Below are 56,225 nucleotides of genomic sequence, written 5' to 3'. Positions count from 1 at the left end.
CCTTCAGCTCGACAACCATGTCAGTCTGGAGGTAAAGGAGATGCTCAAGCTCCTTCAACAGCTGGGCATAGAAGCCGTTGTTACTGATCCAAGGCAACTTTCTTACCAAGATGGGAAACTGTATGCAGGAAACCAGCGAATAGAGCTGATCTGGAATAAAATAAACTCTGCGGATTTCATACCTCTTCTCAATGATTCCGATGCATTGTCTGACTTCATTTGTGCTTGCGAAAATCTGTCCGTCTGTCATGTCAATTCTTTTCAGGCACGTTTCATTACAGAGAGCAAGCTTTGCATGGCTTATCTCTCGGATCCGTCCTTCCGCAAGCATTTCACCGAAGAAGAGTGCAAACTACTTGACAAGCATATCCCTTGGGCACGCAAGCTTTCAGATGTACCCAGTGAAAATAACGATGATCAAGCACTGCGTAAGTTATTCAAGCTGAACCGGAAAAATTTAGTGTTGAAAACTGCTTACGATATCAGAGGGGAAGGGGTTGTCATTGGCCTGTCCACCTCTCAGGAGAAATGGGAAGAGTTGGTTGACCAGTGCTGGGACAAGCCATATATCATGCAGGAACTCATTGCTGCACCTGAAATTCCGGTTCCAGCAGGACAGGGGAGTTCACTGACACATAAGAAATTCAGTGCGGACCTGTTCATGTTTGGTGGAAAATTTCAGGGCTTCGGCTCGAAGCTAAGCGATGAACTAAAGGTTAACGTGTTTCAAGGCGGTAGCAAGCAGGCAATCTTTTCTATTGATGATGGTGCTGTTAAAACGTCAGACACCAAGCGTACGGATTGCAAATACTGCGGCAACTGCACAAATGACAGCGAGCGCTGCTCTTAACTGTTATAGAAATTTTCGTTTAAATATCAATAAAATCTTAGGAGGAATTGTTCATGGATATTTTTCAATATACGGACTCTGATGCTTTTAAAGGAATATCTACTGCATGTATTTCCGATGCTTTAGATACCTTCGGTATCAATGGGGGGCTCGAGGGGCTGAAACCCTTAAGTTCTGGCATGGCGCTTGCGGGTCCGGCTTATACGCTACAGTATGAGCCGATTGCCGAAGGAGAGGTGGCTCAAGCAGGCGAATTTATTGATGAGGTACCGGAGGGGTGTGTCGTCGTCATTGCGAACGGCGGCAGGCAGTACTGTACTGTGTGGGGAGATTTGCTCACGCATTTTGCGAAAATCAAAGGGTTAAGAGGAACCGTGATCGATGGCTGCTGCCGAGACGTGACATCGATCCTGCAGACGGGTTATCCGTTGTTTTCACTCAGTAGCTACATGAAATCGGGAAAAAACCGGGTTAAGCTTGTGGCTAAACAAGAGCCGGTGACGATTAATAATATCGTCGTTTGCCCTGGAGATATTGTAGTAGCAGATGACTCAGGCGTTATCGTCATTCCTAAAGATATGGTAGAGCAGGTTTTTCAGAGAGTCAAAGAGATCGAAGCGATGGAGGAGCAGATTCTGCTAGATCTGCAGAACGGCATGTCAATGAAAGAGGCAAGAACCAAACATCGCTATAATCGGTATGCACTGCGTGTAAACGTATAATTTGAGTCGGGGGTGGGGATGCCGCATGGGGCAAATCATTTTTCTAAACCGGAGCAAAGCATTTCCTTACAAAAGCTGGATTCCTGAAATCACCGAAAAACTGACGTTATTTACGCAGCTTGATATTTTAGAAGAAGATGGCTATGATTTTGTTTTCAAAAAAAAAGCTTTGGATGATGATGCACTTACGGAATGGGAACTAATCGAGCTAAGTGAACGGCATTCCGTTAAAGCGATCGTATGCCATTCGGAGTATGACCTCCTCCGTGCTGCAAAATTGCGCGAGTATTTCTGCTTGTCTGGACAGAATGTGGAAAGTGCACTCGCTTACCGTAACAAAGTCATCATGAAAGATTGGGCTAAGAAGGCTGGCATTAAAGTCGCTCACTATCGAGAGATCGTGACTCCTGTTGACATGTTCGCATTTATTCGTGAATATGGCTACCCAGTGGTTATCAAGCCGATCGACGGGGGTGGCTCACGCAATACTACTGTGTTACAGGATAGCAGTGAACTTAGGTTGTTTTTGGAAGAAGGCGTGCCTCAAGGCATGATGATTGAATCGTTCGTTGAAGGAGATATGTACCATGTCGATGGATTAATGTACCAGGGAGAAATGCTGTTTTCCAGTGTTTCTCGGTATGTTAACGGATGTCTTTCCTTTCATTCGGGTATGAGCCTTGGCAGTGTCATATTAAACTCGGATTCCAATCTCGTTCAACGGCTTCAAAGCGAAACGGAGCGTACGCTTCATGCGTTGCCTACTGCTCCGGTGATCGCTTTTCATGCGGAGTTTTTTCTTACGAAAGATCATCATATCCTGTTGTGCGAGATAGCCAGTCGTACAGGCGGTGCTCGTGTGGTTGATGCTATCCAAGCGGCTTTTGGGATCAACTTAAACCGGGAATGGATTCGACTGCAATGCGGGTTGGAACCTGAATTAGTAAATATAGGAAATAATATGAGGCGCACCACAGGCTGGCTTTTCATTCCTCCAGAACAAGGGACTCTTCGCTCAATTCCGACAAGTACGCCTTTTGAATGGGTGATTAGCTATTTACCAGCTTTGCGAGAGGGGGATCGAATGACCGGAGCTGTTTCAAGCGTGGATCACATAGCAAGCTTTGTCCTTGAAGGAACTGATGATCGGGAAGTTGAAGCACGTATAAGGGAATTGGATCAATGGTTCAGGGATCAAATTCGAATTGAAACATAAGGGGGGCGTGTATGAATCAGAATAATACATTGTTCTCCTCGTCATTTGTTATTTATTTGGTGGTTAATACGATGTTTTTCATGGGAATAGGAATTCAGGGGATTGCTATTCCCTGGCTCCTTCTTGAGAAGTCAGGAGGGGCCCTTTCGGTAGGAATTATGCTCTTTATCCGAGCGTTACCCGGCATTTTCCTTGTGGGGATGGCCGGTGACTGGGCGGACCGTTATGACAAGCGGAAGATTTGTTTCTATATGAATTTGCTACAGGCAGTGCCTATGGTGATAATCTCCTTTTTAATCGAACAAAATGTTGCGGGATATGTTTTTGTTTATGCCGTTACATTGTTCTTATCGATCGGGAACACTTTTTTTGTCCCAGCCGCCCGGGCATATATGCAGGAACTGAAGAAATCGTCCAATTTGATGAAAGCAAATTCTCTTCATGAAACTACATCCCAGGTTGGAAATATCATCGGTACTGGACTTGGCGGTGTTCTGGTTGCTGTTGTGAACGCAACAAATACGTTGGCAATCGGAGCATGTGCTTTTTTGTTATCTGCCGTTTTGGTGCGCTACATGAAGCAGCTAACTAATCACAGGAATGCTTCACATGAGCGACTAAGCCGAAGGCATCTTTCGTTGACTGTAAGATATATCGGTGAGCGCAAGAGGCTGCTGACAGCTATTTTGTTTATTTTGATTCCTTCGCTTGTCGTGCAGGTTAATAACATTCTTGTTGGGGCATATGTAAAAGACGTTCTCCAGCTTGGCGCAGACAGTTTCAGTTTGGTCAGTATCATGTACTCAGCAGGAGCTTTGCTGTCAGGGGTGCTGCTGTTATCCGCAAAAAATCTTGGCACGGGACGCAAAACGATTTTTACCGCCTTGTTGTTGTTGTCCGTTGCCCAAGGGTGGTTCGGAAATACATATCATATTACGGCAGCAGCTTCGGCTATTTTTTTGGTGGGTTTCTTTGTGGTAATGTCGCGTAGTTGGATTAATACCAAGATAATGGAGGAAACGGAGGAGGCATTCGGAGGACGAATTCAAAGTGTAGTTAATATGATGAACTCCCTCATGATCTTATCTGTAGGCCTCGTCATCGGCATATCCGCCAGTGTAGTAAGCTACCCCATGATTTATTTTTCGGTTGCGGGGATTGGTGTGGCGGCCGCAGTGTTATCTTGGCATTATTTCAAGGACGTAAACGAAGCCAAGGTGCAAAGTAATGTAGCGAAGGAAGAGAAAAAAATGTAGTCTCTTATTGAAATAAGGCATAAGGGATGAATAAGGAAAAGTCAAAGCTGATCACCCCTTTGGGGAGATCAGCTTTGACTTTATGGGGATGTATCACCAACCGAGACAATATGATCTTGTTTTTATTCCAGGAGGTATAGGGACTAGAAAAATAAAAGAAGATATTGAATTTGTGGATTGGATTCGAACTGCCGAATCAGTAAGGATAGTAACAACCCATGCTAATGTGTATGATTCACTTGAGCCTTACTGCAAAGAAGTAATTAAAACGAGAACTGTTAAAGATGGAAACGTGATAACTGCCGGAGGAGTAGCGACATCGATTGATTTGGGACTATATTTAATTGAATTGTTTGCAGGCCAAGAAGAGGCCAATATAGTAAAGAAACAAATTGATTATCCCTACACTGCAGTAGGAATCATTGAGGCGTAAGTTCTTCGCAGTGAGGGTCGTAGATGCCTTAACGTTATAGTGGAATAGCCAGTAGAAAATGGCAGTAGAACATACAAAACTGTGCAAATCAAAGGATGAAGGATACAAAGAAATTGGTGACAAATTGGTTCCAGAACTTGAGAATGAGATTCATATGGATAAAATGAAAGAAAATGAGCAGCAAAATTGCAAAGCACTTAATTATCCTGAAAACATTGATTATTCTCATGATAAAATTAATAATGAATACATAGCTTATCAAGGAGGCGGTTCAAATGGTAATCATGAATATTCGGACAGAAATTAGAGGGATAGCGCCTACTCGTTCATAAACTGCGTGTTTCTTTCTTGATGAGGGCAACCAGTGCAAGAATATCAAATTATAAAAATGAATGATTTTTCAAATGATCAGATCAATCCAATCAGAATGCTAAAACAGTTGTGCAAGATACACGATAACTCAAGTTTGAGGGTGGGGATCGAGAGCCTTAAAGAGATAGATGGAGATCATGCTTTTCTTTGCCAACAGGAAGATCAGTTAGTCGGTTTTCTAAGTTGGTATTCTTCAGATGGGATCGAAGCCAATATTAATAGTATGGTTCATCCGCAATTTCGTCGTTCTGGTGTTTTTCGGGAATTACTTCAAAGGGCAACGTCGGAGATGCAAATGCAGGGCATCCGTACTTGCCGTTTCAGAATTCCATCAAACTCTGAGTCAGGCATTGAGTGTATAAGACATTTAGAGGCTAGCTTTAGTTCATCTGAATTCTCTATGACCTTCAAGGGCATAGAAGATACAAAATTATGTTTCGGAGACGTTAATCTGCGATTGGCTACTGAACAGGATTTAGAGTTTTTGATTAAGTGCTTATCTCAGGCTTTTGGAGATTCCGAGTCTTGGACTAGGGAGTATCTGAGCCATACTAAAGAATCTTCACGTATAACTTATATTGCCATGGACAGTCTGACACCAGTAGGGATGATTAGAGTTAATTGGCTTCATACGAACACTGCCATTATCCATGATTTTTGTGTGCTTCCTGCATTTCAGGGGAGAGGATATGGCCGTGAAATTCTGTCGAAGGTAGTTAAGTTCTTGCAAAGTCAAGAGTACTCTCCAATCCGCTTGAGTGTAGTTACTCAAAATAGACGTGCATTAAGTCTGTATCAGTCAATAGGATTTGATGTGTCTGCCGAATCTCTTTATTATGTGATCCCTATTGATAACATTTAGTTGATTAAGTTAAGGAAAAGAACGGGCTACAAATTTTAAAAAAATTTGGTATATCAAAGAAAACGCTGAAATCCTATAACATAGTATTCACGCTGCAGGGCTATCTCCCTTGGTTGTCAGATGCTAATCATAGTAGGAAGCTCAGACAACAAATGACCCAGCCTAAGATAAGAGCTATCTAAGGCTGGGTCATTTTATTAATACAGGAACGTTATCTGATATTTTTGCATGAGGTGAATGTATCAAATGATAAAATTGAATATAAAAGTAATGACCTTGATCTTATTTTTAATTTTGACTGCCTGTTCGGCCAGTAATGAAAAAGATCCTTCTAACTCCATCTTTCAGGTTGGGCTAGATGAAATTGAAAATGTTAGGGTCAACGAAACTTTTCAAATCGTTGGGTATTTGAAAAATTCATCAAAAAAGACAGTGGAGATATCTCATGGATCAGGCATGTTCAGTTATGAGATTTATAATGAAGATGGCGAGAGAATCCTTCCAAACGCAACCGTGCTATTAGAAAACGCTATTGGCTATCAGGTTGAGATTCGACCAGGTGAAGAATATAGAAACAATGGACAAGACCAACGAAGTAAGGAATATTATGAATTCGTTATCCCCCAGCCAGGCAATTACAAAGTTAAAACGAATGTCGAATTTATGATGGATAATGATGGCAAGCAAAAGAAAATAAGCTTATCGAGTGAATCCAAAGAATTTAAAGTGCAGGAATGATGCAACGCATAAAGAAACAATAGTAGAGGCATTTCGAGCAAGACAAATTCACCGGACACATAGCTGAAAGAAGTTCTTAGTTTAGGAGGAATTCATATGATATTAGAAAAAGTTATAAATCAAATTAACATACAGAGCGAATATAAGGATTTGGTTGATACGTATGTAGAGTATATCCTGAACGAATTCAAAGATAAAATTCATAGCATTTATATGTGTGGCTCGATTCCTAAAGGAACCGCTCAACCTTTTAAGTCAGATGCAGACTTTACGATTGTATGTGCAAATCCCAAAGATATTGATTACGAAAGATTGTCAATGATGAAAGATAGGCTTTTGGAAGAATATCCATTTGTCACGAAGATGGATACGATCATTTGCTCGATGGATGATGTATTAAGTAGACCGAATGAATGGGGTTTTTGGGTTAAGATCATTTGTGTTTGCATACATGGGGAGGACATTGGTGAAAAAGTACCCCCGATCATCATTTCTCCAGAATTCATTTTAGACTTAAATACAGATACCAAGGAGGAAGTGGAACGTGTACATCGTTCACTTTCTAATGTTAGTGATGACGCGATGAAAACTAGATATACTAAAGGTTACTCGAAGAGATTACTTCGTGCATTATACTCATTGATTATCGAAGATACAGGGGTATGGGAAGACGACATGACTAAGATGAAAAATGCTATATTCAACTATTGCGAGATTGACTCCGCTTTAGTTGAATATCTGTATGCTTGTTACTTGGATAGTCGTCATGTACCTGTTGAAGAGTTTCTGAGAAATGCAGAGGAAGTATATCGCTATTTCGAGAGTGCCTTAAATACAATGGCTGCCTCCAGAAATTCGTTTGGCTAGCACCACTCAAAATGTTAGCTGTATGGTTGAATTTAAGAAATGAATGTGAGGTGGGACAGATGAAGGAGGCTACTCCTAAATACGTTGATAAAGCATCCATGGAAAGTCTTATACAAAAGTTAAATCTGCCGCCACTCACTCCATTTTCACAGGACTGGGAATATACGTCGGCTGATGCATCGAGATTAGATGAGTTCATTACGTATTACGAGAATCATCAATTAAACGACAATGAGAAATTTACACTGATGATCATTATGATCTCTTCATTGGATGACTACCTTTCCGAAGGAAAAGGAACGGATGATAAGAAACTATGGAATAGAATAAAACAAAGTCTACGTAAAGACTATGAGTTACATATCCATACTATTAATTACTGGGCTCAAGATGAGAATGATCTGGAAGATTGTTTTGCAGTCACACCCTATGTCAGAGAGATGCGAACCTAAATCGAAGGTGAATACTACAATGATTGAAAAAGAAGAAATCATGGAGAGGTTATTAATAGCCGTGCCCTCCTATAAGGATAGATACGAACGGTACATCCAAGAGAACGATGAACTTGGAGAAGAGAGATTGATCTATGTAGATATAAGTGACTTCGTCAAACATGTTATTGAGTGTTATCAACGTAAAAAGACGGATGAATTCGATGCATTATTCGAAGTCATTGAAGAGCTTCATACGAATGGAGATTCATATGTTAAAGAATTTGCTACAGTCGGTATTCTTGAATCATTTCAGAACCAATTACCGGATGAGAATATTGAGTATAGTGAATTTGAAATAATATTAAAACCAGAATCAAAACGATGGTGGAATCATTTGATTGATACTTGGAATGGAAAGAATCCATACATTGGAGGACCGATTAAGGAACAATCATAATTTTCTGGATGCTATTCGAGGTTGAACACAATATGTTTTGGCATTCTGTATGGGGTAATCCCGATCCCTTGGGTAGTAGATGGAAAGCTAAGGTTAGAGATAACCAAGAGGTATTATTATAATTTCATGGACGGGTATGTAAAAGAAAATACAATGGATAATACATGGTTGAAATTAATACCTGATTTTATCAATCTTAGACAGTTTGGAGTAGTTTCAGCGATTTATAGAAGTTATGATTTTAATAATTATAACAACTGGAGTGATTGGGACAAGGAAGCATTGAAATTTTATTTGAACAATATCCAGAATGATATTCCTTATATTGAAATGGATTTCTGCAGGTAGTTCAATCGGCATCACATAACATTATATTTATGATGATCTTGGATTTTTGATTACGAAAGAAAAGAGATTGATAAGGTATTTAAGAATATTTCATAGAAATGAATCACTTAATCTTGGAGAGGAATGATTCTATGAAGATGGCTTTCATTTTATTTAATGGAGTAACATTTCTTGATTTTGTTGGTTTCTATGATGTTATTTATCGATTGAACTTATTCGACCAAACCAAAGGTACAACATGGGACATTTGTGGATTGACTGAGGAAGTGACAGATGAGCTTGGGATGAGAGTAAAGGTGAATGTAATAAAACCTGATTTATCTCAATATGATCTTGTTTTTATTCCAGGAGGTATAGGGACTAGAAAAATAAAAGAAGATATTGAATTTGTGGATTGGATTCGAACTGCCGAATCAGTAAGGATAGTAACAACCCATGCTAATGTGTATGATTCACTTGAGCCTTACTGCAAAGAAGTAATTAAAACGAGAACTGTTAAAGATGGAAACGTGATAACTGCCGGAGGAGTAGCGACATCGATTGATTTGGGACTATATTTAATTGAATTGTTTGCAGGCCAAGAAGAGGCCAATATAGTAAAGAAACAAATTGATTATCCCTACACTGCAGTAGGAATCATTGAGGCGTAAGTTCTTCAAGCATTGCTCTCTACGCTCCTTGGTACACGAGAGTCATTTCCAGTAAGAGATTTTAGTTGGACAAAATATATTAATGAGGTGAGAAATTTGAAGTATTTCTTCGGGGTGTTAACCATATTAGGAATAACATTGCCCTACATGACGTTCATCCCTTGGATTGGTGAAAACGGATTCAATTTAACAATGCTATTGAATGAAGCAAGACAGAATCGAATTAGTGAGTTTGCTTGGTTGGATGTATTAATTTCAGCAGTCGTTTTGATTGGATTTATCATATATGAAGGAAAGCGAATCGGTATAAAACATATGTGGGTACCGATCATTGGAACATTAACAGTTGGGGTTTCATTTGGACTGCCATTATTTTTATTATTGCGTGAAATTCATATGGATAAAATGAAGAATAGATAAACTGGGAAATTGGTTATAGGTAAGTGGCGGATTCATGCAGTTTAATTCGATTGATGATTTATTGAAATTATTAATAGAGATGAAGAGTGAATAGAAGAACGTTATATACATCTTTTTGGAATAGTCGTATATTTCATTTGTGGTAAGCAAACCATATGAGAAAACAAGATGAATCATGCCTAAATTTAGTCAGATTTTGCGGAGATATCCCTCATAAACAAGGAGAAGTGAAGATGAGAAAACTCGTTTTATTTCTGCACGCATCGCTTGACGGTTATGTAGAAGGACCCAATGGTGAAATGGACATTAGCTGGGTTTCTTACGATGCGGATTTGGAGAAACACGCGAAAGAAGTTCTGAGCACTGCTGACACGGTTATTTGGGGACGTGGGACGTATCAGATGATGCACGGTTACTGGCCATCTGTACGTTCAGACGCATCAGCCTCTCAGCATGAACGAGAGCATGCCGAGTGGATTGAGAAGACCACCAAAATCGTTTTCTCTACAACGCTGGACGATGTCGAGTGGAACAATTCCCGATTGGTAAAAGAAAATATCGAAGAAGAAATCAAAAATCTCAAACAACAACCAGGCCAGGATATGGTCATACTCGGTAGTCCGCGGTTTGCACATTACCTTATGCAGCTTGATTTAATAGATGAATATAAAATTACGGTATCTCCTGTATTAATCGGAAGTGGATTACCGTTATTCCAAGGTCTCAACCAAAAGATCAATCTTCAACTTATTGAAAATAAAACCTTTGATTCCGGGGCTTTAGGTCTCTTTTATCGAGCGATAAAATGAAGGGATTTTCTTGAAGTAAAATAAAGGGAGAGAATCCCATCACACACGACCCAGTCTAAGATAAAATGATCTAAGGCTGGGTCATTTCGTATAGGCTTAGATGATCAATATCAATTAATTGAACGCGAAATGGTTGATTAACATTAAAGTTAAACAATATAAACTGGAGGTATGGAAGATGAAGATTGAAGATATTTACAATGATTTACCTGTACTTGAGACTTCAAGAACGATACTTAGAAAAATTGAAAAGAATGATGTGCAGGATATCTATTCTTATTGTAGTGACCCGGAAGTGTCAAAATATACAACATGGCATCCGCATATGAAAATAGAGGATACAGAGAATTTTGTTGATTTCATCATAGATAAATATAACAAAAGCCAGATTAGCCCATGGGGGATACAAGATAAAATAACAGGGAAGATCATCGGAACTTGCGACTTTGTAGGTTGGGATATCAATCACCACAAAGCAGAGATTGGATACGCATTGTCAAGAGATTATTGGGGACAAGGTTATATGACGGAGTGTGTGAAAAAAATAATCGAATTTGGTTTTGAACATATGAACTTAGTTCGAATTGAAGCTAGATGTATATCAGCGAATACGGGTTCTTCAAGAGTCATGGAGAAATCAGGAATGGAATTTGAAGGGGTTTTTAGAAAACATGTATTCATTAAAGGGAAGTTCGAAGACCTCAAAATGTATTCCATTATAAATGAGAAGTCAGCGAAAAGAGTGGAAGATAACATTGCCGTTACATTATGAATGGCTTAGACAGAAAAAGAAGGATGGGTCTATCGAGAAGAGAGGCAGGTTATTGAAATCTTCCATGATGGAATAGTAAGAGTGATAAAAAAGAAAGAATGAGGGTAGTAAGAATGAGGATCATAAGAGATAAAGAAGAACTCGAAGGCACTTGTTATATTGAAGTTTTACCAGGAACGTATCTTGAAACGTGTTGGAATGAGTTTGTTTTTTCATGGAGTAATATAATTGAATTTTCAGGAGAATGGATCGAGAGATTAGAAAATCTCCAAAATCTAATGTTATCCCATGAATTAAAATTTCAATGTGATCTTGAAAAGTATAAAAGTATTGTTGAAGAAGTTAAAACGATGAGATGCTGAGTGAGTCTAGGGAATGAGAGAAGAGCAGCCAAAATGGGAATTAATCATGTTATTTTGGAATTTCATGGAAAGAACGAACTACAAGCAAAGTAATCCCTCCAACAGAAGAATTTGGGAGAATACAATATAAACACAAAAAAGAAAGTTATGATGGGAGAAAGAGTGAATTAAATGGATACACTTGAAGTCATTGAGCAAACGAGTGAATATGTCGATGTTAAGCATCCTGTAATTGTTATCAATGGCAATCCACTCGATATCTATCTCGATCAGTACTATCCTGATCACCATTTCCTAGGTTTAGTACCGACAGTGACTGAATGGTCTAGTTTTAAAGAAGAACTAGATTTATTACTGACTCGGTATTATTCTGAACAAGAGAATGCGATTTTGCCTATTTTGATGTGCCCAGATGATACTGATCTGATGTGCACTGTAATTGTGGCTGAAGTTACAAAGAATGATAAAGAAGTGATTTGGAGCAAAATCGGGATGGATATGAGCGAGCTAGGCATACCTTTTAATTATGAACTTATAGGCACCACTGTAAATTGGCTGGATCTCATACCTGAATTACGATTTGATAAATAGATTTATTTTGAAGCTCTCAAAGAAATTTATAAACCGAAGGATGAGCTTCGATAATTGGGGGAGAAGTACCAAAGTGAAATGAAATAAAGAGGAGTCATCCAGGATGATCATAGAAACTGAAATGACAATTGAAACATTAAAAGATCTCGTAGGCGCAGGAACAAAGCATTTTAAAAAAGTCGAAGTAACAGAATATGGAGGTATTCATTATTTTAATTTTGACGAAGTGATTTTTGAAGAATGTATACTGTCATTGGACTTTACTGGCTCATCTTTTAGACATGCAAAGTTTATTCATTCGAACATTAAAGCTTCAATGTTTGATGAAGCTAATTTATCTCATTCAGAGTTTATTGATAATAGTATTGATGCTTGTACGTTTAAGAATGCCCAAATTGATGGAATTGTTTTTCTTAAGAATACTCAATACTCAAGTGAAAATACAATTGAAGATTTAAAAGAAATGGTAGGCAAATAAGAAATTATGTGATAGTAAAACCCAAGTATCTGTCTACAAAGAAAGCTAACAAAGTTATCTGAAACAACGAACGACTTTTGGACGTCTATATAAGAACCAATAAATCGTAAATTATCACAGACAAGAGTATGCATAACGGGTCTGGGGAAGGAATGAATCAAATCATAGCCAACATCTTAACGAATATAGAGTTTTATCTAAGAGCATTATTCGGATACGATGATATTGTTAATTACCATTTTAGATTGTAACTACATTTCTGGGGATACTTATCTGGTTGTTCATAGGTTACCTGTTAGATGTAATGATGCGATCAAAACATAAATCGAAGTTGAATCAATCCAAAGGATGAGTACTAGACAAAGCGTACATAGCAGACTACATACAAAGGAGTTATACATAATGGTAAATCATATGACCACATTGGGATTTCGTGTGCATTCCCCAGAAGATTTTGAAAATATCGCCGAGTATGCAATTTCAACTGGAACCAGAGTCTGCTTGAAGACTGAAGAACTACTCACAAGGATTATCAACGAATGGGACCCGCTTGCACTTCTGGCTGGTGGGGCACCAAGTAATGAATATGATATTGAGGTAAAAGTGATAAGCAAACAAGTAAACCTAGCTACGAACGAAACTCAAATAGCTCAAATCATTTATACAACATTCAGAGACAAGACGGGGATAGAATTAAATCTATTGAGCTGCTTGAAGTGTGCGTTTCAAATGGTCGAGGAGATAAAGGGTTAATCAACAATGAAAATAGAATAAAAAAACTGAACCATGTATGTCGTTTTGTTAAATAGTCACTTCTAGGCTGACATCTCAGCCGTACAACTGTGATGTCAAACATGAGCCCCGCGATTCATTGTCGCGGGGCTTCTCCATAAGGTGCTGCATCCAGCTATAGCAGCACCCCACTCTTACGCGGCTTACCCGTCCACAGCCGCGCCATGCTTCACCTTTTACAAAAATATTGACGCAAGCGTAACTGGACTTTCTGAATTGACAAGATAGAGAAGAAATGTCATGTTTTTAATACGAACTATGATTAGATGCTGGCCCTGAATGATTGATACATATCGAATCTGAGGAGTGATGGTGGTTGGATATTAAAAATCAAAATGGTGATTTTCTTGGTAAAATTCAAATTGAATCGTTGGATAGCGAAGATGGTATGGACCAGATCATAGGCAATCTGAGACCTGGTGATGGGAAAGCTATATATATTGCCGATGCCACAGAGAATCAGTTTACGCAGCAGACGAATTATGCAGCTGTTGCGTGGGAGTATGGTTTGGAACGGTTAAAGCAAACGTTGACTCAATGGCAGCCTGGATTTCCGTCAGATGTTGAAGTACAGTCTATTCAGGTCTACTATGGATTCGATAATCTGACACCGGATGAGATTGAAGCGATGGCGGAAGAAAGCGAAATGACAGGAAAGAATGTGATCGTCCGCGATCTGAAACCGAACAATAAGCTTGTAGGGGTCAGTATCACCTATAAAGGAGAGAACTCGTTTACACTCCAGATTTTCGGAACTACCAAAAGTCGAATTGGGTTGTCTGAATCTGAGTTGGCTCAGGTGAGAACATTACATGTACGAGGTGTAGAGGCCTTTTATTTTACAAACCATGGTACAGACCGCTTGATTTGGATTGAAGAAGGAAGTAGTGGAAAGGCGCTACAATATGAACTATTTGGCAAACCAATGCCTGCCGATATCCTTATTAACATAGCAGAATCAATGACTACGTAGAACGGGAGAATCGAGAGTATGGATGATTTCACGAAAAGACGCATACAAAAAATAATGAACAGCTACACTGAAAATGCTATACCTAAGCAGTTCAAAAATCAGATCAAAATGGGCTACAAGATGCGAGGCAATAATGTGACGCTGTTCCAGGAAAGACAAGCCTTTCGGAGTGATGAATGGGTGAAGTTACCGTACGCACAGTTTAGATTAGTAGAAAACGTATGGAAGGTATACTGGCAAGATAGTAAGGGGAAATGGCATTTTGTGGATGACATTGAACCAAGTGAGGATTTTGAAGCGTTACTTGAGATCGTGGATCAGGGCCATGATGGAATGTTTGTGCGTTAATTTTGATAAGAACAACAAGGGGTGTTATACATGATTACATTCAAAGCAACCCAGCTTACCCTAAAAGATCTCCAAGTCAAACCGGAAACTGTCACAGAGAGTGACACCTTCTTTAGCTGGCACGTCAACTTGTTCACGTTGTATGGTAGAAAACACTATGTGTTTGTGAATGATTTATCTATTCTGAGCTTAACGGTAAGTGGAATCAGAACCAAACAGGCGAATAAGCTGTTAGCCATTTTTAAAAAGAATTTGGAAGCATATATGGCCTTTGAGGGCATTCCCCAGGAATGGGCACAGTATTATCTGGACCAATGTAACGAACGCTTGATTACCAAAACGGACAGTCGAAGTGTAATCGGGAGCATGAACGAAATCATATTTGTGATGAAGGCTCTTGAAGGAAATGACAATGATTTTAGAGATGAGAATGCACGACACAAATTTAACAATCGCGGCATTTACAAGCCAATTGATTATCATGAGCCGATCAAGGTGTTTGTTAAGGAGCTACAGATGAGGTTTGAGGCGAGGTGAAAGGATGGGTGTTGGTCAAAAATATAAACGCAAAATCATGCGATCTAATCGATTATTCTATTGGCATGTAAGCCGGATCTGGACGATGAAGGGATCATTAAGTTACATATCGTTTCTGAGGATAAAAAGCTTATCGTAACCTATGAGGTGGGACCATGCAGTAGAGGCCATAAGGAGTTTCCCATGTTAGTCATCATCGGTAAGGAATTCGAGGGCTGGACAGCAGAGTATGTTGGTCACAGAAGAGCACTAACACTAATATGGAACGATGAAATTGTCGCACCAAGGCTGATTGGACAGATCATCGACTGGTGTTTACTGAAAGATAAAGAGATCAGAGAGATGAAATGGAAAGGTGAAATTATTGCATATGGAAAAGAAACCATCGTTCAACAGGTGATGCCTGGGATGCCGTCTATATGTACACCTCTGGGAACCGTGGAATTCTCACTTTCGGTCTCAAACCAATCCTATCTTGCAACAGATTACGGCAGACTTCCAAGCGGTGGGTGGTTGTATAGGTATTACTACGACTCATGGGACTGTGAACTCGCGATTTGTAAAGTGGATGTAGAACTTGCTTGCGATCAGGCAGTAGAAGAATGCTGGGGAGCTGTATTCAGAATCAAACCGAAGAGTGGGCACCGGATTGATGAGTGCAACTTCACATCCTTGTGGAAAGAGGGATATAACTGGACAAGCTGTGGATCAGATACAGGAGAAGGACTCGAAGCGATTGAATATAAAAATCAAACCGATCAGTTACATATGGGTACACAAGACGGAACGCTGTTAATGATGAGGAGAAACCAAGGGGATCGGATTCCAAAATCCTTCGGTAAAGGTATGGATGTTGAAGCACAGGGGTACATCCTGAACTCAGGAAAAGGGATTAGTGTGCCCATGTCACAGATGGAATCAGATGAAATATGTGAAATTCATTTTGTAATTGCATGGAAGAGGTATGTAGAAGAAAATGTGTCTACCTGGCTCGCTGTGGATCAATTTTCAAAGGATATATTAAGAGGGGCAGGCCTCAGATAAGCAGAACTAATCTCATAGATGAGGGTGATACATATGGAAAGAGGACTCATTATCTTTTTAAATGGAACGTCAAGTTCAGGCAAGACAAGCATTGCGCTGGAAATGAAAAAGCAGGGAGAGATGCCGCTACATCATCTATCTGTAGATCAGTTTTTTCAAAATTATGATCAATTCATTGATACGACATATCCGGATATGAAGCCAACAAGAGAAATGGAACCGGGTGTGATGTCAGATATCCTTTTTGGCCCGATTGGCTCATTGTACTATGCAACCATTAAACTATTTTCGGAGCTGGGCCTCAATGTAATTGTGGATACGGTTATCAGTGATAACGAGTTTTTCAACAAATTTTATGATGTACTTGCAGACTACCCGATACTGTTTGTTGGTGTACACTGCTCCACAGAAGAACTCACCAGAAGAGAGCAGAGCAGGGGGGATCGTGAGATCGGACTTGCTCATTCTCAGTTCGACTACGTATACGCCTATGATGAGTATGATCTGGAAGTGAATACAGAAGAGCTCAGTTCAACGGAGTGTGCGGAAAAGATATTAAGTTATATGAATTCCGGGCAAGAGTACTCGGCATTTAAAAAGTTAAGTCGAAGCTAACTAGAAGATCAGTGAAATAGAAGGGACGACTAATTATAGTTTCATAAGGGTGTTGGACATGTTAAACCTAACGATTCTTCGTTAGGTTTTTTTCTTGTTTCTACAAGATCATCGTTAGATAACGATAATGATCAGGTTTAGTGTAGAAGTCGTCTATATTATCGCGAGTGGGCACTCTCGGTGCTGCTAAGGTGTGGTGTAATCGCACCCATCGAATATTTTATTTATATATAGAATTGTTCTATAAGTAAACCCGTTGACGATGTTCCTGTTGGAATGCTATTTTTAGATCAATTAATTCCTAGTTAACATGTAAGAATTAGTGGTTTAAAATAAAGGCGAACATAATGGGGGAGAAAAACATGAAAAAATGGTCTGTTCTAACACTTACAACTGCAATCGTATTGGCGCTGACAGGATGCAGCACCGGGGGAGACACGAAGACAGCATCGGGCGCTGATGGAGCGAAAGAACCAACCAAGATTATTGTGGGAACAGGCACACAATTTCCGAATGTCGCTTTTATTGACGAAAATAACAAACTGACGGGATATGATGTAGAACTCGTCAGAGAAATTGATAAACGGCTTGATGATTATGAGTTTGATCTGCAGACGATGGAGTTCACGAACTTGCTGCTCAGCCTCGAAACGAACAAAATTGACATGGTCGCACATCAAATGGAGAAAAACCCGGAGCGCGAAGAGAAATATCTATTCAATAAAGAAGCGTATTCCCACTGGAAGAACAAAATCGCGGTTCTCAAAGATGACAATACCATTCATTCCATTGATGATCTGAAAGGCAAAAAAGTGTTAACGACAGCAACCAGTGCCCAGGCCATCTTGCTGGAAAACTACAACAAGCAGAATAACAATGCACTTGATATTGTGTATTCCAGCGGTGTGGCGAACGATTCCATCGCACAGCTCAAGGCTGGACGGGTTGCAGCATTTGTAGCAGCGGACTTTACGCTTCCACTCATTGATCCGAGCGGCGATCTGAAACTGGTGGGTCCACCACTCAGTGAATCGGATACCCTGTTTATGTTCCGTAAGGATGATCCTGAAGAACAGAAACTTGCTGATCGCATCGATGAAGCACTCAAGGAAATCAAGGCAGACGGTACATTGAAAAAACTTAGTGAGCAGTGGCTTGGCTTTGACGCTACGCAATCGGAAACCAAATAACACGTAGAGGAAAGGCAGGTCGCAGCGATGGGTGCACCATTTGAATTCAGTTATGTCATGGACTACTTTGTAAAACTCCTACCCACCATCAGTACTACGCTTCTCATTGTCGTTAGTGCAATGGTGCTTGGTCTAATCATCAGTTCCATCGCGGCACTGCCGCAGATGTACAATATTCCGGTGCTGAAACAGCTGTCTAAGCTGTATGTGTCTTTTTTTCGCGGAACACCGATCTTGATTCAATTGTTTTTGTTCTATTACGGTGTGCCTGAAATTTTAGGTTTGTTCGGTATTCATGCCAACCGTGCACCTGCCATCTACTTTGTGATTATGACTTACTCGCTTAATAGTGGAGCATTTATGGTGGAGATGATTCGGGCTTCAGTCGCTTCCGTGGATCGTGGTCAGGTAGAAGCTGCTTATGCCATGGGCATGTCTGGCCCGCAAGCGTTCTTCCGGATTGTATTGCCCCAGGCGTATGTGACGGCACTACCCATATTCTCCAACATGGTGATCGGTAGTCTGAAGGATACATCCCTTGCGTTCAGTGTGGGTGTCATGGAGATGACGGGCAAATCGTCTACACTGGCAACGATCTCTCGTCATTTTATTGAAGCGTACATCTCACTGGCACTCATTTATTTTGTTTTGAGTTTTGTGCTGGAGAGGGTGTTCCATGTACTTGAGCGGAAAGTGCAGAAGAGGGGGTTTGCTCCGATATGAGCTTTGATGCTTCCTTTGTATGGACCGCGTTTGTGCAACTTCTCGGAGTCATCCCGACTACACTGGCTATCACGGTGGTCTCGGTGGTGCTTGGTTTTATCATCGGCACAGCGGTTGCGCTACTTCGCCAGTTTCGGGTTCCTGTACTAAGCCAGCTTGGGACAGCCTATGTTACGTTTATTCGCGGAACACCGATGATCACACATCTGCTTCTGATCTATTTCGGTCTGCCGATGATCATTGACAGCGTGTCTTCATCACTCGGACTTGGGTTCAACTCGTCGTCCATTCCATTGATTGGCTTTGCTTATCTGGCGTTCTCGATTACGGCTGGAGCCTATGCGTCAGAAATTGTCAGATCCGGCTTGCTCGCGGTGGATCGCGGTCAGATCGAAGCGGCGTATTCTCTGGGCATGACAGCGACGAAGGCACTGCGCAGAATTGTGTTGCCGCAGGCTTTTGCAGCCAGTCTACCCAACATTTCTAACATGCTGATTGGCATGTTGCATGGCTCTACACTGGCATTTGCGGTCTCGGTGGTGGAGATTAACGCCAAGGCACAAATTGTTGCATCGACCAACTGGAAATTTTTCGAGGCGTATGTGGCGGCAGCCCTCATCTTCTGGGGTCTGACCGTCATGATTGAAAGACTGACCGCAGTGGCAGAGAAGCGGTTCAGATCGTACAACCGGGGAGGCGTGTCATGATTGAACTCAAGCAAATACACAAAAGCTTCGGAGACAATAAGGTACTGTCAGGCATTGATCTGAACGTGGCGCGTGGAGAGGTCGTTGCGATTCTGGGACCCAGTGGATCAGGCAAAACGACGCTTCTGCGCTGCATTAACTATTTGGAAAAACCGGATTCCGGGCATATCACACTCGGTGACTTTACCTTGGATTACGGAAAGCACGCCAAAAAGGACATCCATGCCTTACGCCAAAAATCAGCGATGGTATTTCAGCAATATAATCTGTTCCGCCACAAAACAGCGTTGCAAAATGTAATGGAAGGACTTGTCGCTGTTCGCAAAGTGGCTAAAGAGGAAGCGCGAACGCGGAGTGTCGCCTTGCTTGAAAAGGTAGGTCTCGGAAACAAGCTCGACTCATATCCTAGCCAGCTTTCGGGTGGACAGCAGCAACGCGTCGGCATTGCACGGGCGCTGGCGATGAACCCAGAGGTTATTCTTTTTGACGAACCAACCTCCGCGCTGGACCCGGAACTTGTAGGCGAGGTGCTGGCGGTTATTCGCCAGATTGCAGAGGAAGGCATAACGATGATTATCGTGACTCACGAAATGGGTTTTGCACAGGAAGTGGCGAACCATGTTGTATTTATGGATGGTGGAGTCATTGTGGAAGAAGGAGAGCCGAAGCAGTTGTTCCGCTATCCGAAGGAAGAACGGACAAAGCAGTTTCTCAAACGCATTACACCGGATACTGCATATTCCATATAAGAAAACGGGATCAGAAACATGATAAGGAATATCTAAGGGGGAAGAGATATGTCATTTACTTTAGGGATTTTGGATCAGAGCATTGTGTTTCCGAGCCAGTCGGCTACGGAGGCATTGAAAAACACCGTAGAAATGGCGAAGCTTGCAGAATCCCTTGCATATGACCGATTTTGGGTAGCGGAGCACCATGACTCGGAAGGGGTTGCTGGATCATCGCCAGAAGTGCTCGTTTCGTACTTGCTTGCTCAGACTCAAAAGATACGGATCGGCTCCGGTGGTGTTATGCTCCAGCATTATAGTCCATATAAGGTAGCTGAAAGCTTCAATGTGCTCGCGACACTAGCTCCGGGAAGGGTTGAACTTGGGATCGGGCGTGCTCCAGGCGGCTTGCCGCGTTCCACGAAGGCGTTGCAAAAGGGAATTGCCGAGCCGGAGACGCTGGATGACAAACTGGTGGAACTGAGAAACTTTCTGAACGCTCCGGCAAGTGAAACCCATGTGCAGCCAGGACTGACAGCACATCCGTTACCGGGACAGCCGGCACGAATTTATATGCTCGGCACGAGTGTTTCCAGTGCGGAACTGGCAGCCAAGCAGGGGCTGCCTTATGCGTTCGCGCTGTTTATCAACAGTGATCCCGAAACGGCACGCACCGCATTGGATACGTATCGCACGCAGTTCAACACGGAACATGGTGGAGAGCCTGAAGCCATTCTGGCTTTGTCGGTCATAGCTGCAGATACGGAAGAAGAGGCGAATGCGCTGGCGGGACAGCACAAAACGGTGCGTGCAACGCTGGCGAGTGGCAAAACCGTGAATGTGCAGACGTTGGAGCAGGCAGCGGAATTCGCAAGGCAAGCGGGAGAAACATATACGGCGGTTGAGCGCGAAGCGGACATTACACGTGGCACCAAGGAAACCGTGCGGAAGCGACTGCTTGAGCTGTCTGAGGAATATGGCGTAAACAGCTTTGTGTTTACAACCATTATTCCCGATTTTGATAAACGAACCCGCTCGTTCCAATTGCTGAAAGAAGCATTTACAGGGGAATTAGTGTAAGCACAGGAATCCTGAAATCATTATTTTAGTTAAACTTATATAGATCGGAGAGCGGTAATTATGGGGAAAACAACAGTGAAGACAGAATCGATTATATCGGCATATGTACACGCTTATGAAGAGATTGAACAGGAGATTACGGGACTGACCGAGCAGCAGTTGAAGTGGAAGTCTTCTGCATCCTCCTGGAGTGTTACTGAAGTGCTGGCACATCTGGTGGATCATAGCATTGTCGTTTCCTTCCGCATCCGGGAAATATTAGCGGGATCACAGGCGACGCTGCCTGGGTTTAACCAGGAAGCGTGGATCGCCGGACAAAAAGCAAATGAGGAGCAGATCTCTCAGCTGATTACGGTTGCCAATGGTCTGGTTCAGTATAATTCAGGATTACTGGAGCGGTTGAGTGATGAAGAATGGGAGAAAACAGGTGTTAACTTCAGAGGAGAGACGGTATCTCTAGCTGCGATCATTCCGGGTTTTGTCGCTCATGTGCAGAACCATCTCAACCAGATTCGCAGAATCAAGCAAGCAGCAGTTGAAAAGCAGGTGCAGTAATAGGAAATGACCCGGAAGAGTTTAATATGGCTTCACATGAAAGTCAGGGCTGGGGCCAAATCTTTCTTTTAGCATTGTCATGCCCTAATAAGTAGATTTCAGCGATATTCCCATACGTATTAGAGAATGAAATGTTGAAGTCCTTATGACCTCCAATCGGAAGTTTGCTGCCTTTGACTTGAATGAGTAGTGAATGATCATGATGTGAGATGTTGTAACCGTGATATCTGCGGATACTGTCTCCAAATCCACCTTGTATCGTAATAAGTTCAGGAGAAACTTCAGTTTTCGTAATCATAATCTCTTCAGGATCGACAACCTTGTTTAACATATAAGATCCAATGATAATAGGAAAAGCAATAATGGCAACGGTGAAAACGGTAATGATATACTTCCTTTTTAGTCGCATACTCATGATTCACCTCATAGTTAGATGATATGAATCGATGTCTCCGTCATAATGGGGCATCGATTTATTGTTTTAATCACTGTACTTGCCAATAATCTCTTCAAATATTTGTAAGTTAAAAAACCTGACAGTATCCCTATGCCACTCTGAGCCGCGTTTTAATTTGGTCTAATGTCGCCCCACGCTGAGCTTGGTTGTAGATATATTCAATCATGTCATGCTTTTTCTGAATGCGGTAGCCATGTATCCTGTCGATTAAGCTTTCGTGGTTACGACACGTACAACACAGCGCGGAAAACAGGAGCAGGGTCAAGTAACGGTCAATGGCCTGAGCCGAACGAACCTGGTAACGATCCATGGCCAGCTGAACTTTCACCGTACGAAAATAGGTTTCAATGGCCCAACGTTTGCTGTAAAAGTTCAATATTTCTTCATTACTCAGGGAAACATCCGTACTTAGAAAAGCTTTCATTTGCTTGGGATCAAAGCCTTCTCCATCTTTCCAACACAGGAGCAACACAGCGTTCTCTACTAGATTAAGCTTGCCTTCATAACGAACTCGGTAAGCGGAGGAGCCAATGGTCACCAGATCGGTATCCGTTTTCGAGATGTACGAAGCAAAGCTTTGGAGTGATTGACGGATGCCTTGCGGATAGAAAATTCGGTTTGTTTTCAAACCACTAATGACATGAAAGCCGCGCTCTGCGCAGGTCTGAAGTACGGAAGTAGATGGATACCACGAATCCGTCAGGACGTAGGTTCGGCAGGAAGACATCGGGACGGCCTGAATCATATCACCCGCGAGTTCGATTTTACTTTTTCCTTGTGGATCGTAACGCGCTGTGGCAAAAGGAAAGACCTGATCCCCTGAGCGAAGTAGTGTTTGAACCACTGCGTGCCCATAAACATACCGCCGCTTGAGGTGAGAATGTTGAAATGAAGCTCCTTGAATCATGTGTGTGGCCTGTGACGAAGGCTTGGTTTTTTCACACACGGTGTCATCCAGAATAACGAACATGGGGCTACGTTCTCGTTGAGCACACGCTTTAACCTGCTGAAAAGCGACGCGTTGAACGATGCCTCCAGGTAAGAAGCATCCCATTTTCCATGAGTTAAGAAATGACTCAGTGTCCGACGATCTCGTTCCTGCAAGCTTTCCCTTTGAATATCCGTTAACGTTCCCGTAAATCCGGTTGAAAGCATCCCATCCACGAAGTGTTTGATGTGGTGAAGGACAGGTTTGGAGAAAAAGAGTGGAAGATTCCACTCGTCAAACCGATTGTTCCAGTGGTTTTCTTATGATAAAATATACGTATGGGACATGTCTTTTCTCTCCTGCGTAGAGTATTTGGTCGTACTTCTATTTTACGCAGAGAGTCAAGTGTGTCTCTATTTACATTTCATGGAACTAATTTTGGGCAAGTACAGTTATATAGAATAAATTTACAATGTGAATACAGACAGGTTCATAAATGCTCTCGAAGAAGCGTTCCCACCATAGAACATTTCAAACAGTGACTCTTTTTAAGCCTTGGTCTGCTGATGGATATCGGGAGTCATTTCAGCAGACGGTCCCCATGGGCTTATGAATACGCAATCGTTGTGACACCAGTATAAGATTATTACAACCATTAGGAGGGTGATTCTTTGAGGAAATTCATAAGCCATGTTCAAGTACCAACGAATAATCTGGAAGATTCAATTAATTGGTATGTTAAGTGCTTAGGTGGTACACTTGTTGCTAATTTTGGAGAATTCGCAATTATTGATTTAGGTGAAGGTCCAAACATAAATTTGTGGAAAACTACCGATCGTACAACAAGTACATTTACGATTGATGGCAAGCCTTTCCCAACAGTTGGAATAGAAGTGGAAAACATAGATACAATCATTAATTTGGTTATTGAGTCAGGGACAGATTATGAAGGGGATGGAATACCTGCTGTAGACCAAGAAGGACGGAAATTTTTTCGTTTTTTTGATCCAACCGGTAACATGATAGTTGTACATGAAGAACCAAATTCAATGTGATGCCTCAGGACTTATCATATTGATGAGCATAAGGGAGGTAGTGATATTGAATTGAAGCAAGCGGAAGAATTGATCCGCCGCTGGAACGATAGATTTACCAAGCTGGAGGGAATGAGATAGGGAATAACCTATTCAGCTGAAGATCGGGTGATTGGCACATATGGCTTTCATCATTGGTCAAAAGAACATTTCAAGGCCGAGATCGGTTACGAACTTGCTCCTGAACACTGTGAATTACAGAAGCGGCATAGACAATTGGAGCAAGAAAACATAAGGGTAACTTCAATATATGATGAACCTGGCGAAACCAGATACTTTGATTTATGGGCTACGACGGAAGGTATAAGGCTTACTTTACAGGAGGATGTATCTCTTGAGAGCGATGAAATACTACCTTCTTGGGTAAGAGTAGGCGTAAGCCATCTTGAAGAAGCAGTAGAATGGTACCAAAAATATATGGGAATGGAGTTAGTCAGGGATGTAAACAGCACTCATCGTTATGCTTTGATGAAATTAAAGCTGCATCATCGGGAAGCTGCAAGCGTTTTCTTGTACGCCGCTTAAAAATGATGTGATAAATGTTTGAGACGGGATATATCATTTTGCTTGAATTATAACAGAGGAGTGATTACGCATGGATATTAAAAGTCAAAACGGTGATTTTCTTGGGAAAATTCAGATGCAGTCGCTGGAGAGTGATCATGTCGTAGACCAGATCGTTCGTACGTTAAGTCCAGGTGACGGGAAGGCTATCTACATTGCGGATGCCAAAGAAAACCCGTTTACACAGCAGACGAATTACGCAGCCGTTGAATGGGGGCACAGTCTGAATGAATTGAGGGAGTCGTTGAAGGGGTGGCAGCCCAAATTCCCAAGTCCCGATGCTCAGATTGAAAATGTCCAGGTTTATTATGGATTCAATAATCTGACCCCGGATGAGATTGAAGCCATGGCAGAAGAAAGCAGAAGGACAGGTCAGAAGGTAGTGGTCCGCGATCTGAAACCCAATAATACACTTGTAGGTGTCCGGCTAACCTATAGCGGAGAGCGTACATACATACTCCAAACTTTCGGTACAACCAAGAGTCGTATTGAACTGTCCGAACATGAGCTGTCTCAGGTGAAAACTCTTCTTGTGAGGGAGGCGGAGGCATTTTACTTTTCGAATCATGGAGCAGATCGCCTGATCTGGATTGAAGCAGGAAGTGGCGGAAAGGCGCTGCAGTATGAACTTATAGGTCAGCAGATGTCTCAAGCTGCTTTAATACAGATTGCAGAAGCAATGAGCACTGAGGCTTAGCACTGTAAAGTATTTTGCAAGAACAGAGGGGGCTAGAGACTTTATGGATAACAATACGCTTGGGAGATATTTCGGTTGATTAGAAATGCAGTTAGAGAGACAAGAAATCTATTTAGATAGGGATTTTGGGGTCTGAAGAAAACAGTAGTAGCGAGCTTAGAAGGGAGCTATATCTGAGGGGGAGAACAGCGATGAATGAAAAACAAGCACTCGATACGTTTGGACAAGTCGTCATGAGTGATTTAAGAGATCGAAGTATTGATTTTTTTGAATTGTTAGTTGAAGGACATTGGAAATCCCCGAGCCTGGAGAAGCTGCAAGCTGGAATACAGGGATTAAATGAGGAACAAATCAATCTTGTCAGAGCGATACTGATTAGAAGTCTGGACAGAGGGATTCATGATTTCCTGTTTAAGCTCCAGGAGCAGGCTGATTTTGAAAATGATATTGAGATTAAAGTGCAAGACGTAGATATTATACAATCCAGCGATGGGCTACAAGGGGAATTATTCACTGAGAAAGGGTGGATTGCTAAATTTAGCAAGTACGGGGAACTTCAAGAGGAGCATTGACGATAGCATATGCAGATGATAAGATAATCCACAAAAAGCCCAAAAACTTGAAAGCTGTAAAATGGATAAACGCATCACATAGATCGGATGGAGGTGAACCGCTATGGCACTTTCCAAACGCAGATTGCAATTTCTGGACCAACTGGTGGATATGTATCAGCAGAGCCGCTTGCCCGTCCATTATGAAGCGTTAGCCAAGGTTCTCGGGGTTAGTAAATGGACGGCATATGATATGCTAAAGGCTATTGAAAAAGCAGGCTTTGTCACACGCAGTTATGAGACGAATCCGAATGTGACGGGACGCTCGCTGGTTGTTTTTACACCGACAGAGAAAGCTGCTGCTATACTTGGAAAAGGGGAAACGCTGTATCAGGTAGACGAACCAGAGGAGGCACAGGCTGGTCTTCAATTGATCCGGGATATGTTAAGCGGATTACAGAATGCAAGTGCGCAAGAACTGATAACCCAACTGTTAATCGAGATTCCTGAAAAGCGGTCAAACCTTGAAATCTGCGGATACATCTCCGGCATATTGTTGATATATACTAAACAGCTGGAGAGCCGCATACATGTTCTCATCCGTAAGCTGGTGCAAGAGACGGAGGGGGCCCAGCCCCGCCTGCTTATATTCGTAGGCACAGTTGTGGGCACAATTATACAAATGATGAGCAAGGATGTTGGTCAGGAATTAATGGTATTGGTCGGGTCATATACGAATCGAATTCATGCGCTCAGTCAGGCGGAGCAAATGGTACTTGCCGACTTTATTCTTGAAGCCCTTGCGTAGATGAGGGAGCGTACTCTTTCTCTGTACATGTTAAGAAAACGGCAGAGTGAACTTCGCTAAACCTCTCTACCTGCAGGGAAGTTTCTGCACTTTGTTTTTGGGTCTTTTGGGTGATGAGATGAATAATAAAGAGGCGGTGTATGATGAAGAAGTTAGGTTTGGTTCTGGGCGGTGGAGCTGTACGAGGGCTTGCCCATATCGGTATTCTAAAATCTCTGGAAAAACATAACGTTACCGTGGACTGCATTATCGGCACAAGTATGGGCGGTGTTGTTGGTGGATTATTTGCTGCAGGTGTACCTGTTCGGGAGATTGAGAATACCCTGCTTCATACACCCAAGCTTCGTTTCCTCGATCGTGGGAATTGGTTGAAGGGCATTCTGGCTGGAAATGGAATGACGCAGGTGGTCAGCGGTCTGCTGGCTGAGCATGAGTTGCAAGGCGTCTGTATTGAGCAACTGCCGATTTCATTCAAAACCATTGCTGTTGATCTGATGGAAGGCACCCAGGTTACGCTGGATCAAGGCGATCTGGTGACTGCGCTTCGTGCGACATCGGCTTTTCCGGGTGTATTCGCTCCCTTGATGTGGGATGGACGAATGCTGGTGGATGGCGGGGTTCTGAACAATCTGCCGGTAGCCAATATGAAAGGGGAAAGCGTGGATTGTATTCTGGCGGTAGACGTATCGAGAGAGCATGAAAAGAAGCCGCCACGCAACATGATTGAAGTGGTCTATCGCTCGTACAGCTTGATGACCGCCGAACGAAAGCATAGCAGCTTGAATCTGGCGGATATGGTGGTAAGGCCCGATGTAGGACCGTATGCTGCCTTCGATGTCACCAAATCCCTTGAATGTATTGCGGCCGGGGAAGAGGCGATGGATACCATGATCCCGGAACTCCAGCAAACACTAATGTCCGAGGAAATGAGTCTGATTTAAGAAAAAATCAAAGTCCTCACCATTTTTAATCTTTTGTTGGGGAAAAAGGAACGTCCGCCTCCGCTGTATAGTTATTACAGCGGCACACGTGTTAGCATCACAGCCGTGTGTCTGTGACGTCCGTTTGAGCCCCGTGCTCCATGGTCGCGGGGCTACTCTTACAGGGTGCTGCGCCAATGCCAGCGGCACCTCACCCTTACGCGGGTTGCCATTGCATAGCCGCGCCACGCTTCACCTTGTCACAAATCCGCACGCACGTGAACTTTAGATTCCTGATTGGATCAGACTGAGAGAAAATGCTGCAAATTGTTTTGGAGTTAAAGCTGCGCAACCAGTCTCAAGCTATCTAAATAAATCAACAAAGCCTATGACTGAAACAAAATCCCTTTTACAAACAATGAGACACTGTGCTTGTAGAACTCTTCCTCGGTGACGAGTTGGGACTGATATTGCCGGTGAATCAGCTCGCTCATCTGAAATCCGTAGCACATCGAGAGAAAAGACATGGCGGTAAGACGCGCATCCTGTGTGGCTATAATTTTTTTCTTCTGCAAGCGTTCAAAATATTCAGCCAGCAAGGAGTGTAGCTTTACCGGAGGATCGGCCAGCACTCTGTCCAATTCGGGAAGCATTCCTGTGTCGCGGATACCAATCAAAATAATGTCCGCATGTTTATGGAAAAACAAACGGTACTGCTGGCTTACATGCAGCAGATCGATTTCTGGACGCTCGGTCGCGTCCTCTTTTAACAGCTTCTCAAATTGCGGGATATCCGAATGTCTTTCAATGATGGCTTCCAATATGCCTTGCTTGCTTCCAAATTGTCGGAAAATTGTAGATTCATTGACTTTGGCTTCTGTTGCAATGGCTTTGGTGCTTACTCCCCGATAGCCCTTCTTTTTGATGAGCCGTGTTGCGGCTTCAATAATTCTGTCTGAAGTTTGCATGGTATTACTCCTTTTGAATATGTTAAACCTATTCTACTACAAGTTTTGCATATGAAGCAGGGTCAGGGTTCATTTTCATCAACATTTATATAGGGCAAATCGCTTCTTTTTCCCCAGCGGCTTGGTTCCGTAATCTCGACATGATCAGGCACCAGTTGCGTGAGCGTGCCTAATTTATTGAATGTAATCTGGATTCGGTCAGAGGGCAACAGCCACTGTTCAGTCTCGATTGCGCAGCAATCCGGTATCGTCCCCATTCCTATAATTGTGCCTGGGAGCGGAGTGAATACTTTGAGAACCGCCTCCATCACTTCTGCAGGATGTGCAGAATACTCGGATGTGCTTCCCTTCCAATGCAGTCTCTCCCCGATGTGTACATCCACATCGAGTGCCAGCGGATTGTCGATTTCATCCGGTGTAACCAGAAATGGTCCTATTCCTTTGCTTCGATCAAAATCTTTGCAACGCGTCGGTCCAGTCAGCGCTTGGAAATCCGGCCACTGCACATCGCGGACCGTACTGTCGTTAAAAATAACATATCCTGCAATGCAGTTCCCCTCTCCTGTAACAAAGGCCAGTTCAGGCTCGATATCCAGATAGGATGAGTACGAAGGCCAATGAATCGTATCCCCATCGCCAATTAATGCATTATGGTTACACTTGTAATAATTGAAAGTTACTTTATTCGGATCGTGCTGGAATTTTTCTGCGATTTTTTGTTTGAGCTCTTCACTTTCCAGCCCTGTATATTCTCTTTGGAACAGATGTATACCAGCATTTCTCAGATGTCTTGGCGTCAGCCCGAAATCGATAAGTGCAGCCGGATTCGGAACAGGCGGCAGCAGCTTTACCGCTGTAATCGGGCAGATTTCATGTTCATTGAATTGATGGGACTGTCTGATAACATATTGCAATAATTCCTTAGCAGCATCATAGCTAGCCGGCAAATGATGAAGATAGCTGTACATACTTTCAAGACTGTCAAAAAACGTTCCATGTTTTTTCATAACTGCGGCAAAAGACACGACAAATTTCTCATTAATTACAAGCCCAAACAAAGGTTCCTGGGATGTATTGGTTTGAAAGGTTACGAGCTTCATGTTGCATTGCCTCCATCCATATCGTGTGATGTTATTCAGTTACTACCATACAGTATAAACCAAATGCATGCAAGTACATGCTTGCATTTCTGTTTTCCATACTCTATAGTAAAGACATTGTCAGTAGGACTTATCCAAAAAACATCTACGCAAAGGAGAATTTTTATGAAGTATGGGCGTATTATTCAAAAACCTCGCGTCAAATTTTTTGAAGTCGCAGATGGCGTCTTTGCCGGTATTTCCCCGTATCGCGGGATCAGTTGGGCCAATGCCGGGTTCATCAACAAGGGTGAAGGGCTAGTGTATGACACGTTCTTTGATTTGTTCCATGCGCGGGAGATGCGGGAGGCTTTTAAGGAAGTAAGCAACGGTGGCTCTCCTATGTATGTGGTGAACTCGCACTATAACAGCGACCATGCTTGGGGGAACAAAGTGTTTGAAGATGCTTGCATTATTATGCACAAGGAAGCGGACAGAGAGCGTCGCACCGAAAATATCGCCTGGATGGACAGCGTCATCAGAAGAGGGAAGGATTCTCCGAAATCGACCTCGGGAGAGCGGTTTTTTGCTGCGGAATTTGAAGGATTCGACCTGGAAGGCGTAGAATGGGTGCTCCCCAATATTGAAATAAATGACGATATCAATATCCGTCTTGGCGATATGGAAGTCATGATTTACAACGTAGCTCCGGCTCACTCTGACAGTGACTTACTGCTGTGGATGCCAAAAGAAAAAGTGCTGTTTGCCGGGGATGTTGTGTTTAACGGTTGTACGGCATACAGCGAAGAGGGAACCCTCAATTGGGTTAAAGTACTTGATCGCATTATTGACGAAATTAAACCCGAAATCGTTGTTCCAGGGCATGGTGCCATCTGCGGCCTGGATTTCGTGAAGGAGCAGAGAGAATACCTCCTGAACTTGATCAGCGAGTTCAACAAGCATTACAATGACGAAATTGATTCCTTGTCCCTGACCAAGCAAATTGATATTTCCCACTTCCTTCATTGGATTCAGCCAGAGCGTTTGTATGTTACAGTGGACATCCTATTGAAAAGTAAACGAGGGTTACCACCCCTTCCAGTTTGGAACGAAGTGCCTGCTAAGCTGGAAGACATGAAAGCTTTTTTGGCCGGAAAATATGGTAATCAAATCAAGCCATGGGACCCTATGAGCGTCTGGAAAGAATAGCAATTTGAAGCTAACCTACCTGTGATTCCGATGACATTATGGAATGTGAAGAATTAGCTGATTTTATTGATAAGGCAGCTAGATTGGCTGGATTAGACATCCAGGAGCATGAAGATCTTACGGAGGAATGGAGAGAGTGGTAGTCTGATTGAACCAGGAGAAGGAGGCAGTATAGTGGACCAACAGGAATATGGGCGCTATTGTCTAGCGATGGGCGGAAAAGAAAAATGATTTCAATTCAACCTGTTGAATACAAACAAAAACCTATTTGGAGAAACCTTCTTGAACTATATAAATATGATTTCCGTGAGTTTGATCCAGAAGATGATATCAATCCAAACGGACTTTATGAATACCCGTATTTAGATCATTATTTCACAGAAGCAGGGAGATTTGCTTTTTTCATCAAAGTAGAAGAGAAGCTTACGGGTTTTGCACTTGTACGCTGCATTGGAGAAAATGAACAGAATGAAAAAGTGTATGAGATGGCTGAATTCTTTGTCATGAAGAAGTACAGAGGATTAAAATGTGGTCAAACAGCCGCTTATGAACTTTTTAATACATTTAATGGAGTGTGGAAAGTAGCTGAGATGGAAATGAATGTCCCTGCTCAGAAGTTTTGGAGAAAGATAGGACTGGCATATCCGTACACCGCGCTGGCTGGGGGAGTACGGCAATACGCCAGAGGAAGAAGAACTTCTTGCAGACATTTATCGTCTACAGGCTTATATTGCTGAGAAATTAAAAGGTGCATAGTGGATAGGTAAATCATGAATCATCATGTCGCATTAGTCCGACTGAAATGTCGCAAAAGTACATGGTAACACGAACCACAGATCGTTTATACTCTCTTTATGTTTCGATAATGAAAATCATTATCATCAGTATACATAAGGGGGATTTACAAATGAAACAAGGAACAAACGGGCAAGCAGCCGGAAGCAAAGGCTATCTTGCTCACAAATCACGATTACTGATGGGCTTAATGTTGGCCCTGATTCTAGTCCTGACGGCGTGTGGTGCCGGAACGGGTACAGATAGCGGTAAACAATCCGCGGCAACGCCTTCGGATACACCTGCGAGTACAGAGACGAAGACCGACGGCGCTTTTCCAGTAACGATCAAGGGTATGAAGGGTGACATCACTCTAAACGAAAAACCGAAGAAAGTTGCCGTGCTGGATGTTAAGTTTTTGGATCAGATGTTAGCCGTTGGCGAAAAGCCGGCAGGTAGTGTTATCGCTGGAGGCAACACTGATTTTCCAGAATACTTGGGTGATCAGGCAAGTGGCGTTGAAGTTCTGGGTACACGGGACGAGCCTAACCTGGAAGCGATTGTAGCCCTAGATCCAGATTTGATTATCATGACTGATTTTCAAGAGAAACAGTATGAGAGCGTAAGCAAAATTGCACCTACCTTGGTTCTCGATTTCTACGAAGACTGGCGTAATACGTTAGCTACAGTAGCTAAGATTACAGACAAGAAGGACGAGGCAGAAAAAGTACGTACAGCTTATGAAGAGAAAGTGGCAGGAATGAAAACAAAACTGGCGGAGAAGCTGGGTGACGAGACGGTAGCGCTGATTCGTCCGCGTAAAGAAGGTATTCGTGTTCATGGCATTGAGCACCGTACAGGTGGCATTCTGTATAATGATCTGGGCTTGAAAATGCCTGCATTCGTAGAAGGAATCAAGGGAGATACTTCCGTTGAAGTCTCAATGGAAAAAGTGCCTGAGATTGGAGCAAGTCGTTATTTTGTCCTGTCGGATGAACTGTTTGCCGCAGAAGCAGAGGCGATGGTGAATAATCCGGTATGGAAGTCTCTTGATGCTGTGAAAAATAACCGTACTTATGATGTAAACTCCACACTTTGGATTGCATACTACGGACCGCTTGCGATTAATCTGATTGTAGACCAGGCATCGGAAGCCCTGCTGGGATCGAAATAATATGACCCAATATCTCTCGACAGACGCATGGAAAGAGACGGTAGAGGATCATTCGATTTTGCTTGGCGAGCCGCCTCAACATAGTGTCCGTAGCATTGCTTTGAGTGAGCTGCATGACGAAGAGGCGTGCCGAGAGTATATCAGCTGGTTTCAACATTATATCGATGCACCAGACATGAAGGTTGCCGCTTCCATGTTAGCCAAGCGACTTGGCTATCTATGGACGGCTCCGCTCGTGACCGCGATGACGTTTCATCATCAGCATGTAACCTTTCAGCTACAGAACAGCTTTCTCTATCATCCGAAGCTCGGAGAACATGAGGAGGGTACACGCTTTCCTTTTCTAGCGGTGAACGAGGTTCGGGCTGAAGAATTGACGGGAGACCGGGACGTATGGCGGGAAAAGGCGGTCCAGGAGATGTTTGCGGTTCAACTGACACCTCTGTTAAAGACACTTGCTGCGGTTGCGCCTCTTTCGATGAGCATTCTCTGGGAGAATATTATGGTACGGATCGGGCGACTATTCGCTCCAGATGAAGGTGAGACGGAGCAGGAACGTAAGATCATTCGAGAGGACTTCGCCTATCTGACGCAGGTGGCATCCGGGCAAGTGTTTGGTGAGAGAAAGAATCCGTTAACCCGATTCACCGATTGTAAGGACAATGTACATGTTGCCAAAAGTGAGCGCATCACCTGCTGTTTCTATTACCAGATGTCAGGGGAATATTGCCTCAAATGTCCGAAAATTGACAATGAGAAAGAATCTCAATTACAATGACAACAGCAATGATTATACCTATGCAATTGTCAGGAGATGAGAGAAATGCCGCTGCAAGAACAGACAAGTGGTTGGAGTGATACAGCGATCAAGATGCTGGACGGATATAGCGGTACTTTGCAGACAGGCAGCGTTTTACACGAAACAGATGTAACTTCTAATGTGCTGCTGCTGGCATATGGGGGGGAAGGGGAGCTTGCAATGGATGGCGAGGGTTGCCACATTGGAGCTTCTTTTGCCTGTCATGCGGTGAAGGGATCATCCTACACACTGACGGCCAGATCAGAGGACATTCATTATATTGTGATCAAGTACAAGGCTTCTTCCATGGAGGAAGCCTCTATTGTTATGCCTTCGTATCGGAAACACCCGCTACGCAGGTCATTTGTGCAAAGCTCGGCAACCCACGCCGAATGGATCGAAAACGCGGAAAAAGTCGTTGCCAAATGGCGCCGCGGCGAAGGATTGGAACGTTTCTATGCGAACGCCTTGCTTCAGGGAATGATCTACGAGCTGATCATGGCGTATGAACGGGGTCAGGGGGGAGCGGAGTCCGATATGGTGGATGTGGTCGCTTCCTATATTGCGTCGCACTATCGTCAGAACCTGGAGCTGAAAGAGCTGGCTGCCCTTGCGGGTTGTAGCGTAAGACAATTACAGCGCCGTTTCAAACAAGAAAAGCAGCTCGGACCCATGGAGTATGTCATTCAGCTGCGTATGGAAAGTGCATCAAGGATGCTTCGTCATACGGATGCTTCCATAGGAGAAATTGCGGACAAGCTGGGATATCGGGATATGTATTATTTCAGCAGAGCGTTTAAAAAGTATGCTGGCGTCCCACCGCTGCATTATCGGCATGCAGCCGCTTCGAGAACCGATGCAGACTATGCGAATGCTCTGCTGCAAAACCGGACAGCTTCATCCTATGAATCTAGTCAAGGTACGGTCATCTGTCATATGCAAGGGGAGTACACCGTCACTGAAACACCGCAGCGTATTGCTGTCCTTGATGTGCAGTATGCAGATCATTTGCTTGCGCTGGGCTTGTCTCCGGTGGGCAGTGTTGGACTGGGAAGCGCGGTATTAATGTTTCCTCAATCCCTCCAGGCAGGACTCCAGCACACCGAATTACTCGGGACGTATGAATACCCAAATCTGTCTGCGTTAGAAAGACTTGCACCCAATCTGATTATCTGCACTGAGGTGCATGAACAGTATCTTGAACGGTTAAGTGGGATCGCTCCAGTGGTGATGTTCAAACGTAATGAAAACTGGCAGACGATCCTGAGTCTGTTCGGTGAACTGACAGGCAAACGAGCAGAAGCCAAGCAGATTATTGCGGACTATCTTCGCAGAACGGCTTTGTTGTCTGAGGAATTGGCCTCGGCATTGGCAGGTAAAAGTGTGGCACTGATCCGTCCGCTGGACTCTCTCGTGCGCGTGCATTCCGCCGCTCATCGGACAGGTGCGGTGCTGTACCGCGATCTAGGTCTGCCTGTCCCGCTGTTTGTAGCAGATACCTCCGACACAGCCTATCATATTTCGGTTGAGAGATTACCAGCAGTGCAGGCAAGTCACTACTTTTTGCTGAGTAATGAGTTCATGCAGGATGGGATATCGGCGACAGAGCAGCGGGTTTTGGGAATGCTCGGTGGGGGCGAGGAGCAACGAGTGCATTCGGTGGATGCGGCGACATGGATTGGTTGTTATGGGCCGATGGGGATTAATGGGATTGTGGATCAGGTTGAAAAGGTGTTGTTGGGGTGAGGGGAGCTTTTATGATGAAAAGAATACATATAAATCTTGAATAATATTCCATAGGTCTCAAATGACTAGATACAACATTATCATTATGGTTGTAAAACCAAAAGAAACCGTTCCTTGATAGATGTAAGTTCAAGCAAGCATACCAGAGGAGACGGTTTCTTTTACATTAAAGCATCTCTTAAAGACTCATGGAGCCACACGTATTTAAAGATTTATCAATTTGCCTTGAGTGATCACTAAATGTTATAAACATTAATTTAAATTGTACTTCTTCATTACCGAGTCACGGAATATTTGATATTCTGATAATTCTTGAGAAGTGAGGTGTGATAGCTTACTTTGATTGTTAACTTCTAAGCTGAATTTCCCTAAATTATCATTGATTAGTCCATAATCACCAAAAGTGTTCTTCATTAAGAAAATCACACTTTTATCTTCCTTCTGTAGTTCTACATAATGATCAGCTGTATATTTGACATCACCATCAATACTGACTGGTTCAATGATTGTTAATTCTTTTTGATCTGAAGGGAAATCTTCTGGTTTTTTCAATATCTTTTCAATTTTTATGTTGGTATTCGTGTGGAATGATTCCATTGTTCCATCATCAAAAGTAGTTACCACATGTTTTCTATCTATAAATTCATCTGTAGCATACCCAATAACAACTAATTCAGCAAATTCATCTAGTTTATTAATTTCATTGAATGTTATTGAGTTCGTAGAAAGATTGACAACTTTATTAATTTGAGAATTTGATTCTGAATCTCCATTTAAATATGCAATCGTACTAACAGAGATAATCAATAATAACAATACAGGGAATATTATATACTTCTTCTTTGATAGAGACATAGTCTCACCCTTTCAATTATATTTTAATTGCCCCACTTAAGTCTAATCTCTTGTATATCATATGCAGTGGGTCCTATATCCTGAATTCCAGATTTCATTACAGAATTAGAACCAGAGTCAGGGGTATGATCTAACCCTAATACGTGGCCATATTCATGAGTTGCATTAGAAATAATCTGAGAAGTTGTCATATTGAATCTACTCATATTGTTATGATACATTCTTATATTACTAAAGGACCAAGTATCATCATTGCTAGCTTGAACATATCCTCCTGAAATGCCTGGCTTAAAAGGCTCCTGCAAACCGATCCATGTAGGATGGGGAGTCGTACCAATATAATATTTATCGGGAGTTCCAGTTGAAGAGAGAACTCTAGTCAAATTAACTTTTGATGATGTATCATTCCATTTGAAACGAGCTTCATCTATTGCTGAAACATAACCATATGATGATACAGAATCTGAATACCAAACGTTGTATGTGGCACTTGTTCTACCACCTGCAAATCTAATAGCGTCAGCATCTGTTTGAAGCAGACCGAAGCTTATAGGAAGAATGGCAAGACTTAGAATAATATTTTTTTTAGCGTTTTAGATTTTTTCATCAATAATGGCACCTTCCTATAGTAGATCTGTCCCAAAATTGTATGTATAGATTTTCAATCTTCCTTTTATATAATTATTCCAATTTAGGGATCGGATAGATTGTAACCATATATGGAAGCGGATTCAATGTTTTGAATCTCTTAATCAATAACTCCAACATAAATTTAACGTCATCTCAATCCAACAAGCTCATAAATCCTGGATGGTCGCAATATTGTAGAAATGAGGGAGAATTCATAGCAATGGAAAGCTAGTAGAGCAGAGAACATTTGCAGATACATATAAGTTTACGAGATACAGGATGGAACAATTCAAATGCAAATATCGTTTAATGATTAAGGGGGATATAATGAAAAAATATTCACTTTACACCTTAATTTGTACTTCATTGTTGATCTTGATTCTGAGCAGCTGCCAAATTTCTAATCAGTCCGATCAGGTGGAAGTAAGCAAAGAACCAAAAGAATTAGAAACCTTCTATCCAGGGGATATTACAAAGGTTGATTCTATTAGAATGATGAGCAGTGATGGCACTAAAAAACAACTACAGATCAAGCACTAATTAAGGAATGGATTGAAAAGGTTCGCCACTTAAAAATTGTACTTGATCCTGACCAAGAAGAAACAACGGGGGTTTTGTTCTATGTCACTATGTTTGAGCAGGGGGAAAAAATGTTAATTATGACGCCTACCACTATGAATAATCAGCGGATGGAGCCGCAATTGGAATTAGCAGACCAAATGACTGAGCTTTACAATGCTATAAAATAATTGATAATCGCTGGCTAACTTCTAAGCAGAATGTAAAGCAACGCTCGTCTGAAAAGATGGGGCGTTGCTTTCTTTACTCTTCTAAGGTTGACAATTTTCAATTTGTTTTTTTACTTCTAAACACTTTGGAATACTTCTGTGGCCTAAGCAGTATATGAGTTGCTGCCTAGAAAAGGTGAGATTAGACCTTAATGAGACTCGCCTGTCGCCGAGCCGTTGATTATTTTGACTAACCTATATGATAAAATAATAGAAAGTTTTATAAATACGAATAACAGGAGGTATAGCACATGAAATGGCATGAAGTGAGAGAACTATTCCCTGACCAATTTGTTCTGGTTTCTATCCTTCAATACCATGAGGAAGATAACAAAAAAGTTGTGGATGAGGTTGCACCAATTCGTACTGTATCCGAACAAGATGCAAATAAAGAGTTTTTTCGTGTAGACCCTGGTAACGTTGTATATCATACCATTGGACAAATCATAGATGTGAAGAAGGATAGAAATATCATTATCGTTAAAGGGCTGGGGCGAGGTCATCGTAAAATATTAATAAAAGATAGTCATATCCTGAATATGATGCAGCCAAATGAACTGATCGAAATCACAAGATTGAAATATACTAAGATGATAACGAGGAAAGTGTATCAGGATCAGGAGCTGCAACTTTGATCAAGTGATGAAAGAGTTATATTTTTTTACATATGGTTGACAGTTATTTGTTGCAGACACCTCGGATACGGCCTATCATATCTCGGTTGAGAGATTACCCGCAGTGCAGGCGAGTCACTACTTTTTGCTGAGTAATGAGCTTATGCAGGATGGGATATCTGCAACAGAGTAGCGGGTTTTGGGAATGCTCGGTGGGGGAGATAAGCAATGAGTGCATTCGGTGGATGCGGCAATGTGGATTGGTTGTTATGGACCCACAGGCATCCATGGGATTGTGGATCAGATTGAGCAGGCGTTGTTGGGGTGAGGGGAGTCAATAAGGTTAGAACGTTTTACAGCGAAAGATAGTATTTTTTGAGAAAGTTGATATGTTCCAAATGCCTCGGAAGGTCGTCGGATTCCCTATGGGATGAAGAAAGGCCTTTTTGTTTTAAACGAAGATTCGTTTGCTTGCATCTAGTGTCACACTGCGTATATTCAGTATTCAAAGCCCAAAGGATGTATGGACTTGAGAGATTAAGTTTCCTGATTATTTGAAGGAATATCTCTTAACATCATATTCATGTTGCGCGGTCTTGTATTCGCAGGGCTGCATGATAGGAAGGCTAAGAATGTGCAAGAAAAAAAGAATCGGCGAACCGATTCTTAAAAGTAAGTTTCATTCTCATTCTTAAGGAGTTAAAAACAATTTTAACATTATAGCAGAATCTACATCAATTTAACCGAGTAGCTAAGCTTATCTCAATCTTGTACTTCATGATAATTACCAGTCCACGGATCAAAAACGTATGAATTTACTTCTGAATTTTTTTCCACAGAAAACATATAACCTTTTTTAATTTCATTAGATTCGTCTTCAATTAACGTATTCTTCTGCTTATTAACCACATAAGGTTCTTCTAAATTCTGAGTGACCTTATCTACCGCACTTTCATACGTGTATTGAGGAAGTGTAGTGATCGCATAAATTGGAATAAATATTAAAAAGAGTGTTTGTAAAAAAAGTACTATTTCTTTACGTTTTTTTCTTAGTTGAACTTTTAAGAAATAACTCAGCACTATGAAAAAAACTAACACTCCAATGAAAGGGAAAAGATCTAAAATATTATTGTAACGATATTGTAAAAAAAGTGAAAAGGACACTTCTATCAGACAAGCAATAATTATTAGTCTTCTATACATCATATCTCCTTTGAATAAGTAGTTGATGTCAACATTAATGATATCAACTTATCTTAAATATTTATTTTGTGGATTGTTTCGACATATCCTTAGTTAAGAAGCCAAGCATTGTATGCTCCGATTATGCATAGATCAGTAACCCCTGTTACTTGAAACACTTAAATACTAACAATCAGAAGAGAAGAAAAAAAGAAGTGAATAATTCTTCCATACGGATACTACTTTAAATGATATACTTTAAAACGTTTTATATCCAATCATTTCCTAATATAATTACATCATATCATGTAAGGAAAATGATCATCTTTTCACCATGAGCTGTTTTTAAAGAAAGTCCGACCTCCTTCCAAGCGAATTTGGTGTTTAAATTAAGTGAAGGTGTATCGCCTCCGTCTTTATCTCGAATGTAATGTTAGGATACAGGACGATATATGAAGTCAGGTGTATATGTTAAAATGATAGAAAGTTGATCCATTAAGAAAATTAGGAGGTACAACACATGAAATGGCAGGAAGTGAGAGAACTGTTCCCTGACCAATTTGTCCTAGTTTCCATTATTCAATATCATGAGGAAGATAACAAAAAAATCGTAGATGAAGTTGCACCAATTCGTACCGTATCCGAACAAGATGCGAATAAAGAGTTTTTTCGTGTAGAGCCTGGTAACGTTGTATATCATACTTCAAATCCAGACTTTGTGATTCATCTCCGCAAAGATCCATTAATGAGAGTGAGACGTAATACGAATGAAAATTAACTATGATGGACAGCTCATTACAACGTCACTTACCGTTACATTTAGGGGAAGAACATTGAAAATTGATGATGTCATTATTGACACTGGATCTTCACATACGATTATTAGTCCTGATATTTTAGAGGAAATCGGCGTGACTTACGAAACAGGAGATTCAATTTTCGAAGCTTACGGCATCGGAGGAAGTATTCCGTTTTATACCAAAATAATGGACAGGATTGTAATAGGTACAGACAACATTGAGAATATAGAAATCGATGTAGGTATATTGCCTAAAGATCATAAAGGTCTTCTCGGATTGGATATTCTAAAACAACAAAATTTTATTATTGATTTGAAGAGATTAAAATTACACAAGTGAATATTGAATTGAGAAGTACTTGAATGATTATGCTCAAAAGATTTTGAAGGGGAGAGCCTATGAACGAAAGAGCTGAAGGGAAATTAAAAAAGCAATTTGGCTTTATCATAATATTTATTTTTATCATTGGCGTGCAATTAATTGTCAAAATCTACTTCGTGAATCATCCCCCTGTATGGACAACTGGATTATACATTTCTTGTTTTATTATACTTTGTATACTTGGGCTGCTAACCTATCTTGATCTCAAGAACCAAGAGCAATTCGTAACCATTGGACAAATCGTAGATGTGAAGAAGGATACAAATATCATTATCGTTAAAGGGCTGGGGAGAGGTCATCAAAAAATACTAATAAGAGATAGTCATATCCTGAATATGATGCAGCCAGATGAACTGATCGAAATCACGAGATTGAAATATACAAACATGATAACGAGGAAAGTGTATCAGGACCAAGAGCTACAACTTTGATCAATTGATTAAAGAGTTGTAGTTTTTTATATATCGATGACAGTGTAATTAACGAAAGTAGATTTTCCTGAAGCGCGAGGTTGTGAAAAAGATATATGCTCTTGATGAAGCTCAAGCAAGTATTTGAGTAGCAAGATTTGCACCTAAACTCAATTCTACTAAACGTTATGCTTTATTGAGAGATGCCATCGTTAGACTGCATAATGCCGATCTTCGAGTACGAGATGTCAAAGGCGAGCTATTCATAGATCAGAGATAAGGAGATCAGAAAATGGAAACAAAAATGCTGTTTGGCGTAGGTTTGGTCTTCGATACACCTGAATACGGAACCATCGTGATGGGAGCGAATGAAGAGTTGGACGATCTTCTTCCTTCAACCATTCAAGAGATGATTGGTGACCAGATCGTGATTAAAACAGTGGGTGGGGAAGAGCAGGTATACGATGTTGTTTCTTTTCAGATCAATCATTCGATTGCGGGTAAAAAGAATGTTGGGATATGTTTGGGGAAAGAGGTATCGCCAGATGAAGTAGTTGCTGGTTCGATTGTATATTATTATTCATCAGAACCAATTGATTAGTAGTGCAACATGGGAAAGAATTAAGAAGGTATCGGAAGGTCCTCTACTCCTTATGGCATGAAGAAGGGCCTTCCTTTTTGTTTCGACATAACAAATACTCGACGTGTTCAAAGTCCATTGGATTGCATGGATATGAGGGAATGCTAATCAAATATTCTCCCTTTTTCGCCAAATTTTTCTTCGCAAAAAGCATCGCTTCGGTTATCATATACGTAATTCAAATATCAGGTATAATGTGTGGTATTTACGAAGTACATAGATTAGATGTTAAGCGCAACTTCTGGAAGAGCACATTCAAGAACGATTCAAAGGCGAGGAATTACCAAGATCGACGAAGAGGATTCGAACAAGAAGTGTAATCTACAAAGCAAACAACACTGTACAGGATTTAAGCCTGTTAAACGTTAAAGTGGACTCAACGATTTATCTCGGAGGGATTATGTGGAATTCGGAAACGGTGCTAAAGAAAATCGTGAAATAAAGATTTCAAACGATTCAAAGACATTTTTAGAACTAAGAGACATCGTTAACAGATTTGATCCTGTAGATCTAGTTGAAGGCGGTGCTCCTGATGACGAACACGATCGTTTAACTACGGAAATATTAATATTGCTTTTTCAAGATTCGATGGATGAGATTCGGGATCTTTTGATCAATTGTCAGATATGGTATGGATATGATCCAAACGATATTAAAGAAGAGTACAGAGAACGATTTAACAGCAAGGTTGATAAAACGCAAAAAGAGATTTTAAATTGGCATACCAAGAATAAGAACCAAGAAAATTAGATTTATGTAAGTAAAGGATCAATGAAGTCAACTCAGGAAGACAGAAGCAACGCTTAACATAATATTCAAGCCGCGGCTCCTTAGGAGCCTTGGTCTGCGGGAAGGACTTCGGAGAGGCATTTCAGCAGACAACCCCGTTGGGGTTCGTGAATACGGGAACGTTAGATGAAATATTCGCAAATATATAAAATTACAGTAAAGAAGGTAAACCACGGTGCAAAGCAATTTACTTGAACATTGGAAAGAAGAATATCTAAGTAATGATGAGACTTACAGAAACCACGTAACAAAATTTGTTCGTTATATTACATCAATCGGTAAAGGGAATTTGCCAATTACGATTACTAAAGATGATGTTATTAAATGTATAGAACATTATAATCAACAGGGAAAGATCAAAACGATTAGTACGATGGAAAGTCATTTAGAATCAATTAAAGCATTTTATAAATATTTGGTTGGAAGAAAGTATGCAGATGATATCTTTAATAATATTGCGTCATTCCAAGATTTTAAAGATAAGATAGCAAGTCGGTATAATTTAACAAATCCTAAGAACAGGGCTTATTGGGATGAGTCCGAATTGGTGGATATTTTAGAAGCAATTGATGGATATTTTGAAAGGATAACTCTAGCTGAGATTGCTAAAGTTAATGAGAAAAAGAAGTATTTTAAATTCTTAGTACTCAGACTGTTTATTAAGTTGACTTTAATTGCCCCTACAAAGAGATCAGTAATTTGCGCATTGAAGAAATCGGATTTTAGTGCTGATTTTAGATTTATGATAGTAAATGAAGTAATAGTGAGAATTCCATCCGGACTAACTAGGGATATTACGAATTCAATTAAGATTGCTGAATTCACAAAACAAAGAAGTTTTGAAGAGAATGAATCAATTTTGGATTTTGTATATAATGATGAGTTTCGAGTGGGGAGCCTAAATGAATTTTTTTGTACATTTTTAAAGTCTATCAACTTGTTTGAAATTCCGGATCATATAGTGAGTTATCCAGTAGAAGTAATTATGGACTCTGCCTTATATGAAATGGTAAAGAATGGAGCAAATCCTGCACTAATTGCTAAGATTAATGGAACGAAGATTTCGGCACTCGAAAAGAAATTTTATAGTAACGGTATTCCAATTAATGATTCAGATGAACTTATAAATCATGAGATAGCAAAAAACAGGTACTACAATTACATTTAGCCAACTCAATGAAGGCGGATATATCATCTAACATAATATTCACGCAGCGGCTTCGCCTTGGTCAGCAGAGGAAATTCAGGATGTGATCGCTGTCTGACAACTTCCTGCGGAAGTTCGTGAATACCTGAACGTTAGCTGAAATTCGGTAAAACTAAAACAAATTAAAAATCTACTTGGAGTGATCACTGATGGAAAGACTAGGTGGTAAGGAAGTAAATAGTGTCTTGGGGTACATCGGTGGCGAAGGAGGTTACCTTGGTAACTTTACATATGCTTCTCATGCTCAATTTTATCCTATGTATTGTGGTGTAGACATTGACCCCAATGAATACGAAGGTACAACAAGACAAAGATTTATAAGAATATTATCCGAAGCAGAACCGTTTATTCAGTCGAAGATATTACAAGGAGTAGTAGATAAATGTACTTTGGAGTTTTTTGAAGACCGGTTCAATGAAGGATTCTTGACTCAATATGAACTCGAGCAAAAAAAACGAATTTACGATAACATATTGGCTTGGATTTCTGAATTAAAAGGGCAAGGATTACTTGAAGCAAAAGATCTCGTCTACAACTATGAATTCGTACAAGAAACTCTTGATCAGTGTCAAACATTGATTTCTCAACATAATTGTCGGAGCGCTGTTGATAGAGCGCATACTGCTCTACATGGTTACTTAAAAGAAACTTGCAAAAATGCAGGACTGATACTTAAAGAAAACAATCCTAGAATACAAGATTACTGGAGTAAGTTGAAACAGGAACATCCTAGTATACTTATTGATTATTCACAAAGTCATTTACCAATCAATCAAATCATTAGTGCGATTGGTAAGCTGCTTGAGAATTTAAATGAGATAAGAAATAACAAATCTTATACACATCCTAATGAAGAAATAATCGGTGAAGAAGAGGCAAAACTTGTTATAAATTTATTTAGAAGTATTTTGAACTATATTGATTCCAAGATATAGGGAGAGGAAGAGCGTTTGGAAGCTGAACAAAGAATTACCGAACATCAGCTAACATAATATTCATACTACGGCTCTTTCAGAGCCTTGGTCTGCGGATGGAATTCGGGGATGAATTTCAGCAGACAACCTCTTTGGGGTTCATGAATACAGGAACGTTAGCTGAAATTACCTTAAGATATCTAAAAAGTTTATTTGAGTATTCAAAGGGGAAATGTATTCTAATGAAACAGAACTTTAAGAAAATTATGAGAATTTTATTGATTTTTAGTAAGTATGTAATTACAGAGATTTTGGTGAAGTTTATTTTTTGTTATGACGGATTGTAATATGAAGTGCGACACCTGCTGGAAATAAATAAAAAATGGCCCATGGCCGGATTCGTGTAGAATGAAAGTTCTCACACAACCATTCACACAAGGAGAATCCACCATGAGCTACACACATCTTAGCATAGTCGAACGCAGCAAGCTAGAAATCCTCCACCAGCAGGGGAAAAGTACCCGAGCAATTGCCCAAGAACTGGGCAGACATCATGCCACCATTGGCCGTGAACTCCGCCGAAATACAGCAGAACACCCCTACGGCGCGGAGAACGCTCAAGAGGGCTATGTCCAGCGTCGTAAGGCCTCCGTTTCCGTAGGGAAGTGGAATCCAGAACTGGCGAGTCGCATCGAAGAAAAGCTTCAGGCGACCTGGTCTCCGGAACAGATCGTAGAGCGTTTACGTCAGGAAGGTCAAGCGATGGTATGTTTTAAAACGGTCTATCGTTGGCTTTATACAGGCCGCTTGGAGAAAGGCGTGCTTGCCGTCCTCAGACACAAAGGGAAGAGGCAGAAGCCAGCAGAAACACGCGGCAAGTTTGCTGTGGGTAAACCCATCTCTCAGCGCCCGAAAGAGGTTCGTCACCGGGAAACCTTCGGTCATTGGGAACTAGATACGGTCGTCTCGGGCCGTGGGAAAAGCAAGGGCTGCGTAGCGACGTTCATCGAACGGAAAACCCGCTTGTACACAGCGATTCGCATGCTTGATCGTACTGCGTTATCCATGGAGATTGCCTTTGGGGTAGCGGCTTCGCAGTATCCTGCCCGAGCGTTTCAAACCGCTACCGCGGACCGTGGCAAGGAATTCGCCTGTTACACCAGCCTGGAAGCCGTTCATGGAGTGCAGGTGTATTTTGCAGATCCCTATTCCTCCTGGCAACGCGGCTCGAATGAAAATGCCAATGGCCTCCTGCGAGAGTTTTTTCCCAAAGGGACCGATTTTGCCCAAATCACGGATGAGGCTCTAGAAAACGCTCTGGACTTGATCAATAACAGACCACGTAAATGCCTGAGCTGGAGAACCGCTCACGAATCCTTTTCAGAGGAACTGTCGCACTTGGCTTGACAATCCGTCTTATTTAATTGCCGTAGTAGGGGTTGTCTGGGCTTTATCAATGGATGGGGGGAGCTTATTAAGAGGACTGTTAATAAATGTAGCATCTTCATTAGTATCTTTACCATTAGTGTTTGTTTTTTATGATTTATATAAATCTGCGCTTTCATTTAAGTCTACTAAATTGGTTAATGAAGTTATTGAAAAGAATATTAATAATATTTTTTTAAAGTTCACCTTCTTCACTACACATTTTTACAATGAATTCAGTTCTGAAAATAAAATCAATGCATATGATCTAGACGATGAGCTTAAAAAAAATGAGGAAGATATTTTTAAAAATATCTCTTCAAATATACATCATGGTTATTTTATTTTTAGCATATTTGATGATTTTAGTAGAGATATTAATGATGTACTAAATTCTAATAGTAATATTAGATGGATTAATTTACAGGAACTATCTGTACTTCAGCAATTTATTAACGATTATATGAAATTAAAACGGTGCTTCAGTTGGATTACAAAGGATGATTTTATTAAATACGTAGAATTAAAAAATATAACTATTAAAGAGAGTGGATTTGCAAGTTCTACAAATGAAGATGAAATTTACTATGATATTAAGCTGATGATAAAACCGGATAAAACAGTTACTTATTATTCATCTAAATTTAGTCTTTATGAGGATCATGTACTAGCTACTGGATATAAGCTTTCAGGTAATAAAGCCAAAGAAATATCAAAGGTATTATTTCAACTATATCAAAGTATTAATAGATGGAAAAAAATCCGAAATATAGACAAATTAAAATTCGACACTTGTTTTGTATCTGCCAATAGACTCTATGTAGATGATAACATTACATTTAATGAGCATATGGAAAATAATTTTTCATTCCATGGTCAGTTCTAATCAAGTTTCATTAGATTATTTAATGAAACTATAAAATATTAGTCCTGTTGAATAACTGAATTATGTAATTAAAGGAACTTGTTAGGCTTTGGCCAATGGAACGATGTTCTAAATGCTTAAGCACTATTCTGCGGGCAATCGTCCAAGAGAAAAGAATCCTGAAAATTGAGCAAATGAAAGACAGACATGCCCCGGAGAGGCTGACTGTGTCTTATCAAATCATCATTTGAGCAAAACGTGCAATAGCTGACCATATACGACATTCTCGTTGGTACCAAATAAGGTAGGGATGTTCAAATGTTGCTTGATTCAGTTAAAAAACACCTCGATCTGCTAACGTGTTTTATAGAAATGTAAACTTTTGAGCATGTTTTTCTTATCCGATCCGTTCAGTAACCATTGCCCTTCTTTCTGAAGTCAGTAAATATTAAAGAGTTCGTGTAATCGTGATAGTATTTTTTTATGAGATCGTCTCTATTGTAAATCGCTTGGTGGTACAAACGATTTTACAGAAAGATGGTCTTTTTTCTACTATTTCAGGTTATTTAAGAGGTGTGTATTAATAGTTATGTAGTGTATTAAACATTATTTAGAGTAATGGGGGAAAGAAAGTGTTGAATATGACCGTGATTGGACAAATATTTCAACTAATAGGAACTGTTATTATCTTACTTTGGGTTAGATTTAGAATAAAGCTCAATCCATCGAAAAAAGAATTTATGACTAATCAACTTACTGAAAAGTTATCTGAGTGGTTTAATAGAGAATTAAATAGAAAAAGTTGGGTTTTTTTGGATTGGATTTGTTTTAACTGTTTTTGGATATTTAATATGTATTATTGACTCCTATTAAGTAAAATTTAAAAGAAAACATAGAATTATAAATTAAATCATGAATAAAGTGTATCAGCTTATTTTATTTTAATTCTGTATTCGCATTAAAAAGTAAGAAATTCATTATACAATTTTGAAAAGGAACGGCGCAAGCTTAATCAGCTTGGTGAAGCATCCTTGAAGCAAGCGATTCCGTTGTGGGACAATCCTGCGGTTCAGGAACAGAGCCGGAGGGTGGATGAACTGGTGGCACGAGTTAGTGAAACGAAGGCGAGACATAGCCGAGTTTTACGGCAATGAGCGAAGTACATAATGCGTAGGGGAGGAGAAGCTGTGAATTTTCCACCGTGGATGCAGCGAGCGATTCAAGCAAGGCTGGATGAGGTGACTGCCCGGATTGAGCATGATCCTGAATTGAGTCGTGTACGTGGGGAAACCGACGAAGCGTTTGAAGCTTTGTTTGCTGGCAAGAATATCGAGCAGACATCTGAATATGCTGAATGGGAGAATCGTTACATCGTTAGCAAAGGCATAGAAAATGAACGGTTATACATGCAGGGGCTGCGAGATGGTATTCAGCTAACGGCTTCCTTGTTAGGTCAGTCGATGTTGGTGGAGAAGTGGCATGAATCTGACTAAGGCTAGTTGATTTACGAACTTAGCAGTGTGAAAAGCCCATGCATGCTTACATAGCTTAGCTTGGTAAGCATGCCCGGGCTTGAACCACTAACGCGAACCCATATGTCATGGGGGAGCGACCCCGGTCTTTACACTTAAAACCCCGAGCCGAAGCGTGAATCACTCGCTTCGGCTCGGGGTTTAATGCTTTACTTTTCCAAAAAACAAATTCTTACTTTCCGCTTACAGACTTGAACCAATCATTCACCTCTTGGGTGATCTGGTCGCCGCCGTTGGATTTCCAGTTGGTGACGAATTGGTCGAATGCATCGATGGGCAGTTTGCCGTAGATGATTTTGTTGAAGGTTTCGAGTTCGGACTGACGGAGCAGGTTCCACTTGGATACCATGGTTGGAGTGGCTGCGCCTGTGAAATAGTTTTGTTTGCGGATGTCGATCTGGGACATCACGACTTTACCTGCGTACCAGTTTTCCGGTTTACGGAATTCGGCGATTTGTTTCTCGTACGGTGTTTCAGCTTTCTCGCCGTTCGCGAGCTTCACGAGTGTTTTCATGTACAGATCCGGAATACGCGCCGGGCCGGTAAGGAACGGGAATTCATTGGAGAAGTCTTTGATCTTGTCCTTGTCACTGGTCGGTTTACCGTCTACGACATCCCAGTCGTACCCTTTCGCAAAGCCGTACTCATACGGGCTGCCCGCTTTCGGGTTCGCCAGGTTATCCAGCAGGTAGTTGTAGTACAAGAAAATTGCTTCCGGATGCTTCGCATCTTTGTTGATCATGATACTTGCGTTGACGCCAGAGTTCTGCCATTTGGTACCGATCTTGCCGTCTGGACCAGTTGGAACAGGGTAGGCTTTGTATTTCGCGCCCGGTACGTTCTTCAGCAGGTCAGGTGCAGGCCAGTCTGGTACCCAGTTTGCGCCAGGTAGAATGCCGGCTTTGCCAGCAGTCCAGCTCTCAGCAGTTTTGCCTTCGTCCCATAGCGCGGAGTCGGCGTGGATATATCCTTTGTCCATCCATTCAGCCAGCTTGGCAAGGGCTTGCTTCGCACCTGGGTTAACGGAGCCATACTCCAGGTTGCCATTAGCATCTTTGTTCCATTGTTCTTCAATTGTGCCGTATGCACCGAACAACCAGTCGAGCCCACCCATCCAGGTGTTGGTGTTGTTTTTCAGCGAGATTGCCAGCGGGAATACTTTGTCTGGAGACAGACCGTCCGGGTTCTCGTTTTTGAATTTGTCCATGATATTCTCAAGGTCTGCGATGGTTTTTGGAGCTTGCAGGTTCAGCTTCTCCATCCAGTCTTCGCGGAGCCAGAGCAGGGTATCGTCGTTATCTGTGTACTCCATGATCGGCATGTTGTATTTCTTGCCGTCCTTGGTGAACGGGTACCACAGCTCAGGATGTGCTGCTGCGTGATCTTTCAGCGTTTTGCTCGCGTACTTCTCGAACAGATCATCAATGGCGATGAATTGACCGGAATCGATCAGCTGATTGGTGAGTACCGCGTTCGTTGGCACAGTTACGAAATCAGGCAGCTTCTCGCCGGACGCAATCGCCAGCTGTAGCTTCTGTCTGTATTGATCGTCAGTGGCCGGATACCACGTATCTTTGTGCTTCATGCCCAGCGTTTCGAGCATCCAACGGTCATGTACGTTGTTCTCTTTAGTATCGCCATGAGCGTATTTTTTCGGCATCAGCACAGAGCTGAATTCGATGGGTGGGTCGTATTTTCCTTTGGCAAACGCCGCTTCCGCTTCCGCAGAGCCGACAGCCTCTTGTGTATCATTCGTGCCTTTCTCACTGGTTGACCCGCCACTGCCGCATGCGGTGATGGTGATGAGCGCAATAACCGTGAGCAAGGACCACCATGTTTTGAATTTGATCATTGTTCAATCCCCCTACGATGTATGATCTTTACAAATGCGTGTTCAAAAAGGCCGGTTTTCAGTACCGAGAAGATGGGATGAAGCTAGAAATGGAGTAGCGGAGCGTAGATAGAGCTACGTGAGCAACTAAAATGTTTCCAAAAGAAACATACTTCGTAAGCCTCCTGCTTATTTCGGCTGAATCCCATATTCGATGTTGATGATGCCGTGAGGCATTCTTCGTAATCAAAAGCGGACTTTTTGAACAACCTCTACAAGTGTAACTGTACCAAGTAGAGCGGGAGCGCATCTATATGAGTTTGTTAGTTTCGATAGGACTCTCTTAGTGAAAGTGTAAAAACTTTGGTTTAATGCTGGTCACGATACTCTTGCGGTGTCACGCCAAATTGCCGTTTGAACACTTTGATAAAATACGCCGGGTCCATATAGCCGATCTCCATACTGATCTCATATACTTTCTTGGTGGTTGTGACCAGCTTGTGGCAGGCCCGATCCATACGCAGGCGGGCGATATATTCACTAATGCCCTCGCCAGTCTCGATCTTATAAATCTTGGACAGATGCGTTGGATGCAGGTTCACATGATCTGCAAGCACGCGTAAAGAGACATCCAGATGCAGGTTTTTATCCGTAAACTCCTGAATCTTCTTCACGTACTCTGACCGGGTATCTTTGACCTCGTTGGACGTGCCTTCCTTGAGTTTGGCGAGTACGCCGAGCGACCATTTGCGCAGCTTGCCGATGGTGGAGAAGACTTCTCCGCTTTGTAGCTGCTCAATCTCGCTGCCCATTAGACCTGTCAGGGTGAGCTTGTTCCGATGGGCCAGGTTCGTGAAAGCAGCGGTGATGAGAAAACCAGCCTCCATACAGTGTTCCCAGGATTCAGACCATTTCTCGTCCAATTCGGCGCAGACGGCACGTATTTTGTCTTCGGCGGCATCCCATTGGCCGCTTTCCAGCAGCTGAATAAAGGTAGGCGGTGTGTACAGCACATCTAACGGGCCTTGTGCCGCATGTACTTCGACATCCGTCACTCGCATGACGAATTCACGCTCGTCCCCAACGATCTGGCGGAAATAGGCGGAAGCCTGACGGAAGCGATCGTAGATCTGTTCCGGGAAGGTGAACCACTCGGTCATGACAATGGAGAGGGAACCTTTCAGAAACTGTTTTACTTTGGATTGAAGCTGGATGGAGAGCTTCTCCAGAATGGTTTCTTTTCCAATATCGCCGTTCGCCTCTTTCAATTGCAGCAAAAACACGACATACCCGTGCTCTTCCTTCACACCCCACACGTGCATAAACTCACCCATAATCTCCTCCGCCATGTTGATGATGGCATATTCGATCAGGGTCTGATCATGGCTGTCGTAGTGGCCGAACTCATTATCCATGCGGACCAGCATCAGCGCGGCATCCCCAGTGTGGAAGGGCAGGTCATAGTTGTCGAGCTTACGCTCCCATTCGCTGGCGGAGAACCGATGTCCCTGTAAGGCTTCCAAAAGTAGGCGTCCACGCAAATGCGGCAAATTCTCGCGCAACGTAAACTGCGTCCGTGATAGGGAGCTGACAAGCGCCCATTCATTGTTCAGTTGGTCGATGGCTTTCTGCACCGCACCGATGATTTCATCATCTGTCGGCGGTTTGAGCAGGTAGTCCACGGCTCCGTGCTGGATGGCTTTCTTGGCATAATCGAATTCGGAGTAACCGGATAAGAGGATGCATTTTATTTTTTTATCCCGGATGCGGATGCGTTCGATCAGCTCTATGCCTGTCATTTCCGGCATCTGAATGTCCGAGATTACGATATCAATAGGATGGGTTTCAATGAGTTGCAGGGCTTCATGGGCTGAGTATGCCCGGTGAACCTGTTCGATCCCGAGCGTATGCCAGGGTTTGGTCATGGACAGGTTGTCCACCCAGTGTGCTTCGTCGTCTACGATGATCATTTGCATGTTGCTTTGTCTCCTTGCTTGAGGGTTTACACGCTTCTAAGCTGACATGTGTTGCAAGCAGTATATCACACCACAATCCGCTTCTCTATGGAAACCGTTCCGGGCGCATATGCGCTTGAAAAAAAGAATGAATATTGAATATTTAGGAATATAAATCCGATATATAGGGTGAAATTACAATTGCTAAATTCCTCCTTAGAGAAGTAGGATGAATATGTATGAACGGTCACTCAGCATGTGGAAACCTTGAAGCCGATGAGGAAGTACAAGAAATACATAATGACAAAGATGATGACAACGACGAAGAAGAAGAAGAGAAAAAGAAAAAGAAAAAGAAGAGAAAACGTATCATTACGGGGGGATTTTGTGAGTACGGCAAATCATTTTAAGTTTAAATCGGACGAAGGTACACGCATTCATGTCTATAACTGGTTGCCTGCGAGTGACATTCAGGTCAAGGGAGTGGTGCAGATCTGCCACGGCATGGCGGAGACGGCGGCCCGGTACGAGCGTTTTGCGCTGGAACTGAATCGGAATGGATATATCGTGTACATCCACGACCAGCGAGGGCATGGCAAGACGGCAGAGGTTCTGGAGAACGTAGGGTATTTGGCAGATAGCGACGGATTCGAGTGGATGGTGCATGATCTGTATAAACTGACTGGCATCATTAAGAAGAAGTATCCTGAACTCCCTCTATTTCTGATGGGGCATAGCATGGGTTCCTTCGTTACACAGCGGTATCTAATGCTCTATGGCGAAGAGCTGGACGGCGTTATCCTATCGGGTTCTACGCTGCATGTGCGTTTTATTCTTCATGTGGCTTCGCTGTTAACCAAAGAAGAGATTCGGCGCCGTGGCAGACGTGTACCGAGCCATCGGATGAACAAGTTGTCTTTTGGCAGTTATAACGATGCGTTCAAGCCTGTCCGCACCGAGTTTGACTGGCTTAGCCGTGATGCGGAAGAGGTGGATAAATATATACGTGATCCGTTCTGTGGCACGGTGTTTACGACAGGATTTTTCGCAGACTTTTTCAGTGGACTCAAAAAGCTTGGGATCAAAAACAATCTGAATCTGGTGCGCAAAGACCTGCCGATTCATATCTTCGCTGGAGACAAGGACCCGGTAGGCAGCTTTGGCAAAGGCATTCTCCGGCTGTACAATGCTTATAAACAGCAGGGCATCGACAACGTAACCTACAAGCTGTATCCTGGTGGACGGCATGAGATGCTGAATGAAACCAACCGGGACGAGGTCACTGCGGATATTGTGAGTTGGCTGGATGAGCGGATGATCAAGAGGAGTTGAAAGCAGCCAGATAGAAAAAAGATAGAAAAAAGATAACATGAAGATAGCAAAAACGCCTTTACCATCGCCATAATAAGCGGTTGGAAGGCGTTTTTTAGTGCGTACATTAGTGCGTGCAATCGTTACCCAGGGCCGTTGAGCGACAATACGGCGATCCAGGCTAACGGATACTTTGGGCGAGGCTTAAAGGAGAGGCCGTAGATGAGCCGCTGGTGATTCACGTTGAGTCACTGGTGATTAAGGGACCCATCTATCCACTCCTAAAGTACCTACGCTAGGTTAATCTATCTTAATCTATCCGTTGAGTCTCTCCCACGCAGCTTGTCAGCGTCCTCGGTCGGGATTTCCCAGACAATTTCGGTGCGGAAGCCGCCGAGTGGAGATGGGCCGAACAAGAGGTAGGAATGGTTGCCAAAGGTGTGAATCATACGCTGGTACGTATTCCAGAGACCGCAACCGACTTCATCTTGCAATGGCTCCAGCATTTCCTGGTTCAACGCTTCGTATTGCTCCGGCGTAAGGCCGGGGCCGTCGTCATCGATATAGATTTTGCCAAACCCGTTCACACTCTCCCCGGTAATTCGAATCTCTCCTGATGTATACGACTTCCCAATCCCATGGATCACCGAGTTCTCAACCATCGGTTGTAACATTAAACGCGGCACCGATTGGGCAAGCATGTGCTCCGGAATATCGATGTGATATTCAATACGGCCGTTGCGCAGCTTCTGAATATCCAGATAGTTAATGAGCAGCTTGATCTCTTCCTGCAGTGAAGAGGTCTCCCGTTCCATCCGGGTAGTGTAGCGATAGTATGCACTCAGGTTATGCGCCATGGACACGACGGCTTGTTCATCCTTCATCTGTGCCATGTTGATGATATAACCGAGACAGTTATACAGAAAATGCGGATTAATCTGTGCCTGGAGCTGTTTCAGCGTGGCTTCTCTAGCCCTTATTTTTTCCTGAAACACATTTTCGATCAGATCCTGAATCTGGTGGGACATGTCATTAAAGCGGTGGAACAGAAATGAAAACTCATTCTGGTTGTTGCTGTGCAGACGCACGGAATAATCGCCTTGTTGCACGCGGCGCAGACCTTTGATGAGCTTCTGGATCGGATACTGTACATTGCGGTAGAGCAAGATGGACGCGGATGTGCCCACAACGAGCAGCAAAATCATGCAGACATAAAACAGATTCTGGCTCAGCGAGATTGGCTGCAAAATCTGATACAGCGGCACAACATCGACCAGATGCCAGTCCAGATAAGTGGATTTGACGGAGCTGACCAGATATTTCTTGCCATCCAATTCCACCACATCCTGCGTAGTCTTTTCGAGCGAATGATTATCCAGATAATGGATCAGTTCGCCAGATAACTGCTTGTCTGCGGTGCGATTCAGAATAGGAGCGTTGCCTTTATGATAGAAGAACGGATTACCCTGTCCACCTTCCTTATACGTGTCAAGCATATTCTGAATGTTCTCGTAGCTGAAGCTGGCTTCAATGACCAGATTGCTACCGGTAAGCATGCCTGGTTGTGCTAATGAATCCGTAAAGAACCAGTAAAAGGATTGCATGGCGTCTTTCGAGTCGGTGGAATGATCCCCGTAGGTCCATTGTCCACTCATGTTTTTTTTCAAATACGCCCCATCATAACCAGTATCACGGGTGTAGTTCGCAATAACCTCTTTGTTCTGCTGGGAATACACCGCGTAGCGGGTAGGCCAGAGATCGGTTACGCCGGTCTGGAGTGTCATTTTCTCCTGAATGATGTACCTCGTCTGCATCTGATCATATTTATCCTCCCACAGGTTCAGGCCGTTAAAGGCACGCACATTTGGATCACGCGAGAGAATAAGGCTGAAATCCATCATCTGATTGATGCGGGAATCGATCTGACTGGACAGGAACGTGAGCTGCTTGGTGTTGGACACTTGCAGTTCTTTGCTGACGACATCGTAGGTGACGTTGTTCGAATAGGTGTACATGATCAGAATCGGGATGAACAGAATGACAATTAACAGATTGATTTTGGCAAAAAGGCTGAAGCGAGATCGAATCCCTTTTTGATAAGCGTTAAAGCGCTCCCATGTATACATAAAAAGTCTCCCTTATATTCACATACTGACTATATTGATTGCCCTTTTTCTCACACGTTAACGGAGAGGGCAGAAAAAAAACGGAAAAACGAAGTGCTCGCATTTATCACCGAATTTCTCCCTTAAAAAGGGAGATTAAAGAAATACGGGGATAACGGCGATTGGAGGTTTATTCTGCCATCGGAGTGTCTTGTGTGAGGAACGGATGTTCACCAATATAGATCAAACTAACAAAACCCTATCCACCCTAACAATGTTATATAGTCAGACCTC

The 56,225-nt window shown here is 42.1% G+C and carries 66 protein-coding genes and 1 pseudogene (1 of these 67 running past the window's edge); 57 read left to right on the top strand and 10 right to left on the bottom strand.

Annotation, left to right across the window (positions count from 1 at the left end; translation table 11 throughout):
• The 30 genes from ACR8BL_RS09195 to ACR8BL_RS09050 all read left to right on the top strand — a co-directional run.
• A protein-coding gene (locus ACR8BL_RS09195) for a circularly permuted type 2 ATP-grasp protein (RefSeq protein WP_434752335.1) crosses the window boundary here: on the top strand, window positions 1-850 show its 3' portion. 590 nt of this gene lie to the left of the window's left edge; the window shows 850 of its 1,440 coding nt (coding positions 591-1,440); its start codon lies off the left edge, out of view; it ends in the stop codon at window positions 848-850.
• A gap of 53 nt (window positions 851-903) precedes the next feature.
• The gene (locus ACR8BL_RS09190) at window positions 904-1,572 is read left to right on the top strand and encodes an RraA family protein (RefSeq protein ID WP_434752334.1); all 669 of its coding nucleotides are present in this window, start codon (window positions 904-906) and stop codon (window positions 1,570-1,572) included.
• Between the two features lie 25 nt (window positions 1,573-1,597).
• Window positions 1,598-2,788 carry an ATP-grasp domain-containing protein gene (locus tag ACR8BL_RS09185; RefSeq protein ID WP_434752333.1) on the top strand — a complete coding sequence of 397 codons (1,191 nt, stop codon included), beginning with the start codon at window positions 1,598-1,600 and terminating at the stop codon, window positions 2,786-2,788.
• An 11-nt stretch (window positions 2,789-2,799) separates the two neighbouring features.
• The gene (locus tag ACR8BL_RS09180; RefSeq protein ID WP_434752332.1) at window positions 2,800-4,044 is read left to right on the top strand and encodes an MFS transporter; all 1,245 of its coding nucleotides are present in this window, start codon (window positions 2,800-2,802) and stop codon (window positions 4,042-4,044) included.
• Window positions 4,045-4,126: 82 nt separating this feature from the next.
• Window positions 4,127-4,477 carry a hypothetical protein gene (locus ACR8BL_RS09175; RefSeq protein ID WP_434752331.1) on the top strand — a complete coding sequence of 117 codons (351 nt, stop codon included), beginning with the start codon at window positions 4,127-4,129 and terminating at the stop codon, window positions 4,475-4,477.
• A gap of 58 nt (window positions 4,478-4,535) precedes the next feature.
• Window positions 4,536-4,784, top strand: coding sequence for a hypothetical protein (locus ACR8BL_RS09170; protein ID WP_434752330.1), 249 nt, complete (start codon window positions 4,536-4,538; stop codon window positions 4,782-4,784).
• Between the two features lie 57 nt (window positions 4,785-4,841).
• Window positions 4,842-5,711, top strand: coding sequence for a GNAT family N-acetyltransferase (locus tag ACR8BL_RS09165; RefSeq protein ID WP_434752329.1), 870 nt, complete (start codon window positions 4,842-4,844; stop codon window positions 5,709-5,711).
• Window positions 5,712-5,957: 246 nt separating this feature from the next.
• Window positions 5,958-6,449, top strand: coding sequence for a hypothetical protein (locus tag ACR8BL_RS09160; RefSeq protein ID WP_434752328.1), 492 nt, complete (start codon window positions 5,958-5,960; stop codon window positions 6,447-6,449).
• Between the two features lie 96 nt (window positions 6,450-6,545).
• Window positions 6,546-7,316, top strand: a complete 771-nt coding sequence (locus tag ACR8BL_RS09155) for a nucleotidyltransferase domain-containing protein (protein WP_434752327.1) — start codon at window positions 6,546-6,548, stop codon at window positions 7,314-7,316.
• Between the two features lie 59 nt (window positions 7,317-7,375).
• Window positions 7,376-7,768 carry a hypothetical protein gene (locus ACR8BL_RS09150; protein ID WP_434752326.1) on the top strand — a complete coding sequence of 131 codons (393 nt, stop codon included), beginning with the start codon at window positions 7,376-7,378 and terminating at the stop codon, window positions 7,766-7,768.
• Window positions 7,769-7,787: 19 nt separating this feature from the next.
• Entirely contained in the window at window positions 7,788-8,207 is a 420-nt protein-coding gene (locus tag ACR8BL_RS09145) for a DUF7674 family protein (protein WP_434752325.1), read from the top strand.
• Between the two features lie 21 nt (window positions 8,208-8,228).
• Window positions 8,229-8,555, top strand: a complete 327-nt coding sequence (locus tag ACR8BL_RS09140; RefSeq protein WP_434752324.1) for a hypothetical protein — start codon at window positions 8,229-8,231, stop codon at window positions 8,553-8,555.
• 131 nt (window positions 8,556-8,686) lie between these two features.
• A complete protein-coding gene (locus ACR8BL_RS09135) occupies window positions 8,687-9,205 on the top strand; it encodes a DJ-1/PfpI family protein (RefSeq protein WP_434752323.1) in 519 nt (172 codons plus the stop codon).
• A gap of 96 nt (window positions 9,206-9,301) precedes the next feature.
• Window positions 9,302-9,625 (top strand): DUF2834 domain-containing protein, encoded by a 324-nt coding sequence (locus ACR8BL_RS09130; RefSeq protein WP_434756646.1) that lies wholly within the window; start codon window positions 9,302-9,304, stop codon window positions 9,623-9,625.
• Between the two features lie 233 nt (window positions 9,626-9,858).
• Window positions 9,859-10,434: a dihydrofolate reductase family protein gene (locus tag ACR8BL_RS09125; RefSeq protein ID WP_434752322.1), complete on the top strand. Its 576-nt coding sequence runs from the start codon at window positions 9,859-9,861 to the stop codon at window positions 10,432-10,434.
• A gap of 178 nt (window positions 10,435-10,612) precedes the next feature.
• Window positions 10,613-11,206: a GNAT family N-acetyltransferase gene (locus tag ACR8BL_RS09120; RefSeq protein ID WP_434752321.1), complete on the top strand. Its 594-nt coding sequence runs from the start codon at window positions 10,613-10,615 to the stop codon at window positions 11,204-11,206.
• A gap of 533 nt (window positions 11,207-11,739) precedes the next feature.
• Window positions 11,740-12,159, top strand: coding sequence for a hypothetical protein (locus tag ACR8BL_RS09115; protein WP_434752320.1), 420 nt, complete (start codon window positions 11,740-11,742; stop codon window positions 12,157-12,159).
• Between the two features lie 103 nt (window positions 12,160-12,262).
• Window positions 12,263-12,637 (top strand): pentapeptide repeat-containing protein, encoded by a 375-nt coding sequence (locus ACR8BL_RS09110; protein WP_434752319.1) that lies wholly within the window; start codon window positions 12,263-12,265, stop codon window positions 12,635-12,637.
• A gap of 402 nt (window positions 12,638-13,039) precedes the next feature.
• Window positions 13,040-13,390: a hypothetical protein gene (locus tag ACR8BL_RS09105; RefSeq protein ID WP_434752318.1), complete on the top strand. Its 351-nt coding sequence runs from the start codon at window positions 13,040-13,042 to the stop codon at window positions 13,388-13,390.
• Between the two features lie 355 nt (window positions 13,391-13,745).
• On the top strand, window positions 13,746-14,402 hold the full coding sequence (locus ACR8BL_RS09100) for a DUF4367 domain-containing protein (RefSeq protein ID WP_434752317.1): 657 nt from the start codon (window positions 13,746-13,748) through the stop codon (window positions 14,400-14,402).
• An 18-nt stretch (window positions 14,403-14,420) separates the two neighbouring features.
• Window positions 14,421-14,750 (top strand): DUF3024 domain-containing protein, encoded by a 330-nt coding sequence (locus ACR8BL_RS09095; protein ID WP_434752316.1) that lies wholly within the window; start codon window positions 14,421-14,423, stop codon window positions 14,748-14,750.
• Window positions 14,751-14,780: 30 nt separating this feature from the next.
• Complete coding sequence (locus ACR8BL_RS09090) at window positions 14,781-15,287, top strand: DUF6933 domain-containing protein (RefSeq protein WP_434752315.1); 507 nt, start codon at window positions 14,781-14,783, stop codon at window positions 15,285-15,287.
• Between the two features lie 183 nt (window positions 15,288-15,470).
• Window positions 15,471-16,331, top strand: a complete 861-nt coding sequence (locus tag ACR8BL_RS09085) for a hypothetical protein (protein WP_434752314.1) — start codon at window positions 15,471-15,473, stop codon at window positions 16,329-16,331.
• A gap of 33 nt (window positions 16,332-16,364) precedes the next feature.
• The gene (locus tag ACR8BL_RS09080) at window positions 16,365-16,946 is read left to right on the top strand and encodes a chloramphenicol phosphotransferase CPT family protein (RefSeq protein WP_434752313.1); all 582 of its coding nucleotides are present in this window, start codon (window positions 16,365-16,367) and stop codon (window positions 16,944-16,946) included.
• Between the two features lie 362 nt (window positions 16,947-17,308).
• Window positions 17,309-18,136 (top strand): transporter substrate-binding domain-containing protein, encoded by an 828-nt coding sequence (locus tag ACR8BL_RS09075; RefSeq protein ID WP_434752312.1) that lies wholly within the window; start codon window positions 17,309-17,311, stop codon window positions 18,134-18,136.
• 27 nt (window positions 18,137-18,163) lie between these two features.
• Window positions 18,164-18,859 (top strand): amino acid ABC transporter permease, encoded by a 696-nt coding sequence (locus tag ACR8BL_RS09070; RefSeq protein WP_434752311.1) that lies wholly within the window; start codon window positions 18,164-18,166, stop codon window positions 18,857-18,859.
• Window positions 18,856-19,566: an amino acid ABC transporter permease gene (locus ACR8BL_RS09065; protein WP_434752310.1), complete on the top strand. Its 711-nt coding sequence runs from the start codon at window positions 18,856-18,858 to the stop codon at window positions 19,564-19,566. The genes ACR8BL_RS09070 and ACR8BL_RS09065 overlap by 4 nt, the downstream gene beginning before the upstream one ends.
• On the top strand, window positions 19,563-20,315 hold the full coding sequence (locus ACR8BL_RS09060) for an amino acid ABC transporter ATP-binding protein (protein ID WP_434752309.1): 753 nt from the start codon (window positions 19,563-19,565) through the stop codon (window positions 20,313-20,315). Before ACR8BL_RS09065 ends, ACR8BL_RS09060 begins: the two co-directional genes overlap by 4 nt.
• Window positions 20,316-20,363: 48 nt before the next feature.
• A complete protein-coding gene (locus ACR8BL_RS09055) occupies window positions 20,364-21,374 on the top strand; it encodes an LLM class flavin-dependent oxidoreductase (protein ID WP_434752308.1) in 1,011 nt (336 codons plus the stop codon).
• Window positions 21,375-21,434: 60 nt separating this feature from the next.
• Complete coding sequence (locus tag ACR8BL_RS09050; protein ID WP_434752307.1) at window positions 21,435-21,929, top strand: DinB family protein; 495 nt, start codon at window positions 21,435-21,437, stop codon at window positions 21,927-21,929.
• A 43-nt stretch (window positions 21,930-21,972) separates the two neighbouring features.
• On the opposite strand, the gene ACR8BL_RS09045 is transcribed toward ACR8BL_RS09050, so the two are convergent.
• On the bottom strand, window positions 21,973-22,344 hold the full coding sequence (locus ACR8BL_RS09045; protein WP_434752306.1) for a hypothetical protein: 372 nt from the start codon (window positions 22,342-22,344) through the stop codon (window positions 21,973-21,975).
• 130 nt (window positions 22,345-22,474) lie between these two features.
• Window positions 22,475-23,356 (bottom strand): transposase, encoded by an 882-nt coding sequence (locus ACR8BL_RS09040; protein ID WP_434752305.1) that lies wholly within the window; start codon window positions 23,354-23,356, stop codon window positions 22,475-22,477.
• Between the two features lie 629 nt (window positions 23,357-23,985).
• Here ACR8BL_RS09040 and ACR8BL_RS09035 point away from each other — a divergent pair.
• From ACR8BL_RS09035 to ACR8BL_RS09010, 6 genes are all read left to right on the top strand, one after another.
• Window positions 23,986-24,369, top strand: a complete 384-nt coding sequence (locus ACR8BL_RS09035) for a VOC family protein (protein WP_434752304.1) — start codon at window positions 23,986-23,988, stop codon at window positions 24,367-24,369.
• 147 nt (window positions 24,370-24,516) lie between these two features.
• On the top strand, window positions 24,517-24,933 hold the full coding sequence (locus tag ACR8BL_RS09030) for a VOC family protein (protein WP_434752303.1): 417 nt from the start codon (window positions 24,517-24,519) through the stop codon (window positions 24,931-24,933).
• 70 nt (window positions 24,934-25,003) lie between these two features.
• Entirely contained in the window at window positions 25,004-25,669 is a 666-nt protein-coding gene (locus ACR8BL_RS09025) for a hypothetical protein (RefSeq protein WP_434752302.1), read from the top strand.
• A 191-nt stretch (window positions 25,670-25,860) separates the two neighbouring features.
• Entirely contained in the window at window positions 25,861-26,241 is a 381-nt protein-coding gene (locus ACR8BL_RS09020) for a hypothetical protein (protein WP_434752301.1), read from the top strand.
• Between the two features lie 103 nt (window positions 26,242-26,344).
• A complete protein-coding gene (locus ACR8BL_RS09015; protein WP_434752300.1) occupies window positions 26,345-27,028 on the top strand; it encodes an Lrp/AsnC family transcriptional regulator in 684 nt (227 codons plus the stop codon).
• Window positions 27,029-27,168: 140 nt separating this feature from the next.
• On the top strand, window positions 27,169-27,969 hold the full coding sequence (locus ACR8BL_RS09010; protein WP_434752299.1) for a patatin-like phospholipase family protein: 801 nt from the start codon (window positions 27,169-27,171) through the stop codon (window positions 27,967-27,969).
• 365 nt (window positions 27,970-28,334) lie between these two features.
• Here ACR8BL_RS09010 and ACR8BL_RS09005 read toward each other — a convergent pair whose 3' ends face one another.
• Window positions 28,335-28,916, bottom strand: a complete 582-nt coding sequence (locus ACR8BL_RS09005) for a TetR/AcrR family transcriptional regulator (protein ID WP_434752298.1) — start codon at window positions 28,914-28,916, stop codon at window positions 28,335-28,337.
• A 62-nt stretch (window positions 28,917-28,978) separates the two neighbouring features.
• Entirely contained in the window at window positions 28,979-30,016 is a 1,038-nt protein-coding gene (locus ACR8BL_RS09000; RefSeq protein WP_434752297.1) for a fumarylacetoacetate hydrolase family protein, read from the bottom strand.
• 165 nt (window positions 30,017-30,181) lie between these two features.
• Between ACR8BL_RS09000 and ACR8BL_RS08995 the strand changes: the two genes are divergently transcribed.
• From ACR8BL_RS08995 to ACR8BL_RS08970, 6 genes are all read left to right on the top strand, one after another.
• Complete coding sequence (locus ACR8BL_RS08995; RefSeq protein ID WP_434752296.1) at window positions 30,182-31,204, top strand: MBL fold metallo-hydrolase; 1,023 nt, start codon at window positions 30,182-30,184, stop codon at window positions 31,202-31,204.
• Window positions 31,205-31,312: 108 nt separating this feature from the next.
• Window positions 31,313-31,435, top strand: a complete 123-nt coding sequence (locus ACR8BL_RS08990) for a hypothetical protein (protein ID WP_434758343.1) — start codon at window positions 31,313-31,315, stop codon at window positions 31,433-31,435.
• A complete protein-coding gene (locus tag ACR8BL_RS08985) occupies window positions 31,432-31,941 on the top strand; it encodes a GNAT family N-acetyltransferase (protein WP_434752295.1) in 510 nt (169 codons plus the stop codon). The genes ACR8BL_RS08990 and ACR8BL_RS08985 overlap by 4 nt, the downstream gene beginning before the upstream one ends.
• Before the next feature lie 170 nt (window positions 31,942-32,111).
• Window positions 32,112-33,152: an ABC transporter substrate-binding protein gene (locus ACR8BL_RS08980; protein WP_434752294.1), complete on the top strand. Its 1,041-nt coding sequence runs from the start codon at window positions 32,112-32,114 to the stop codon at window positions 33,150-33,152.
• A 1-nt stretch (window position 33,153) separates the two neighbouring features.
• Window positions 33,154-33,930, top strand: coding sequence for a (2Fe-2S)-binding protein (locus tag ACR8BL_RS08975; protein WP_434752293.1), 777 nt, complete (start codon window positions 33,154-33,156; stop codon window positions 33,928-33,930).
• A gap of 45 nt (window positions 33,931-33,975) precedes the next feature.
• Window positions 33,976-35,697 (top strand): helix-turn-helix domain-containing protein, encoded by a 1,722-nt coding sequence (locus tag ACR8BL_RS08970; protein ID WP_434756645.1) that lies wholly within the window; start codon window positions 33,976-33,978, stop codon window positions 35,695-35,697.
• Window positions 35,698-35,949: 252 nt separating this feature from the next.
• Here the strand turns inward: ACR8BL_RS08970 and ACR8BL_RS08965 are convergent, their stop codons facing one another.
• Window positions 35,950-36,552 (bottom strand): hypothetical protein, encoded by a 603-nt coding sequence (locus ACR8BL_RS08965; RefSeq protein WP_434756644.1) that lies wholly within the window; start codon window positions 36,550-36,552, stop codon window positions 35,950-35,952.
• A gap of 23 nt (window positions 36,553-36,575) precedes the next feature.
• The gene (locus tag ACR8BL_RS08960; protein WP_434756717.1) at window positions 36,576-36,857 is read right to left on the bottom strand and encodes a matrixin family metalloprotease; all 282 of its coding nucleotides are present in this window, start codon (window positions 36,855-36,857) and stop codon (window positions 36,576-36,578) included.
• A gap of 652 nt (window positions 36,858-37,509) precedes the next feature.
• On the opposite strand from ACR8BL_RS08960, the gene ACR8BL_RS08955 reads away from it, so the two are divergent.
• Window positions 37,510-37,722, top strand: a complete 213-nt coding sequence (locus ACR8BL_RS08955; protein ID WP_434752288.1) for a hypothetical protein — start codon at window positions 37,510-37,512, stop codon at window positions 37,720-37,722.
• A 499-nt stretch (window positions 37,723-38,221) separates the two neighbouring features.
• Window positions 38,222-38,434 (top strand): annotated as a pseudogene (locus tag ACR8BL_RS08950) (hypothetical protein); the annotation flags it as partial.
• A 912-nt stretch (window positions 38,435-39,346) separates the two neighbouring features.
• On the opposite strand, the gene ACR8BL_RS08945 reads toward ACR8BL_RS08950, so the two are convergent.
• Window positions 39,347-39,790 (bottom strand): hypothetical protein, encoded by a 444-nt coding sequence (locus ACR8BL_RS08945; protein ID WP_434752287.1) that lies wholly within the window; start codon window positions 39,788-39,790, stop codon window positions 39,347-39,349.
• A 496-nt stretch (window positions 39,791-40,286) separates the two neighbouring features.
• Between ACR8BL_RS08945 and ACR8BL_RS08940 the strand changes: the two genes are divergently transcribed.
• The 11 genes from ACR8BL_RS08940 to ACR8BL_RS08890 all read left to right on the top strand — a co-directional run bounded on the left by ACR8BL_RS08940 (window position 40,287) and on the right by ACR8BL_RS08890 (window position 48,690).
• The gene (locus tag ACR8BL_RS08940; protein ID WP_434752286.1) at window positions 40,287-40,544 is read left to right on the top strand and encodes a hypothetical protein; all 258 of its coding nucleotides are present in this window, start codon (window positions 40,287-40,289) and stop codon (window positions 40,542-40,544) included.
• A complete protein-coding gene (locus ACR8BL_RS08935; RefSeq protein ID WP_434752285.1) occupies window positions 40,534-40,905 on the top strand; it encodes a retroviral-like aspartic protease family protein in 372 nt (123 codons plus the stop codon). The genes ACR8BL_RS08940 and ACR8BL_RS08935 overlap by 11 nt, the downstream gene beginning before the upstream one ends.
• Before the next feature lie 59 nt (window positions 40,906-40,964).
• The gene (locus tag ACR8BL_RS08930; RefSeq protein WP_434752284.1) at window positions 40,965-41,378 is read left to right on the top strand and encodes a hypothetical protein; all 414 of its coding nucleotides are present in this window, start codon (window positions 40,965-40,967) and stop codon (window positions 41,376-41,378) included.
• Between the two features lie 271 nt (window positions 41,379-41,649).
• A complete protein-coding gene (locus ACR8BL_RS08925) occupies window positions 41,650-41,958 on the top strand; it encodes a hypothetical protein (RefSeq protein ID WP_434752283.1) in 309 nt (102 codons plus the stop codon).
• 441 nt (window positions 41,959-42,399) lie between these two features.
• Window positions 42,400-42,747, top strand: coding sequence for a hypothetical protein (locus tag ACR8BL_RS08920; protein WP_434752282.1), 348 nt, complete (start codon window positions 42,400-42,402; stop codon window positions 42,745-42,747).
• Window positions 42,748-42,961: 214 nt separating this feature from the next.
• Complete coding sequence (locus tag ACR8BL_RS08915; protein WP_434752281.1) at window positions 42,962-43,954, top strand: hypothetical protein; 993 nt, start codon at window positions 42,962-42,964, stop codon at window positions 43,952-43,954.
• Between the two features lie 188 nt (window positions 43,955-44,142).
• Window positions 44,143-44,928 carry an abortive infection family protein gene (locus ACR8BL_RS08910; protein ID WP_434752280.1) on the top strand — a complete coding sequence of 262 codons (786 nt, stop codon included), beginning with the start codon at window positions 44,143-44,145 and terminating at the stop codon, window positions 44,926-44,928.
• 429 nt (window positions 44,929-45,357) lie between these two features.
• Window positions 45,358-46,314 carry an IS30 family transposase gene (locus tag ACR8BL_RS08905; protein ID WP_434752279.1) on the top strand — a complete coding sequence of 319 codons (957 nt, stop codon included), beginning with the start codon at window positions 45,358-45,360 and terminating at the stop codon, window positions 46,312-46,314.
• A 49-nt stretch (window positions 46,315-46,363) separates the two neighbouring features.
• Window positions 46,364-47,218, top strand: a complete 855-nt coding sequence (locus ACR8BL_RS08900) for a hypothetical protein (RefSeq protein WP_434752278.1) — start codon at window positions 46,364-46,366, stop codon at window positions 47,216-47,218.
• A gap of 1,010 nt (window positions 47,219-48,228) precedes the next feature.
• Window positions 48,229-48,351, top strand: coding sequence for a hypothetical protein (locus ACR8BL_RS08895; RefSeq protein WP_434752277.1), 123 nt, complete (start codon window positions 48,229-48,231; stop codon window positions 48,349-48,351).
• Window positions 48,352-48,384: 33 nt separating this feature from the next.
• Entirely contained in the window at window positions 48,385-48,690 is a 306-nt protein-coding gene (locus tag ACR8BL_RS08890; RefSeq protein ID WP_434752276.1) for a hypothetical protein, read from the top strand.
• Window positions 48,691-48,901: 211 nt separating this feature from the next.
• Here the strand turns inward: ACR8BL_RS08890 and ACR8BL_RS08885 are convergent, their stop codons facing one another.
• Entirely contained in the window at window positions 48,902-50,581 is a 1,680-nt protein-coding gene (locus ACR8BL_RS08885) for an ABC transporter substrate-binding protein (protein WP_434752275.1), read from the bottom strand.
• A 347-nt stretch (window positions 50,582-50,928) separates the two neighbouring features.
• Window positions 50,929-52,536: a response regulator transcription factor gene (locus ACR8BL_RS08880; RefSeq protein ID WP_434752274.1), complete on the bottom strand. Its 1,608-nt coding sequence runs from the start codon at window positions 52,534-52,536 to the stop codon at window positions 50,929-50,931.
• A gap of 218 nt (window positions 52,537-52,754) precedes the next feature.
• Between ACR8BL_RS08880 and ACR8BL_RS08875 the strand changes: the two genes are divergently transcribed.
• Window positions 52,755-52,925 carry a hypothetical protein gene (locus ACR8BL_RS08875; protein ID WP_434752273.1) on the top strand — a complete coding sequence of 57 codons (171 nt, stop codon included), beginning with the start codon at window positions 52,755-52,757 and terminating at the stop codon, window positions 52,923-52,925.
• Window positions 52,903-53,847 (top strand): lysophospholipase, encoded by a 945-nt coding sequence (locus ACR8BL_RS08870; protein ID WP_434752272.1) that lies wholly within the window; start codon window positions 52,903-52,905, stop codon window positions 53,845-53,847. The genes ACR8BL_RS08875 and ACR8BL_RS08870 overlap by 23 nt, the downstream gene beginning before the upstream one ends.
• 284 nt (window positions 53,848-54,131) lie before the next feature.
• Here ACR8BL_RS08870 and ACR8BL_RS08865 read toward each other — a convergent pair whose 3' ends face one another.
• Window positions 54,132-55,952, bottom strand: a complete 1,821-nt coding sequence (locus tag ACR8BL_RS08865) for a cache domain-containing sensor histidine kinase (protein WP_434752271.1) — start codon at window positions 55,950-55,952, stop codon at window positions 54,132-54,134.
• Between the last annotated feature and the right edge of the window lie 273 nt (window positions 55,953-56,225).

The sequence above is a fragment of the Paenibacillus amylolyticus genome, from assembly GCF_051136285.1.
Taxonomy (GTDB): Bacteria; Bacillota; Bacilli; order Paenibacillales; family Paenibacillaceae; genus Paenibacillus; species Paenibacillus amylolyticus_F.
Note: the sequence above shows the minus strand (reverse complement) of the source record. Positions and strands in the feature narration are given on the sequence as shown.

What these genes read in the sequence shown, in the direction of transcription:
- ACR8BL_RS08985 (WP_434752295.1), top strand. Translation starts at nt 31,432, where the DNA reads ATGATTTCAATTCAACCTGTTGAATACAAACAAAAACCTATTTGGAGA.
- ACR8BL_RS09105 (WP_434752318.1), top strand. Translation starts at nt 13,040, where the DNA reads ATGGTAAATCATATGACCACATTGGGATTTCGTGTGCATTCCCCAGAA.
- ACR8BL_RS09120 (WP_434752321.1), top strand. Translation starts at nt 10,613, where the DNA reads ATGAAGATTGAAGATATTTACAATGATTTACCTGTACTTGAGACTTCA.
- ACR8BL_RS09050 (WP_434752307.1), top strand. Translation starts at nt 21,435, where the DNA reads ATGGGGAAAACAACAGTGAAGACAGAATCGATTATATCGGCATATGTA.
- ACR8BL_RS09080 (WP_434752313.1), top strand. Translation starts at nt 16,365, where the DNA reads ATGGAAAGAGGACTCATTATCTTTTTAAATGGAACGTCAAGTTCAGGC.
- ACR8BL_RS09065 (WP_434752310.1), top strand. Translation starts at nt 18,856, where the DNA reads ATGAGCTTTGATGCTTCCTTTGTATGGACCGCGTTTGTGCAACTTCTC.
- ACR8BL_RS09005 (WP_434752298.1), bottom strand. Translation starts at nt 28,916, where the DNA reads ATGCAAACTTCAGACAGAATTATTGAAGCCGCAACACGGCTCATCAAA.
- ACR8BL_RS09060 (WP_434752309.1), top strand. Translation starts at nt 19,563, where the DNA reads ATGATTGAACTCAAGCAAATACACAAAAGCTTCGGAGACAATAAGGTA.
- ACR8BL_RS08970 (WP_434756645.1), top strand. Translation starts at nt 33,976, where the DNA reads ATGCCGCTGCAAGAACAGACAAGTGGTTGGAGTGATACAGCGATCAAG.
- ACR8BL_RS08925 (WP_434752283.1), top strand. Translation starts at nt 41,650, where the DNA reads ATGGAAACAAAAATGCTGTTTGGCGTAGGTTTGGTCTTCGATACACCT.
- ACR8BL_RS09115 (WP_434752320.1), top strand. Translation starts at nt 11,740, where the DNA reads ATGGATACACTTGAAGTCATTGAGCAAACGAGTGAATATGTCGATGTT.
- ACR8BL_RS09095 (WP_434752316.1), top strand. Translation starts at nt 14,421, where the DNA reads ATGGATGATTTCACGAAAAGACGCATACAAAAAATAATGAACAGCTAC.
- ACR8BL_RS09170 (WP_434752330.1), top strand. Translation starts at nt 4,536, where the DNA reads ATGGCAGTAGAACATACAAAACTGTGCAAATCAAAGGATGAAGGATAC.
- ACR8BL_RS09145 (WP_434752325.1), top strand. Translation starts at nt 7,788, where the DNA reads ATGATTGAAAAAGAAGAAATCATGGAGAGGTTATTAATAGCCGTGCCC.
- ACR8BL_RS08995 (WP_434752296.1), top strand. Translation starts at nt 30,182, where the DNA reads ATGAAGTATGGGCGTATTATTCAAAAACCTCGCGTCAAATTTTTTGAA.
- ACR8BL_RS08975 (WP_434752293.1), top strand. Translation starts at nt 33,154, where the DNA reads ATGACCCAATATCTCTCGACAGACGCATGGAAAGAGACGGTAGAGGAT.
- ACR8BL_RS08900 (WP_434752278.1), top strand. Translation starts at nt 46,364, where the DNA reads ATGGATGGGGGGAGCTTATTAAGAGGACTGTTAATAAATGTAGCATCT.
- ACR8BL_RS09020 (WP_434752301.1), top strand. Translation starts at nt 25,861, where the DNA reads ATGAATGAAAAACAAGCACTCGATACGTTTGGACAAGTCGTCATGAGT.
- ACR8BL_RS08990 (WP_434758343.1), top strand. Translation starts at nt 31,313, where the DNA reads ATGAAGATCTTACGGAGGAATGGAGAGAGTGGTAGTCTGATTGAACCA.
- ACR8BL_RS09025 (WP_434752302.1), top strand. Translation starts at nt 25,004, where the DNA reads ATGGATATTAAAAGTCAAAACGGTGATTTTCTTGGGAAAATTCAGATG.
- ACR8BL_RS09185 (WP_434752333.1), top strand. Translation starts at nt 1,598, where the DNA reads ATGGGGCAAATCATTTTTCTAAACCGGAGCAAAGCATTTCCTTACAAA.
- ACR8BL_RS09150 (WP_434752326.1), top strand. Translation starts at nt 7,376, where the DNA reads ATGAAGGAGGCTACTCCTAAATACGTTGATAAAGCATCCATGGAAAGT.
- ACR8BL_RS08875 (WP_434752273.1), top strand. Translation starts at nt 52,755, where the DNA reads ATGAACGGTCACTCAGCATGTGGAAACCTTGAAGCCGATGAGGAAGTA.
- ACR8BL_RS09160 (WP_434752328.1), top strand. Translation starts at nt 5,958, where the DNA reads ATGATAAAATTGAATATAAAAGTAATGACCTTGATCTTATTTTTAATT.
- ACR8BL_RS08930 (WP_434752284.1), top strand. Translation starts at nt 40,965, where the DNA reads ATGAACGAAAGAGCTGAAGGGAAATTAAAAAAGCAATTTGGCTTTATC.
- ACR8BL_RS09070 (WP_434752311.1), top strand. Translation starts at nt 18,164, where the DNA reads ATGGGTGCACCATTTGAATTCAGTTATGTCATGGACTACTTTGTAAAA.
- ACR8BL_RS09180 (WP_434752332.1), top strand. Translation starts at nt 2,800, where the DNA reads ATGAATCAGAATAATACATTGTTCTCCTCGTCATTTGTTATTTATTTG.
- ACR8BL_RS08880 (WP_434752274.1), bottom strand. Translation starts at nt 52,536, where the DNA reads ATGCAAATGATCATCGTAGACGACGAAGCACACTGGGTGGACAACCTG.
- ACR8BL_RS09125 (WP_434752322.1), top strand. Translation starts at nt 9,859, where the DNA reads ATGAGAAAACTCGTTTTATTTCTGCACGCATCGCTTGACGGTTATGTA.
- ACR8BL_RS09040 (WP_434752305.1), bottom strand. Translation starts at nt 23,356, where the DNA reads ATGTTCGTTATTCTGGATGACACCGTGTGTGAAAAAACCAAGCCTTCG.
- ACR8BL_RS08935 (WP_434752285.1), top strand. Translation starts at nt 40,534, where the DNA reads ATGAAAATTAACTATGATGGACAGCTCATTACAACGTCACTTACCGTT.
- ACR8BL_RS09090 (WP_434752315.1), top strand. Translation starts at nt 14,781, where the DNA reads ATGATTACATTCAAAGCAACCCAGCTTACCCTAAAAGATCTCCAAGTC.
- ACR8BL_RS09015 (WP_434752300.1), top strand. Translation starts at nt 26,345, where the DNA reads ATGGCACTTTCCAAACGCAGATTGCAATTTCTGGACCAACTGGTGGAT.
- ACR8BL_RS09155 (WP_434752327.1), top strand. Translation starts at nt 6,546, where the DNA reads ATGATATTAGAAAAAGTTATAAATCAAATTAACATACAGAGCGAATAT.
- ACR8BL_RS08885 (WP_434752275.1), bottom strand. Translation starts at nt 50,581, where the DNA reads ATGATCAAATTCAAAACATGGTGGTCCTTGCTCACGGTTATTGCGCTC.
- ACR8BL_RS08955 (WP_434752288.1), top strand. Translation starts at nt 37,510, where the DNA reads ATGAAAAAATATTCACTTTACACCTTAATTTGTACTTCATTGTTGATC.
- ACR8BL_RS08865 (WP_434752271.1), bottom strand. Translation starts at nt 55,952, where the DNA reads ATGTATACATGGGAGCGCTTTAACGCTTATCAAAAAGGGATTCGATCT.
- ACR8BL_RS08940 (WP_434752286.1), top strand. Translation starts at nt 40,287, where the DNA reads ATGAAATGGCAGGAAGTGAGAGAACTGTTCCCTGACCAATTTGTCCTA.
- ACR8BL_RS09175 (WP_434752331.1), top strand. Translation starts at nt 4,127, where the DNA reads ATGGGGATGTATCACCAACCGAGACAATATGATCTTGTTTTTATTCCA.
- ACR8BL_RS09135 (WP_434752323.1), top strand. Translation starts at nt 8,687, where the DNA reads ATGAAGATGGCTTTCATTTTATTTAATGGAGTAACATTTCTTGATTTT.
- ACR8BL_RS09055 (WP_434752308.1), top strand. Translation starts at nt 20,364, where the DNA reads ATGTCATTTACTTTAGGGATTTTGGATCAGAGCATTGTGTTTCCGAGC.
- ACR8BL_RS08905 (WP_434752279.1), top strand. Translation starts at nt 45,358, where the DNA reads ATGAGCTACACACATCTTAGCATAGTCGAACGCAGCAAGCTAGAAATC.
- ACR8BL_RS09190 (WP_434752334.1), top strand. Translation starts at nt 904, where the DNA reads ATGGATATTTTTCAATATACGGACTCTGATGCTTTTAAAGGAATATCT.
- ACR8BL_RS09075 (WP_434752312.1), top strand. Translation starts at nt 17,309, where the DNA reads ATGAAAAAATGGTCTGTTCTAACACTTACAACTGCAATCGTATTGGCG.
- ACR8BL_RS09010 (WP_434752299.1), top strand. Translation starts at nt 27,169, where the DNA reads ATGATGAAGAAGTTAGGTTTGGTTCTGGGCGGTGGAGCTGTACGAGGG.
- ACR8BL_RS08965 (WP_434756644.1), bottom strand. Translation starts at nt 36,552, where the DNA reads ATGTCTCTATCAAAGAAGAAGTATATAATATTCCCTGTATTGTTATTA.
- ACR8BL_RS09085 (WP_434752314.1), top strand. Translation starts at nt 15,471, where the DNA reads ATGTTAGTCATCATCGGTAAGGAATTCGAGGGCTGGACAGCAGAGTAT.
- ACR8BL_RS08945 (WP_434752287.1), bottom strand. Translation starts at nt 39,790, where the DNA reads ATGATGTATAGAAGACTAATAATTATTGCTTGTCTGATAGAAGTGTCC.
- ACR8BL_RS08910 (WP_434752280.1), top strand. Translation starts at nt 44,143, where the DNA reads ATGGAAAGACTAGGTGGTAAGGAAGTAAATAGTGTCTTGGGGTACATC.
- ACR8BL_RS09000 (WP_434752297.1), bottom strand. Translation starts at nt 30,016, where the DNA reads ATGAAGCTCGTAACCTTTCAAACCAATACATCCCAGGAACCTTTGTTT.
- ACR8BL_RS09110 (WP_434752319.1), top strand. Translation starts at nt 12,263, where the DNA reads ATGATCATAGAAACTGAAATGACAATTGAAACATTAAAAGATCTCGTA.
- ACR8BL_RS08980 (WP_434752294.1), top strand. Translation starts at nt 32,112, where the DNA reads ATGAAACAAGGAACAAACGGGCAAGCAGCCGGAAGCAAAGGCTATCTT.
- ACR8BL_RS09045 (WP_434752306.1), bottom strand. Translation starts at nt 22,344, where the DNA reads ATGAGTATGCGACTAAAAAGGAAGTATATCATTACCGTTTTCACCGTT.